48 protein-coding genes and 2 pseudogenes (1 of these 50 running past the window's edge) are annotated in these 57,671 nt (G+C 71.5%); 33 read left to right on the top strand and 17 right to left on the bottom strand.

Annotation, left to right across the window (positions count from 1 at the left end):
* The 5 genes from AB0K80_RS23540 to AB0K80_RS23520 all read right to left on the bottom strand — a co-directional run.
* On the bottom strand, positions 1 to 1,696 hold the 5' end (the start) of the coding sequence (locus tag AB0K80_RS23540; RefSeq protein WP_365672697.1) for a beta-ketoacyl synthase N-terminal-like domain-containing protein. 6,089 nt of this gene lie to the left of the window's left edge; the window shows 1,696 of its 7,785 coding nt (coding positions 1–1,696); the start codon lies at positions 1,694 to 1,696; its stop codon lies beyond the left edge, outside the window.
* An 87-nt stretch (positions 1,697 to 1,783) separates the two neighbouring features.
* Complete coding sequence (locus AB0K80_RS23535; protein ID WP_365672695.1) at positions 1,784 to 8,632, bottom strand: SDR family NAD(P)-dependent oxidoreductase; 6,849 nt, start codon at positions 8,630 to 8,632, stop codon at positions 1,784 to 1,786.
* 79 nt (positions 8,633 to 8,711) lie between these two features.
* Entirely contained in the window at positions 8,712 to 9,596 is an 885-nt protein-coding gene (locus AB0K80_RS23530) for a thioesterase domain-containing protein (RefSeq protein ID WP_365672693.1), read from the bottom strand.
* On the bottom strand, positions 9,580 to 9,846 hold the full coding sequence (locus tag AB0K80_RS23525; protein WP_365672691.1) for an acyl carrier protein: 267 nt from the start codon (positions 9,844 to 9,846) through the stop codon (positions 9,580 to 9,582). The genes AB0K80_RS23530 and AB0K80_RS23525 overlap by 17 nt, the downstream gene beginning before the upstream one ends.
* Positions 9,847 to 10,192: 346 nt before the next feature.
* Positions 10,193 to 11,098 (bottom strand): helix-turn-helix transcriptional regulator, encoded by a 906-nt coding sequence (locus AB0K80_RS23520; RefSeq protein ID WP_365672687.1) that lies wholly within the window; start codon positions 11,096 to 11,098, stop codon positions 10,193 to 10,195.
* Positions 11,099 to 11,232: 134 nt separating this feature from the next.
* On the opposite strand from AB0K80_RS23520, the gene AB0K80_RS23515 reads away from it, so the two are divergent.
* A complete protein-coding gene (locus AB0K80_RS23515; protein ID WP_365672684.1) occupies positions 11,233 to 12,021 on the top strand; it encodes an IclR family transcriptional regulator in 789 nt (262 codons plus the stop codon).
* A gap of 210 nt (positions 12,022 to 12,231) precedes the next feature.
* Positions 12,232 to 12,825, top strand: a complete 594-nt coding sequence (locus AB0K80_RS23510; protein ID WP_365672682.1) for a biotin transporter BioY — start codon at positions 12,232 to 12,234, stop codon at positions 12,823 to 12,825.
* A 12-nt stretch (positions 12,826 to 12,837) separates the two neighbouring features.
* On the opposite strand, the gene AB0K80_RS23505 is transcribed toward AB0K80_RS23510, so the two are convergent.
* Positions 12,838 to 13,638, bottom strand: a complete 801-nt coding sequence (locus AB0K80_RS23505) for a VOC family protein (RefSeq protein WP_365672679.1) — start codon at positions 13,636 to 13,638, stop codon at positions 12,838 to 12,840.
* Between the two features lie 322 nt (positions 13,639 to 13,960).
* On the opposite strand from AB0K80_RS23505, the gene AB0K80_RS23500 reads away from it, so the two are divergent.
* A complete protein-coding gene (locus AB0K80_RS23500; protein ID WP_365672677.1) occupies positions 13,961 to 14,812 on the top strand; it encodes a sulfurtransferase in 852 nt (283 codons plus the stop codon).
* A 60-nt stretch (positions 14,813 to 14,872) separates the two neighbouring features.
* On the opposite strand, the gene sepH is transcribed toward AB0K80_RS23500, so the two are convergent.
* The 3 genes from sepH to AB0K80_RS23485 form a co-directional block, all read right to left on the bottom strand.
* A complete protein-coding gene (gene sepH / locus AB0K80_RS23495) occupies positions 14,873 to 15,907 on the bottom strand; it encodes a septation protein SepH (RefSeq protein ID WP_365672675.1) in 1,035 nt (344 codons plus the stop codon).
* A gap of 382 nt (positions 15,908 to 16,289) precedes the next feature.
* Positions 16,290 to 17,609 (bottom strand): D-arabinono-1,4-lactone oxidase, encoded by a 1,320-nt coding sequence (locus AB0K80_RS23490; RefSeq protein WP_365672673.1) that lies wholly within the window; start codon positions 17,607 to 17,609, stop codon positions 16,290 to 16,292.
* Positions 17,569 to 18,807, bottom strand: coding sequence for an MFS transporter (locus tag AB0K80_RS23485; RefSeq protein ID WP_365672672.1), 1,239 nt, complete (start codon positions 18,805 to 18,807; stop codon positions 17,569 to 17,571). Before AB0K80_RS23485 ends, AB0K80_RS23490 begins: the two co-directional genes overlap by 41 nt.
* 147 nt (positions 18,808 to 18,954) lie before the next feature.
* Here AB0K80_RS23485 and AB0K80_RS23480 point away from each other — a divergent pair, with 147 nt between their 5' ends.
* Both AB0K80_RS23480 and AB0K80_RS23475 read left to right on the top strand, forming a co-directional pair.
* Positions 18,955 to 20,097 (top strand): ferrochelatase, encoded by a 1,143-nt coding sequence (locus AB0K80_RS23480; RefSeq protein WP_365672670.1) that lies wholly within the window; start codon positions 18,955 to 18,957, stop codon positions 20,095 to 20,097.
* An 8-nt stretch (positions 20,098 to 20,105) separates the two neighbouring features.
* Positions 20,106 to 20,921 (top strand): inositol monophosphatase family protein, encoded by an 816-nt coding sequence (locus AB0K80_RS23475; RefSeq protein ID WP_365672668.1) that lies wholly within the window; start codon positions 20,106 to 20,108, stop codon positions 20,919 to 20,921.
* Positions 20,922 to 20,992: 71 nt separating this feature from the next.
* On the opposite strand, the gene AB0K80_RS23470 is transcribed toward AB0K80_RS23475, so the two are convergent.
* The gene (locus AB0K80_RS23470; protein WP_365672666.1) at positions 20,993 to 21,157 is read right to left on the bottom strand and encodes a hypothetical protein; all 165 of its coding nucleotides are present in this window, start codon (positions 21,155 to 21,157) and stop codon (positions 20,993 to 20,995) included.
* Positions 21,158 to 21,595: 438 nt separating this feature from the next.
* On the opposite strand from AB0K80_RS23470, the gene AB0K80_RS23465 reads away from it, so the two are divergent.
* The 4 genes from AB0K80_RS23465 to AB0K80_RS23450 all read left to right on the top strand — a co-directional run bounded on the left by AB0K80_RS23465 (position 21,596) and on the right by AB0K80_RS23450 (position 25,162).
* Complete coding sequence (locus AB0K80_RS23465) at positions 21,596 to 22,249, top strand: response regulator transcription factor (RefSeq protein ID WP_010353034.1); 654 nt, start codon at positions 21,596 to 21,598, stop codon at positions 22,247 to 22,249.
* Between the two features lie 6 nt (positions 22,250 to 22,255).
* Complete coding sequence (locus tag AB0K80_RS23460; protein ID WP_365672664.1) at positions 22,256 to 23,494, top strand: HAMP domain-containing sensor histidine kinase; 1,239 nt, start codon at positions 22,256 to 22,258, stop codon at positions 23,492 to 23,494.
* A gap of 404 nt (positions 23,495 to 23,898) precedes the next feature.
* A complete protein-coding gene (locus AB0K80_RS23455; RefSeq protein ID WP_043504706.1) occupies positions 23,899 to 24,195 on the top strand; it encodes a DUF4193 domain-containing protein in 297 nt (98 codons plus the stop codon).
* 13 nt (positions 24,196 to 24,208) lie between these two features.
* Entirely contained in the window at positions 24,209 to 25,162 is a 954-nt protein-coding gene (locus AB0K80_RS23450; RefSeq protein WP_365672662.1) for a hypothetical protein, read from the top strand.
* A gap of 12 nt (positions 25,163 to 25,174) precedes the next feature.
* Here the strand turns inward: AB0K80_RS23450 and AB0K80_RS23445 are convergent, their stop codons facing one another.
* Positions 25,175 to 25,636, bottom strand: coding sequence for a DUF3093 domain-containing protein (locus AB0K80_RS23445; protein ID WP_365672660.1), 462 nt, complete (start codon positions 25,634 to 25,636; stop codon positions 25,175 to 25,177).
* 57 nt (positions 25,637 to 25,693) lie between these two features.
* Between AB0K80_RS23445 and AB0K80_RS23440 the strand changes: the two genes are divergently transcribed.
* From AB0K80_RS23440 to AB0K80_RS23410, 7 genes are all read left to right on the top strand, one after another.
* Entirely contained in the window at positions 25,694 to 26,278 is a 585-nt protein-coding gene (locus AB0K80_RS23440) for a PaaI family thioesterase (RefSeq protein ID WP_365672659.1), read from the top strand.
* 62 nt (positions 26,279 to 26,340) lie between these two features.
* A complete protein-coding gene (gene dut, locus AB0K80_RS23435; protein ID WP_365672657.1) occupies positions 26,341 to 26,871 on the top strand; it encodes a dUTP diphosphatase in 531 nt (176 codons plus the stop codon).
* Position 26,872: 1 nt separating this feature from the next.
* Positions 26,873 to 27,628 carry a DUF3710 domain-containing protein gene (locus AB0K80_RS23430; protein ID WP_365672655.1) on the top strand — a complete coding sequence of 252 codons (756 nt, stop codon included), beginning with the start codon at positions 26,873 to 26,875 and terminating at the stop codon, positions 27,626 to 27,628.
* A gap of 168 nt (positions 27,629 to 27,796) precedes the next feature.
* A complete protein-coding gene (locus tag AB0K80_RS23425; RefSeq protein ID WP_365672653.1) occupies positions 27,797 to 28,495 on the top strand; it encodes an ABC transporter ATP-binding protein in 699 nt (232 codons plus the stop codon).
* 261 nt (positions 28,496 to 28,756) lie between these two features.
* On the top strand, positions 28,757 to 29,434 hold the full coding sequence (locus tag AB0K80_RS23420; protein ID WP_365672651.1) for a response regulator: 678 nt from the start codon (positions 28,757 to 28,759) through the stop codon (positions 29,432 to 29,434).
* Between the two features lie 61 nt (positions 29,435 to 29,495).
* Entirely contained in the window at positions 29,496 to 29,894 is a 399-nt protein-coding gene (locus AB0K80_RS23415; RefSeq protein ID WP_365672649.1) for an OB-fold nucleic acid binding domain-containing protein, read from the top strand.
* Positions 29,895 to 29,897: 3 nt separating this feature from the next.
* The gene (locus AB0K80_RS23410) at positions 29,898 to 30,644 is read left to right on the top strand and encodes a DUF3159 domain-containing protein (protein ID WP_365672646.1); all 747 of its coding nucleotides are present in this window, start codon (positions 29,898 to 29,900) and stop codon (positions 30,642 to 30,644) included.
* Between the two features lie 578 nt (positions 30,645 to 31,222).
* Here AB0K80_RS23410 and AB0K80_RS23405 read toward each other — a convergent pair.
* Together AB0K80_RS23405 and AB0K80_RS23400 are read right to left on the bottom strand one after the other, a co-directional pair.
* Entirely contained in the window at positions 31,223 to 31,900 is a 678-nt protein-coding gene (locus AB0K80_RS23405; RefSeq protein WP_365672643.1) for a TrkA family potassium uptake protein, read from the bottom strand.
* Positions 31,900 to 32,571, bottom strand: a complete 672-nt coding sequence (locus AB0K80_RS23400; RefSeq protein ID WP_365672641.1) for a TrkA family potassium uptake protein — start codon at positions 32,569 to 32,571, stop codon at positions 31,900 to 31,902. Before AB0K80_RS23400 ends, AB0K80_RS23405 begins: the two co-directional genes overlap by 1 nt.
* A gap of 414 nt (positions 32,572 to 32,985) precedes the next feature.
* Between AB0K80_RS23400 and AB0K80_RS23395 the strand changes: the two genes are divergently transcribed.
* The 10 genes from AB0K80_RS23395 to AB0K80_RS23350 all read left to right on the top strand — a co-directional run bounded on the left by AB0K80_RS23395 (position 32,986) and on the right by AB0K80_RS23350 (position 45,831).
* Positions 32,986 to 35,028: an APC family permease gene (locus tag AB0K80_RS23395; RefSeq protein WP_365672639.1), complete on the top strand. Its 2,043-nt coding sequence runs from the start codon at positions 32,986 to 32,988 to the stop codon at positions 35,026 to 35,028.
* A gap of 50 nt (positions 35,029 to 35,078) precedes the next feature.
* Positions 35,079 to 36,407 carry a class I SAM-dependent RNA methyltransferase gene (locus AB0K80_RS23390; protein WP_365672638.1) on the top strand — a complete coding sequence of 443 codons (1,329 nt, stop codon included), beginning with the start codon at positions 35,079 to 35,081 and terminating at the stop codon, positions 36,405 to 36,407.
* Positions 36,408 to 36,739: 332 nt separating this feature from the next.
* Positions 36,740 to 38,257 (top strand): FGGY-family carbohydrate kinase, encoded by a 1,518-nt coding sequence (locus AB0K80_RS23385; RefSeq protein ID WP_365672636.1) that lies wholly within the window; start codon positions 36,740 to 36,742, stop codon positions 38,255 to 38,257.
* 517 nt (positions 38,258 to 38,774) lie between these two features.
* Positions 38,775 to 40,127 carry a sugar ABC transporter substrate-binding protein gene (locus AB0K80_RS23380; RefSeq protein ID WP_365672634.1) on the top strand — a complete coding sequence of 451 codons (1,353 nt, stop codon included), beginning with the start codon at positions 38,775 to 38,777 and terminating at the stop codon, positions 40,125 to 40,127.
* Positions 40,128 to 40,205: 78 nt separating this feature from the next.
* Positions 40,206 to 41,168, top strand: a complete 963-nt coding sequence (locus AB0K80_RS23375) for a sugar ABC transporter permease (protein ID WP_365672633.1) — start codon at positions 40,206 to 40,208, stop codon at positions 41,166 to 41,168.
* A complete protein-coding gene (locus AB0K80_RS23370) occupies positions 41,165 to 42,055 on the top strand; it encodes a carbohydrate ABC transporter permease (protein WP_365672631.1) in 891 nt (296 codons plus the stop codon). Before AB0K80_RS23375 ends, AB0K80_RS23370 begins: the two co-directional genes overlap by 4 nt.
* The gene (locus tag AB0K80_RS23365; protein ID WP_365672629.1) at positions 42,052 to 43,059 is read left to right on the top strand and encodes a zinc-dependent alcohol dehydrogenase family protein; all 1,008 of its coding nucleotides are present in this window, start codon (positions 42,052 to 42,054) and stop codon (positions 43,057 to 43,059) included. Before AB0K80_RS23370 ends, AB0K80_RS23365 begins: the two co-directional genes overlap by 4 nt.
* A gap of 26 nt (positions 43,060 to 43,085) precedes the next feature.
* The gene (locus AB0K80_RS23360) at positions 43,086 to 44,120 is read left to right on the top strand and encodes an alcohol dehydrogenase catalytic domain-containing protein (RefSeq protein WP_365672627.1); all 1,035 of its coding nucleotides are present in this window, start codon (positions 43,086 to 43,088) and stop codon (positions 44,118 to 44,120) included.
* Between the two features lie 167 nt (positions 44,121 to 44,287).
* On the top strand, positions 44,288 to 45,097 hold the full coding sequence (locus tag AB0K80_RS23355; protein ID WP_365672625.1) for a DeoR/GlpR family DNA-binding transcription regulator: 810 nt from the start codon (positions 44,288 to 44,290) through the stop codon (positions 45,095 to 45,097).
* A complete protein-coding gene (locus tag AB0K80_RS23350) occupies positions 45,094 to 45,831 on the top strand; it encodes an HAD-IA family hydrolase (RefSeq protein WP_365672624.1) in 738 nt (245 codons plus the stop codon). The genes AB0K80_RS23355 and AB0K80_RS23350 overlap by 4 nt, the downstream gene beginning before the upstream one ends.
* 118 nt (positions 45,832 to 45,949) lie before the next feature.
* On the opposite strand, the gene AB0K80_RS23345 is transcribed toward AB0K80_RS23350, so the two are convergent.
* Positions 45,950 to 46,831 (bottom strand): helix-turn-helix transcriptional regulator, encoded by an 882-nt coding sequence (locus tag AB0K80_RS23345; protein WP_365672622.1) that lies wholly within the window; start codon positions 46,829 to 46,831, stop codon positions 45,950 to 45,952.
* A gap of 172 nt (positions 46,832 to 47,003) precedes the next feature.
* Here AB0K80_RS23345 and AB0K80_RS23340 point away from each other — a divergent pair, with 172 nt between their 5' ends.
* The 6 genes and pseudogenes from AB0K80_RS23340 to AB0K80_RS23315 all read left to right on the top strand — a co-directional run.
* Positions 47,004 to 48,020, top strand: coding sequence for a zinc-dependent alcohol dehydrogenase family protein (locus AB0K80_RS23340; RefSeq protein ID WP_365672620.1), 1,017 nt, complete (start codon positions 47,004 to 47,006; stop codon positions 48,018 to 48,020).
* 83 nt (positions 48,021 to 48,103) lie between these two features.
* Positions 48,104 to 48,607, top strand: a complete 504-nt coding sequence (locus AB0K80_RS23335; protein ID WP_365672618.1) for an SDR family NAD(P)-dependent oxidoreductase — start codon at positions 48,104 to 48,106, stop codon at positions 48,605 to 48,607.
* A 14-nt stretch (positions 48,608 to 48,621) separates the two neighbouring features.
* A complete protein-coding gene (locus AB0K80_RS23330; protein WP_365672616.1) occupies positions 48,622 to 49,149 on the top strand; it encodes a cyclophilin-like fold protein in 528 nt (175 codons plus the stop codon).
* A 248-nt stretch (positions 49,150 to 49,397) separates the two neighbouring features.
* Positions 49,398 to 50,165 carry a glucose 1-dehydrogenase gene (locus AB0K80_RS23325; RefSeq protein WP_365672614.1) on the top strand — a complete coding sequence of 256 codons (768 nt, stop codon included), beginning with the start codon at positions 49,398 to 49,400 and terminating at the stop codon, positions 50,163 to 50,165.
* Positions 50,166 to 50,202: 37 nt separating this feature from the next.
* Entirely contained in the window at positions 50,203 to 50,616 is a 414-nt protein-coding gene (locus AB0K80_RS23320; RefSeq protein WP_365672612.1) for a cupin domain-containing protein, read from the top strand.
* Positions 50,617 to 50,683: 67 nt separating this feature from the next.
* Positions 50,684 to 50,812, top strand: a pseudogene (locus tag AB0K80_RS23315) (XdhC family protein); the annotation flags it as partial.
* Positions 50,813 to 50,978: 166 nt separating this feature from the next.
* On the opposite strand, the gene AB0K80_RS23310 reads toward AB0K80_RS23315, so the two are convergent.
* The gene (locus AB0K80_RS23310) at positions 50,979 to 52,403 is read right to left on the bottom strand and encodes a family 43 glycosylhydrolase (RefSeq protein WP_365672879.1); all 1,425 of its coding nucleotides are present in this window, start codon (positions 52,401 to 52,403) and stop codon (positions 50,979 to 50,981) included.
* A 386-nt stretch (positions 52,404 to 52,789) separates the two neighbouring features.
* Between AB0K80_RS23310 and AB0K80_RS23305 the strand changes: the two genes are divergently transcribed.
* Complete coding sequence (locus AB0K80_RS23305) at positions 52,790 to 55,057, top strand: glycoside hydrolase family 97 catalytic domain-containing protein (protein WP_365672610.1); 2,268 nt, start codon at positions 52,790 to 52,792, stop codon at positions 55,055 to 55,057.
* Positions 55,058 to 55,150: 93 nt separating this feature from the next.
* On the opposite strand, the pseudogene AB0K80_RS23300 reads toward AB0K80_RS23305, so the two are convergent.
* Together AB0K80_RS23300 and AB0K80_RS23295 are read right to left on the bottom strand one after the other, a co-directional pair.
* A pseudogene (locus AB0K80_RS23300) lies at positions 55,151 to 56,581 on the bottom strand (glycoside hydrolase family 43 protein).
* Between the two features lie 109 nt (positions 56,582 to 56,690).
* Positions 56,691 to 57,671: lectin (locus AB0K80_RS23295; RefSeq protein ID WP_365672608.1), on the bottom strand; the 981-nt coding region annotated here is incomplete at its 5' end.

Raw genomic sequence — 57,671 nt, 5'->3', positions numbered from 1 at the left:
GGGCCACGAGCGCGTGCTGGAGGTTGTAGTTGCGCAGGTCGGCGGGCGGGATGCGGTGGTCGGCCGGGTCCATCTCCACGCCGTCGACGAAGCCGCCCTCCGGCAGGGCCGGCCGGTGCAGACCGGCCCGCTCCAGGGTGCCCCCGGCGGTGTCCTCCAGGCCCCGCCAGCGCCGCTCGGGCAGCGGCCGGAAGCCGTCCGTGCCGTCGTACAGCGAGCGTTCGAAGGCGGCCACGGAACCGAGGGTCCCGAAATGGGCGCCGAGGCCCACGACGTCCAGGGCGGGCGGCGTCACCCGCCCGGCGTCCTCCGGCCGCTGCGGGTTCTCCGGTCCCTGCGGCTCCTGGGGGCTCGTCGCCTCCTGGGAGAGCACCACGTGGGCGTTGGTGCCGCCGAAGCCGAAGGCGGACACCGCGGCCCGGCGCGGCCGCCCGGGCACCGCCGGCCACTGGCGCTCCTCGCGTACCACCGGCACCTCACGCCCGTCGGCCATGGTCAGCGGCTGCTCGACACCGATCGTCGGCGGGATCCGGCCGTGCCCCATGGCCAGGATCACCTTCAGCAGGCTGCTCAGTCCCGCGACCGTGAGCAGGTGCCCGAGGTTGCCCTTGACCGAGCCCAGCGGCGGAACCGTGCCGCCCCCGGCGCCGAACCAGGCGGCGACGGACTCCGCCTCGGTGGTGTCTCCGATGGGCGTTCCGGTGGCGTGGCACTCCAGGTAGTCGACCTGCTCGGGCCCGAACCCGGCCTGCCGGTAGGCGAGTTCGTACGCACCGCGCTGGCCGGCCGGGCTGGGCACCAGCAGGTGGCGGCCCGCGCCGTCGTTGGTCAGGCCGATGCCGTCGATGACGGCGTAGACGCGGTCGCCGTCGGCGAGGGCGTCCGCGAGCCGCCGGACGGCGACCATGCCGGCGCCCTGCCCGGTGAGGATGCCGGTGGAGCGGGCGTCGAACGGCCGGCTCACGCCGTCCTCGGGATAGGCGTGCAGGTCGGAGAAGGACAGGTGGATGAGGGTCGGGTCGGGGGCGCACACCCCGCCCGCCAGGACGAGGTCGGCCTGCCCGGCGCTCAGGTGGTCGCAGGCCAGCTTCAGCGCGTACAGCGCCGACGAACAGGCCGCGTCCAGGGCGTAGCGGGGGCCGCCCAGGCCCAGGGCGGCCGCCGTGATCCGGGCGGGGGCGCCGCTGACCCGGGCGTCGGGCGCGGCCACGGCGGCCGCATCGAGCAGCGGACCCGCGTCCGGGGCGGGGACGCCGGCCCGGCGGATGCCGTCCAGCACCGCCTCGTGCACCAGCGGCACACTGATCCGTGCGGAGGCCGGGGTGGGGAACGAGTAGTCGCCGATGATCAGGCCGGTGCGGGCCAGCAGCTCCGAGCGGCCGTCGTGGCCGCTGTCGCGCAGGGCCTCGCGCGCCGTGTGCAGCGACCAGTGGAAGACCCGGTCCAGGCGCGCCAGGTCCCCGGCGTCCAGCAGATAGCCGGTGGGGTCGAAGGTGAAGCCCGTGACGAACCCGCCGCGCAGGCAGGTGATGCGGTGCGCGGGGTCGGCGTCGAGGCCGTCGCCGGCGGGGCCGAAGACCTCCTCGCCGCCGTCCCTGCGGCTGTCGACGCCGTCGCGCAGGTTCCTCCAGAACGCGTCGGGGGTGTCCGCCCCGGGGAACAGGCACGAGATCCCGACGATCGCGAACTTGCTCATGACAGCTAGTGGTCTCCCTCCAGGGTTCCCGGGGTGCCGCAGGGCCGGTGCGGTGGCCCTCCGGCACCCGCCGGGCCGGGCGTGGGGTCAGCGGCCGGCGAACTTGACCGCCAGCTGCGGGGTCGAGACCAGGGACACCCCGGCGAACCGGGCCAGCACCCGGCCGTCGGGACCGCACGCCGTGACGGTGAGCGAGGCGCTCGTCCCGTTGGCGGACACCGGCTCCACCACGACGGCGAACGGTTCGCCGTCCGGCAGCGGCTCGTACAGGTCGACCCGGGACACGGCCGTGGGCAGGCAGGCCGTGTCGCGGTAGCGCCGCATCCACACCAGCGCCGCCTGGAGCAGCAGGTCGGCGGTACCGGGCGCGTACCGGCTGCTGCCGAACGCGCCCCCCTGGGGCCGGTGCTCCCGCACCGCGCACTCGATCACCAGGCGCGACTCCTCCGCCCGCAGGATCCGGCGCAGACCGCGCAGGGAGGCGCCGTGGAAGAGCGTGCCGTCGGAGTAGAGGGGGGAGGCGTCCTCGCCGCCGCCGAACGCGGGCAGACCGCTCACCTGCCGGGTCTGCTGCGCGCCGGTGTCGCGGAGCATGACCCGTGCCGCGTAGTGCGGGCGCAGCGAGCCGTCGCCGCTCACCGAGCGGATCGACACATCGGCCTGCGTGCCGTCGGGCGCCGGATCGATGGCGAGCCGGAACCGTCCGTCCAGGCTGCCGTCGAAGACGACGCCCTTGTGGACCACGAAGTCGCGGATCTCGCCGACCGTCCGTCCCGTCACGCGCTCCACGGCACCCGCGACCCAGCCCAGGGCGGCCGCGGCCGGCAGCACCGGTGCGTCGCCGATCACGTGGTCCGCGACGAGCGGGTCCGTCACCAGCTCGCCCAGGTTCCGCTCCAGGACGGCCGGCGCGGGCGCGGCCGGCTCGCGCTCCGACAGCGGGGTGGTCGGGCCGAGGACGGTCACCACGTCACCGGCACGCTCGGGGGCGAACTGCTCGGTGAACAGCTCCGTTCCGGTCCCGGTCGGGATCAGGGTGATGCCGCGCTCCTCGAACACCGTCCTGATCTGCGGCGAGACCATGCCGCTGTCCCAGGCGCCCCAGTTCAGGGCGGTCACGTGGGCCCGCGGGTGGCTGCGCTTGAACGCCGACGCCCAGGCGTTGAGCACCTCGTTGGCCATCGCGTAGTCCGACTGGCCTCGGTTGCCGAAGAACCCGGCGACCGAGGAGAACAGCAGCACGTGCCGCAGCCGCTCGGCGGGCAGCGCCGCGACGACGTTGCGCAGGCCGCCCAGCTTCACCGCGAACACCCGCTCGATCTCCGCGGCCTTCTTGGCGCTGATCAGCTGGTCGGCGAGCACACCCGCGCCGTGCACCAGGCCGGTGACCCGGTCCCGGTACGGGGCGAGCGCGGCGGCCGTCGCCTCGGCGTCGGTGATGTCGACCGCCAGGTACACGGCCTCGCTGCCGGCGGCGCGCAGGTCGGCCAGCGTCCGCCGGACCTCGCGCTCACCGACGACCCCCTGGTACAGCCGCTCCACGCGCTTCGGGGTGGGCTTCTCACCGGCCGACCTCAGGTGCTCGGCGGCGGCGGCCTTCAGGGCGGCCTCGTCGGTCACCCCGCGTGCCCACCCGGGCTCGTCGCCGAGGGGGGTACGGCCGAGCAGCAGCAGACCGGGGCGGTGCGAGGCGGCGAGGGCGGTGACGCACCGGGCGGTGATCCCGCGCGCGCCGCCGGTGACGACGAGCAGGTCCTCGGAGGTGACGGGGACGGGCTCGGTGCCGGCGTCGCCGAGCGGCTTGTCACCGAGGCCCAGCCCGACCCGGCGGGTACCGTCGTACGCCACCTGCACGGGGCCGGAAGCGGCGTCGTGCACCTCGTCCAGCACCAGCGCAGCGGCCTGCTGCGCGGTGAGCGAGGGAGCCAGGTCCACGGCCCGGCAGAACACCTCCGGGGCCTCCACCGCGAGGGTCTTCACCAGACCGCCGAGACCGCCCGCGGGCACGGTGTCCTCGTCGACCCCGTGCAGCCCGAACGCGCCGTCGAGCCGGGTGACGGTGACGAACGCGGCCCGGTGCCCGGTCGCAGCGGCCTTGCTCAACGGGCCGACCAGGTGGCGGGCCACCAGCAGCGCGTGGGAGAGCCGGTGGACCCCTTCGGCCCAGTCCACGCCGTCCGCGTCCGTACGGCCGTGCACGGTCAGGACGAGGTGGACCTGCTCGGCGCGGAAGCCCTCGACCGCCGCGGCCAGTTCGTCCGGGTCCCAGCCGGTGAGGGCGTGACTTGCCGCCGCGTCGACGCGTTCGGGCACGCCGGGCAGCCGCAGCACGTTCACCCGCCAGCCCTCCTCGAGGAGCCGGTCCGCCGCCGCCTTGGCGACCGTGCTCCCGTCGTCCACGACGAGCGCGGTCGCGCCCTGCGGGTACGCCCCCACGGCACGGTCGGGCACCGGCAGCTCCACGAGGACGGCCTGCCCGCGGCCTATACCGGCGGAGTCGGCAGCCCGGCCGTCCGCACCGGGCTCGGCCTCACGCCGTGGCCCGGGCGTGTGCACCGGCTCGGGCTCGGACTCAGGTGCCGCCTCGGCCGCGGCGTCGGCAGGCCCGGCCAGTCCGGCGACGAAGGCGACGATGTCGTCGAGGGTGCGCAGTTCGGCGAGTTGTTCGGGGCCGACCTGGGTGGGGGTGGGGAAGTGTTGCTGAAGGGCGCCCATGATTTCGACGCGTTTGATGGAGTCGATGCCGAGGTCGGCTTCGATGTCCATGTCGGGGTCGAGCATGTCGGCGGGGTAGCCGGTTTTGTCGGCGACGATCTGGAGCAGGGCGCTGCGGACTTGGTCTGCCGAGACGCCGGCTGACTGTGCCTGGGGGGCGGTGTCGGTGGTGTGGGCCGTGGTGTCGGCGAGTTGGGTGACGAAGGTGGCGATGTCGTCGAGGGTGCGCAGTTCGGCGAGTTGTTCGGGGCCGACCTGGGTGGGGGTGGGGAAGTGTTGCTGAAGGGCGCCCATGATTTCGACGCGTTTGATGGAGTCGATGCCGAGGTCGGCTTCGATGTCCATGCCGGGGTCGAGCATGTCGGCGGGGTAGCCGGTCTTGTCCGACACGATCCGGAGCAACACGCTGCGGACCTCGTCCGCCGAGACCCCGGCCGACTGTGCTGTCCCGGCCGCGGGAGCCGCGACGTCTGACGGTGTCGCCGAGGCCAGGGCTTCGGACACCGGCTCCGGGGCCGGGGCCTGCCGGACCGGGGACGGCACACTCACCGGCTCCCCCGCCGGCACGGGGGACGGCAGGGCCATCGGTTCCTCCGGCGGTGCCGTCAGCGCGTCCGGGCCGTCCGGCAGTGCGTTCGGCGCGTCCGGCTCCTCCGGCCGCACGGGCGCCGGGGCGGACGGGGCGGCCGGGGCCACCGCGCCCAGTTCCAGGGCGGCCAGCTCCCGCAGTACCTCGTTGGCCCGCAGATGCGTACGCCCGATGGCGAGCCCGTGCTCCTTGACGGCGGTCACTCCCGGCACGACGGCTTCCGGGCAGCCCTGCTCGGTGGCGCGCTCCAGCAGCCCGACCAGGCGCTGGGCGCTGTCCAGCTGGCCCTTGAGGTACTCGTCGTGCAGAGCCAGGTGGTCGGCGATCAGACCGGACAGGCGGTCGTCGCCGGCCGGCGCGGGCGGGGTCTGTGCGTGTTCCACGGGCTCGCTCTCCCAGAGGTCTGCGGTGAGGGACGGTGCGCCGGGTGCCGTGCCGGGCGCAGGCGCCGCCGCGGGGCTCCGGACGCCGACCGTGGCCGGGACGTCGGCGGAGACGGCGGCGGGCGGGTGGCCGTCGCCGGACAGCGGGGCCGGACCCGAACCGCCAGCGGGAACAGGACCTTCGCCCAGAGCGGCAGCCGCAACCGACCCCCCATCCGCCGCAGCGGCCCCCGAAGCCGAAGCCGGACCCGATGCCGACCCTGGAGCCGATCCCGGCCCCGAAGTTGATGCCGACCCGGAAACCGGCACCGGAGCCGGCGCCGGAACCGGAGCCGCCGACCCACCGGACCCCCCCGACGCCATGACCGGCACCTTCACGCCCTCCGGCGCCACCGCACCCACCCGGTACCCGTTCTCCAGCGCCTCCCGGTACGCCGCCTTCCGCGCGTCCGGCACGTGGTTGATGCCGTTCAGCGGGATCGTCAGGCCCTTCACAGGCTCCACCACCGGCGGCTCGGACACATAGCGGTCCGTGGTCACGAGCGGCAGGCCGAGGACCGCCAGCTGCGCGACCGCCCGCTTGAGCGCCGTGTCCGCGTCGCCGCCGGCCCCCGGGTCGAGCTGGACGGCGAAGTGCTCCCGGTCGCCGAGGATGCGGCGCACCAGCTGGGTGAGCACACCCTTGGGCCCGAACTCGACGAAGGTGCGGAAGCCCGCCGCGTACATCTCCTCGACCCGGTCCGCGAAGTGCACCGGCTGCACGAGCTGGTCGACGAGGACGCGCCGGTTGGCGTCGGCGTCCGCCCCGTACGACGCCCCGGGGCTGTCGGCGTACACCGGGCAGCGCGGCTGCCGTATCTCCGCGGCCGCCACATGGCGGCCGAACTCCTCCACGGCGTGGGCCACGAACGGCGTGTGGAAGGCCGCCGACACCGGCAGCCGCAGCGCGCGGATCCCGGCCGCGCCCGCCGCCTCCACCAGCCGTTCGACCGCGTCGGTGGCGCCGCCGACCACGATCTGGTCGGGCGCGTTGCGGTTGCAGACGACCAGCCCCGGATGGTCGGCGAGCAGCCGCTCGACCCGCTCCTCGGGGGCCGACACGGCGGCCATCGCGCCCGGGTCGAAGCCCGGTCGGGACGGCGGCGGCGCCATCGCCGCGCCCCGGGCCCGCGCCAGCGCGAAGTACGTCTCGTCGTCCACGGCTCCCGCGGCCCACAGCGCGGTCAGCTCGCCGAAGCTGTGCCCGAGGCAGCCGTCCGGCACGAACCCGAGTTCGCGGAGGTAGGCGAACTGGCCGGCGGACAGCGCGCCGATGGCGGGCTGGGCGTACTCGGTGCGGCGCAGCTCGTCCTCCTGCGCCGTGCGGGTCGCCTCGTCGAAGGCCGGTGGCGGGAAGGCGACCCGGGACAGCGGCCGCGCGTGGTCGCCGAAGGCCGCGTTGGCCCGGTCGAAGGCCGCACGCAGCGGCGGCAGGGCGAGCACCGCGGTCCGGCCGAGTTCCACGTACTGGCTGCCCTGCCCGGCGAAGAGCGCGCCCACCTTGCCCACCGGCGCGGCCGCCCGGCGGTAGTAGACGCCCTTCGGGTGGGACCAGGCTTCCTGCCCGGACTTGGCGCGCAGCTCGCCCACGGCGAGCGTGGCCAGCGTCGCGAACTCCTCCTCGGTGCGGGCCACCAGGGCGATGCGGGCGTGCGCCTCGGGCACCGGACCGCCGTCGGGTTCGGCACCGCTCTCCAGCGCGGCCGCCAGCGCCTCGGGGTCGGCGGCGTGCCACAGCCGGACCCGCGCCACGGGGAACATGACCTTCAGGTCGTCGCCGTCGCCGTGCTCCTCCATCACCAGGTGGAAGTTGGTGCCGCCGAACCCGAACGAGGAGACGGCGGCCCGGCGCCGCGGCCGGCGCGGGTGACGGATCCACGGGCGGGTGCGGGCACTGACGTAGAAGGGGCTGTTCTCCCAGTCGACGGCGGGGTTGGGCCGCTCGACGTTGATGGTGGGCGGCAGCAGCCGGTGGTGCAGGGCGAGCGCGAGCTTGATCATGCCGGCCGCGCCTGCCGCCGCCTTGGTGTGGCCGATCTGCGACTTCACGCTGCCGACGGCGGCGAACTGCGTGTCCGGGGTGTCCTTGGTGTACTCCGAGACGACCGCAGTCAGCGCCGACAGCTCGGTCGCCTCGCCCACCGCCGTCCCGGTGCCGTGCGCCTCGAACAGCTCGATCGTGGCGGGGGAGACGTCGGCGTCCTCGTAGGCCCGGCGCAGCGCGGTCATCTGGCCCTCCTTGCGGGGGGCGTAGATGGACTTGAACCGGCCGTCGCTGGAGGAGCCGAGGCCGCGGATCACCGCGTAGATCCGGTTGCCGTCCCGCTCGGCGTCCGACAGCCGGCGTAGCGCCAGCATGCCGATGCCCTCGCCGATCAGCGTGCCGTCGGCGTCCGCGTCGAACGGCCGGATACGGCCGGACTTGGAGAACGCCGGCGTCTTGCTGAAGCACAGGTACATGAAGATCGTGTTCTCGGCGTCGCAGCCGCCCACGATCATCGTGTCCGCGCGCCGCTCCAGCAGTTCGCTGATCCCGGCCTTCACCGCGCCGAGCGAACTCGCGCACGCGGCGTCGATGGTCATGTTGGTGCCGCCCAGGTCCAGCCGGTTGGCGATCCGGCCGGCGACGACGTTGCCGAGCATGCCCGGGAAGGAGTTCTCCTCCCAGGGCGCGAAGGCGAGCTTGAACTTCTCCGCGATCTCCTCGGCGTCCCGCCGGGAGAGCCCGCAGCTGCGCACGACCTCCTTGAGCACCGGTGTCTGCAGCCGGGCGGACAGCGGCTGGGTGAGCTGGTTGGCGCCCGTCACGCCGAGCACGACGCCGGTCCGGGAGGCGTCGTACCACTCCTGGTCGGCGCCGGCGTCGCGGAGCAGGTCGCGGGCGACGACCAGGCTGAGCAGCTGGAGGACGTCCGTGACCTCGATGGTGTTCGGGGGCAGACCGAATTCGAGCGGGTTGAAGGGCACCGTGGGGATGAAGCCGCCCCGCTTGGAGTACGTCTTGTCGGGAGCCGAGGGATCGGGGTCGTAGTGCTCCTCGACGCTCCAGTGCGTCGCGGGGACGTCCTCGATGCAGTCGGCGGCCTCGACGACGTTGGTCCAGAACTCTCTGAGATCACGGGACTTGGGGTACAGGGCCGACAGACCGACGATGGCGATCGGGTCTCGGGCGAGCCGACGATCGAGTTCGGATTGCTGCGAAGCGTTCACGGCAAGGCTCTCTTGATCGGACGGCCGGGCAGGGGACACCCGGGACGGGGGGGAGGGGGAATGAGTGGCCGGGCCGGGCTCAGGCGGGGTGGACCAGCCGGGCGATCACGGCGGCGGAGTCGGGCCGGCTGAGCATGGTGTAGTGGTCACCGGGACAGCGGTGCACGGCCAGGCCGCGGGGGGCGAGCGGGCCCCAGCCGAGCGCCGGGTCGCCCGGGACCAGGCTGCGCTCCGCCTTGACCAGCACCAGCGGGAGCTCGGCCGGGCGTGGGTGGTGGACGGCGGTCAGCCGGTTGTTGCGCAGCAGCCCGTCGACGTACGTCTCGTAGAGCTTGCGCAGTCCGGGCAGCGGGGTGTCCGGGGGCAGGGCGCCGGAGGCGGCGGCCGCGTCCAGCACGGCCGGCAGCCCGTCGTCGACGGAGCACCCGGCCAGCCGCGCGGCGTCGACCGGTACCGGACGGCCCCGCTTGGCGCCGAGGTACATCGCGAACCAGTCGAGGAGCAGAGCGGGTTCGAGCGCCTCGTCGGGCTGCTTGTACCCCTCGGTGGGGGCGATGCTGTCCAGCAGCACCAGCCGCGCGGGGCGCCGCTCGGCCGGCATCAGGTGGGTCATGGCCAGGGCCAGCACCCCGCCGAAGGACCACCCCGCGAAGGCGTGTCCGCCCCCGCCGGAGGGGGCCGGGGCCTCGGCGAGGCTCCCGCCGACCAGGTCGAGCAGGCCCGCGGCCAGCTCCTCGACGGTGGTGGCAGCGCGCCCGCCGGTCCACGCGGCCCGCGCGTAGGCGGGCAGTGCCCCCAGGTCGAGCACGGTCAGGCCGGAGCCCTCCGGAAGGGCCTCGGCGAGGTTCCGGTAGACGTCCGCGGGCAGCGCCCCGGGGTGTACGACGTACACCGTGCGCCCGCCGGGAGCCGCGGTCCGGAAGCTTCTGAGGACGGCGCCGTCCCCGTCACGTCGCGGCCGCACGCTGCGCGCACTCCTCGGCGATGTAGGCCGCCAGGTCCTTCACCGTGGGGTGGTACCACAGGGCGGTGGTGTTCAGCTCGAAGCCGAGCCAGTTCTCCATCTCCCCCGCGAGGATCAGCGCCTCGGTCGAGTCGAGGTCGAGTTCGTCGAAGTACACCTCGGGCGAGACCTCGCCAGGGTCCACGCCCAGCCGGTGGGCGATCTTCTCGATCAGCCAGTCCTGGGCCTGTTGAGCCGTCACTGCAGCCATGGTCTGTCCTTCCCTGCACCGCGTGGGAGAGCGGAGCAGTCCGGTCGGGATCCCGGGGGTGCGGACGACGGACCCACAGGACCCCACTGACGGTGGGCAGCCGACGATGCGTCAGCGCATCGGCAGGGGACGGACCGTGACAGGCCGTCCCGGAGAGAAGGCGCACGACCGCTCGGATCTCCTGGTCGCCACGAGCGGAGTCGTCTTCGGGAGGTGGCCGCCCCGAAGCGCGCGAAAACAGGGTGCACGGCTCACAAACGCGAAGACAACCGGCCTTCCAGTGAGTGGAAAACAAGCGTGTCCGCATGTACGGACAACCCGTGGCCGACCTCGCCGGCCACCGCCCTCACACCACCAGCTCGCCGGTCTGCGCAGCCGTGCGGAAGGCGCCGGGCGACCGGCCGGCCCGCCGGGCGAAGAACTTGCAGAAGTTCGTGGCCTCGGTGAACCCCAGGTGACGGGCGATGGCAGCGACCGGCAGGTCCGTGTGGACGAGCAGCCGGCGGGCCTCCAGCTCCACCCGGGCGTCGATCAGCTCCTTGGGGGGCTGGCCGACGACGGTGCGGCAGGCGCGGGACAGCGTGCGCGCCGTGCACCCCAGGGCCGTGGCGTAGTCCTCCACCAGGCGCGTCGTGCGGAACGAGCGGTCCAGCTCGCGGCGGAACCGCAGGAAGAGGTCGTCCCCGGCGATGGTCCGGGCCGCGGAGGGCACGTCCTGGCCGCCCCCGTGGTGCCAGGAACAGACCTGGTCGATGTGGAGCAGGACCACGGCCAGCAGATGCCTGAGCAGGTCCCCGCCCTGTCCGCGGTCGGGTCCCTCGAACTCGTCCCGGAGCAGGCTGACCACCCGCCGGAACGCGACCAGTTCCACATAGGACAGCTGCCAGTGGCAGGGCCGCAGGACGTCGTCGAGCATCTCCAGACGGCTGTCGAGCCGCGGCGGGAACGTCTCCGTGAACAGGATGAGCGTCGCCTCCATGTCCGGGCGGGGAAGGAAGTGGAGCACCTGGTTGGGCCGCGTCCACGTCACGGTCCCGGGCCGGCAGTGGTAGGTGCGGGAGTCGACCGCCAGGGTTCCGGTGCCCTCCTCGACCAGCATGATCTGGTGGAAGTCGAGCCGGTACGGCGTATCGGGCAGGCCGCCGTAGCGTTCCCGCAGGTCGCTGAGGGTCGTCAGCGTCAGCCCTAATCCGGGTCGGCAGACGGGAACGTACGGGAGCACGCGTATGGGAAGCGATGCAAAATCAACCATGACCGTTCCCGTATCGACCTTTCACTGTTCACACCTTCCGCATCAACATGAGGACGGCCGCCCATCACCAGGCGCGTCCTGGTGCGCGCACCCACGGGTACAACCGGACGTGTAGGTGAAGGGAAGAACACGGGATGACCACCCGCCTCGACCCCCCGGAGCGCTCGGTCCTCGATCGCGCGCTCAGCATTCTGAGTGTCTTCGACGGTCACCACCGCACCCTGACGCTCAGTGAGATCAGCCGGCGCTGCGGCCTCCCCGTCGCGACGGCCCACCGCATCGTGGGCAAGCTGCTGGAATGGGGCGCGCTGGAGCGGACCGCCGAGGGGAAGTACGGCATCGGTCTGTGGCTGTGGAAGACGGGCACCCTCGCCCCGCACTGCTCGTCGCTGGCGCGGACCGCCCACCCGTACCTGGTGCGGCTGCACCGGCAGACCAGCGCCGCCGCGGTCCTGACGATCCGCGACGGCCTGCAGGGCCTGTGCCTGGGGTCCGTCTTCCACGACCCGCACAGATCCCCGACGGTGAGCTCGATGGGAGGCCGGCTGCCCCTGCACGCCACGGCGTCGGGGCTGGTCCTGCTGGCCCACGCGAGCCAGGCGGTGCGCGACGAGGTCTGCGCCGGCCCCCTCGAGCGGCACACCCCGGCCACGATCACGGAAGCCGCGGCGCTGCGGCGCTGCCTCGCCCAGGTCAGGCGTCAGGGATACGCGCTGGGCGAGGGGATGTGCGTCACGACGAGCAGCGCGGTCGCCGCGCCGGTCCGTGACGGGCGCGGGGTGGTCACCGCGGCCGTGGCCGCCGTGGCCTGGGAACGCGACTTCCAGCCGCTGAGGCTGATCCCGGCGGTGCTCGCCACGGCCGAGGCGCTCTCGTGCCATCTGCAGACGTCCGGGCAGCAGGCGGTGCGGGCCGGCGCATAACCGCCGTGCCGACGTCCGGGACCTGGTCGTCGCCGTTTCCCTGCCCACCGTCATCGTCACCCCCCCGAGGCCTCCGGGCCTGCTGGGGCGAGACACCACGGCAGACGGGAACCTGGCCGAATCATATCGAAAGGAATCTCGTTCTTCGAAAGTTCCAAGACTCAACTTCTTTGAACAGCAAGTGACTTGTGCAGACGACGGAGGTCCCCCATGACAACCGCCACCCTCTCCCCGGCTGTTCGCCACGGAGTCCTCGCCGACCGCCTGCCGGGATCGGCGCTCGTGCGCGACACCGCTCTCATCGCCGGCGGCGCCGCTCTGACCGGTCTCGCCGCCCAGATCTCCGTGCCCACTCCGCTCAGTCCCGTGCCCTTCACCCTCCAGACCCTCGCCGTCCTGCTGACCGGGGCGGCACTGGGCACCGTGCGCGGGGCGGCGGCCATGCTGCTGTATCTGGCAGCGGGCGCCGCCGGCGTGCCCTGGTTCGCCGGCCAGGGCCACGGCCTCGGCGGCCCTGGCTTCGGCTACCTGGTGGGTTTCGTCCTCGCCGCCGCCCTCGTCGGCGAGCTGGCCCGCCGCGGCAACGACCGCGGGACGCTGAGCACCATCGGCCTGATGGCCCTCGGCAACGCCGTGATCTACGCCGCCGGTGCCACCTGGCTGGCCGTGGACCTCCACCTGAGCGCCGAGCAGGCCGTCGCCACCGGCGTGACACCGTTCCTGGTGACGGACGCGCTCAAGATCGCTGCCGCGGCCGGGGTGCTGCCGCTTGCCTGGCGGTGTGCCGGCGCCACGCGGCGCTGAGCCGGCAGCCGGTCAGCGCGGGCTCACCAGGGCGAAGTGCGCCCCCTCCGGGTCCGCCACCGTCGCCACCCGGCCGCGGGAGCTGTCGCGCGGCGGCCCGAGGACCTGACCGCCCAGGTGCACCACATGCTCCACGGCGTCGTCGGTGTCGGCGACCTGGAAGTACGTCATCCAGTGCGGGCCCCGGTCACGCGGCAGGGAGCCTCCCCTGCCGTGGATGCCGGCGACGGGCCGGCCGTCGAGGTGCAGGGTCACGTAGTCGAGGTCCGTGGAGACGGCCGGCTCCCGCTCGTAACCGAACACCGCCGAGTAGAACTTGGCGACGGTCTCCGACTCGAACGTCATCAGCTCGTTCCAGGCGGGCGTGCCGGGCACGCCCGCGACGGAGGTCCCGAGGTGGGCGGCGGCCTGCCAGATGCCGAACACGGCGCCCGACGGGTCGGAGCCGAGCGCCAGCCGGCCGGCGTCGGCCGCGTCCAGCGGGCCCACCCCGATGGTGCCGCCGCACAGCCGGACCGTTTCCGCCGTCACATCCACGTCCCTGGAGGCGAAGTAGGGGGTCCAGGCGATGGGCAGGTGCCGGTCCGGCGTCAGCCGGCCGATGCCGGCCACCTCACGCCCGTCGAGCAGGGCGCGCAGGTACGGACCGAGATGCTGGGGGCCCGGCTGGAACTCCCAGCCGAACAGCGCTCCGTAGAACTCCTGGGTCGCGGCAGGCCCGTGCACCATCAGGCTCACCCAGCAGGGCGTGCCGGGCACGTGCCGGGCCCGCGCGTCGCCGTTCGGGACGGCGGGCCCCCGTGCGTCGGTCATCGTCACTCTCTTCTCGGCCTCGCGGTGGCCGTGCTCTTCCCGGCCCTCGCGTGGGCCGCGTCGCGTCCGCTGCGGACCCGTGCCGCCTGCTCGCACCAGCTGTGGCGCCGCCCGCACGTGACAAGGCACGCCCCGCGTGGCGGCCCTGCCCGGAGAATGCCCGATGCGGGGCTCCGTGTCCGCTTCGGCACGCTTGCCGGGATGTGTCGATCAGCTGTACAGCATGTGCCCGGCCCATTACCGGCCGTGAGGGCGCTGTCCGGCCGAGCAGAGTAGCCGGACCGGGCCGTCCCGGCCACCCCGCTGCGCGAGGATGGGGGCCATGAACGCCATCATCTCCGCAACCGACCTCGCGAGCGCTCTGGCGGGCGAGAACCCGCCCGTCCTGCTCGACGTCCGCTGGCAGCTCAGCGCGGCCAGGGCGGCCGGCGAGCCGCCCTTCGACGGGCGGGCCGCGTACCGGGCCGGGCACCTTCCCGGCGCCGTCTACATCGACCTGGACAGCGAGTTGGCCTCCGCGCCGGGCCCGGCCGGCCGGCACCCGCTGCCCGACCTCGGGCGGTTCGGCGCCGCGATGCGCCGGGCGGGCGTGTCGCCCCGGCGTCCCGTGGTCGTCTACGACGGGGGCCAGGGCTGGGCGGCCGCCCGTGCCTGGTGGCTGCTGACCTGGACGGGTCACCCGGACGTGCGGGTCCTGGACGGCGGGTTGCCGGCCTGGCGGGGGCCGCTGTCGGTGGAGGTGCCCACGCCCGCCGAGGGCGACTTCGAGCCGGTGCCCGGACAGTCGGGGCTGCTCGACGCGGACGGTGCGGCGGCGCTGGCGCGCTCGGGCGTGCTGCTGGACGCGCGGGCCGGGGAGCGGTACCGCGGCGAGGTGGAGCCGATCGACCCGGTGGGCGGGCACATCCCCGGAGCGGTGTCGGCCCCCACGCACGAGAACGTCGGCGCGGACGGGCGTTTCCTGCCCGCGGAGGAACTGCGGGCCCGCTTCAAGGGCCTCGGGGTGTCCGAGGAGGCGCGGGTCGGGGTGTACTGCGGGTCGGGCGTCTCGGCTGCGCACGAGGTCCTGGCGCTCGCGGTGGCGGGAATTCCGGCGGCCCTGTACGTGGGGTCGTGGTCGGAGTGGGTGGCGGATCCCGGGCGGCCGGTGGCCGTGGGGCCGGACCCCCAGTAGCGCGGCAGGGGCCTCACCAGCCGGTGAGGCCCCCGCACCACGACACAGCCGTACGGGCGGCTACTCCTGCTTCTTCCGCCGGGTGCCGAAGACGATCTCGTCCCAGCTGGGCACGGCCGCACGGCGGCCCGGACGGACGCCGTCGGCCTCCGCCTGCCGGTCGGTCGCGCCGATGAGGCGGTCGCGGTGGCTGCCGACGGAGCGCGGCATGAGGACGTCCGCGTAGGCGGAACCCGCCGACGCCGCGGGCGCCGGGGGCTCCTCCGCCTCGGGCTCGGTTTCGTCCGGCTCCTCGGCGGACTCCGCCGGGCGCTCCGGCACCACCAGGTCGCCCCGGAAGCTGGGCACCGCCTCCAGCAGACTGGTCAGCGAGTCCCGTTCGCTCGCGCTCTCCTCGGCCGGCTCCGAGGCCGGCGCGGGCAGGCTCGGCCGGTCCCGGTCGGCGGAACGGTCCAGCGGACGGTCGCGCGGCAGCCGGGCGATGCGCGGCACGAATGGGAAGCTGGGCTCGGGCGCGCCGAGGTCGTCGGACTCGCCGATCAGCGAGCGCGCCTCGTCGTCGACGGCCTGGACGAGCCGCCGGGGCGGGTCGTACGTCCAGCTCGCCGAGTGCGGTTCGCCCGCGACCCGGTAGACCAGCAGGACCTCCCAGGTGCCGTCGTCGCGGCGCCAGGAGTCCCACTGGACGGTGTCCTTCTCCGCGCCGCGCAGCAGCAGCCGTTCCTGCACGGCCTCGCCCAGCGGTGGCCCGGAGTTCTCCCCGGGGCGGCGCACGGGGGTCTTGCGGGCCCGCTCGGCCATGAAGGCGCGCTCGGCGAGCACGGGACCCTCGAAGCGCCGTACGCGGTCGACGGGGATGCCGGCCAGCTGCGCGACCTCTTCCGCGGTCGCGCCTGCTCGTATACGCGCCTGGATGTCGCGGGGGCGGAGATGGCTCTCCACCTCGATCTCGATCTGGCCGAGGCGGGGACGGTCGCCGCGCACGGCGGCGCGCAGGCGTTCGTCGATCGGCAGCGTGTACTCCGTGCTGTCCGCAGCCTTCAGCACCAGCCGTGTGCCGTCATTCGAGACGGCCACGACACGCAGTTCGGGCATGGGGACCTCCCGGGTGGTGCCTGCCGACGTCACGTGCGTCGCTGCTTCCGCTAGTCGAGTGTGGCCTGCCCGGGTGCAGCCTGCCACAACCTTGCCGAGTTGCCCGGCGTGTCGGGCGTGGGCCCTGGATCGCCGTTATGGCACGGTTACCTATTCGCAACGCTAAGTGACCAACTCCGTCACCCTGTGCAACTAGCCCCCTCCCGGCGGTCCTTCAAGGCCCCGTACACCCTGGCGGGAGACCGGACCCAGGGCTCGCAACAGTACTCCATTCGGGCCATGTGCGTGGATCGGCACGCCGCCGGACTTCTGGCAAGAGGCGGGACTCGGCCGCCTCCTGCCCTCGTTCACCGATCTTGAACGTGGGGAACTTCACGCGCCGCTACGCCCCGAGAACCCTGCGCAGGTAGTCGTTCTGGAACCGCCGGTCCGGGTCGAGGCGGTCCCGCAGGGCGGTGAACTCGCCGAAACGGGGATAGACCCGGGAGAAGTACTCGGCGTCCCGGGTGTGCACCTTGCCCCAGTGCGGCCGCCCCTCGTGCGCCGTGAAGATGCGCTCGGCGGCGGTGAAGTACCGCTGATAGGGCGTACCCCGGAACATGTGCACGGCGATGTACGCGCTGTCGCGGCCCGACGCCGTGGAGAGCGTGATGTCGTCGGCCGGGGCGGTGCGCACCTCCACCGGGAAGCTGACGCGCAGGTCCGACCGGTCGACCATGGCCTTGAGTTCGCGCAGCGTGTCGACGACGGCCTCGCGCGCAACGGCGTACTCCATCTCCACGAACCGCACCCGGCGCGGCGAGGTGAAGACCTTGTACGGAATGTCCGTGTAGGTGCGGGCGGACAGGGCCTTGCTGGAGATCTGCGCGATGCCGGGGATGGTGGCGGGCACCGCCCGGCCCACCCAGTTGGCCACCTGGAAGACGCCGTTGGAGAGGAACTCGTCCTCGAACCAGCCCTTGAGCTGCGGCACCGGCTGCTCCGGGCCCAGGCTGCGGTTGTTCCGCTTGGTGTTGGTGTTGCCGGTGTGCGGGAACCAGTAGAACTCGAAGTGCTCGTTCTCGGCCCAGAGTTCGTCGAAGTCGGCGAGGACCCTCTCCAGCGGCATGGGCTCCTCGCGGGCCGTCAGCAGGAAGATCGGCTCCACGGCGAACGTGATCGCGGTGACGATGCCGAGCGCGCCGAGGCCGATCCGGGCCGCCGCGAAGACGTCCGGGTTCTCCTTCTCCGAGCAGGTCAGGACCGAACCGTCGGCGGTGACCAGCTCCAGGGCCGTGATCTGGGCGGCGATCGAGGCCGACTCGCGGCCCGTGCCGTGCGTGCCGGTACTGGTGGCCCCGGAGACCGTCTGCTCCATGATGTCGCCCATGTTGGTCAGCGACAGGCCCTCCCGCGCGAGGGCCACGTTGAGCCTCTTCAGCGGGGTGCCGGCCTCGACCGTGACGGTCATGTTCTCGCGGTCGATACTGCGGATGCCCGTCAGCAGCTGAGGGCGTACCAGCAGCCCGTCGGTGGCCGCGATGGACGTGAAGGAGTGGCCGGTGCCGACCGCCTTCACCCTCAGGCCGTCCTCGGCCGCCTTGCGCACCGCCTCGGCCAGTTCGTCGACGGAGGCGGGAGTGACCTGCCGCGCGGGACGCGCGCGGACGTTGCCGCCCCAGTTACGCCATGTGCCGTTGTTCCCGCTCGCTGTGCTGCCCAACGGAGCCTCCCCGACCCGGAGCCGGCCGCTTGAGCCGGCGGTACCCGAGGAAACCCACCGCGACCGCGACGGCCCCGGCGACCGCCGGAACCCCGTACCCGGCGCGCGCCCCGGCCGCGTCGATGACCCAGCCGGCCACAGCGGAGCCGAGCGCCACCCCGATGGCGAGCCCGGTGCTCACCCAGGTCATGCCCTCGGTCAACTGCGCGCGCGGTACGTGCTCTTCGATGAGGGACATGGTCGTGATCATCGTAGGAGCGATGGACAGACCCGCAACGAACAGCGCCACGGCCAGGAACGGCAAGTTTCCGACCAGTAGGAGGGGGATCATACTCACGGCCATCGCACATACGCCCAGAAGCCAGCGACGTTCCGGTGCCCCGGCGAAGCGCAGCAGCCCGAACACGGCTCCGGCCACGCAGGATCCCGCCGCGTACAGGGCGAGCACCACACTCGCGGCGGCCTTGTGCCCGCGCTCCTCGGCGAAGGCCACCGTGACCACGTCCACGGCTCCGAAGATCGCCCCGGTCGCCACGAAGGTCAGCACCAGAACCCGCAGGCCACGGGAGCGCAGCGCGCTGCTCCCGCCGCTGCTCCCGCGCGGGTGCGGCTCGGGCTCGGTGGCGCGCTGCGCGGTCAGCCAGAACACCCCGGCCGCCAGGAAGCACGCCGCCAGCAGCGGACCGGCCTCCGGGAACCAGGCGGTGGACAGGCCGATGGAGATGATCGGCCCGACGATGAAGCACACCTCGTCCACCACGGACTCGAAGGAGTACGCGGTGTGCAGCTGCGGCGTGCCCCGGTACAGGGCCGCCCAGCGGGCCCGGATCATCGCCCCGACGCTCGGCACGCAGCCGATGCCCACGCAGCACACGAACAGCACCCAGTCCGGCCACCCGTAGTGCGCGGCGAGCAGCAGCCCGGCCGCGGCGGCGAGCGACAGCAGGGTCGCCGGGCGCAGCACCCGCCGCTGCCCGTACTGGTCCACCAGCCGGGAGACCTGCGGGCCGGCCACCGCCGCGGACAGCGCGATGGTGGCCGACAGCGCGCCGGCCAGCCCGTACCGGCCGGTGAGCTGGGAGATCATCGTGACGACGCCGATGCCCATCATCGACAGCGGCATCCGGCCGAGGAAACCGGCGGCCGAGAAACCCTTGGTGCCGGGGACGGCGAACAGGGCGCGGTAAGGGCTGGGCAACGGGTCTCCCGAACGGCTGAGTAAGGCGTGAACGCCGGACATACAGCTTACGTGCCGCCCCCTGCGGCGCACCACTGGATCCGGCTGTGACTCCGCTCGTCACCGGGCCGTTTCCCGGCTGTCGGCGCCGGGTGGCAGGATCGAGCCATGCCAGACGTGCTCGATGCCACCCCCCAGGACGCCACCCCCTACGACGCCCTCCTGCTGCTCTCGTTCGGCGGCCCGGAGGGCCCGGACGACGTGATCCCGTTCCTGGAGAACGTCACGCGCGGGCGCGGCATCCCGAAGGAACGCCTGAAGGAAGTGGGGGAGCACTACTTCCTGTTCGGCGGGGTCAGCCCCATCAACGACCAGAACCGCGCCCTGCTGGACGCCCTGCGCAAGGACTTCGCCGAGCACGGCCTCGACCTGCCGGTCTACTGGGGCAACCGCAACTGGGCCCCGTACCTGACCGACACCCTGCGCGACATGGTCCGCGACGGCCGCCGCCGCATCCTGGTGCTCGCCACCAGCGCCTACGCCTCGTACTCGGGCTGCCGCCAGTACCGCGAGAACCTCGCCGACGCGCTCGCGACCCTGGAGCAGGAGGGCCTTGAGCTGCCGAAGGTCGACAAGCTGCGGCACTACTTCAACCACCCGGGCTTCCTGGAGCCCATGATCGACGGGGTGGTCCGGGCCCTCGCCGAGCTCCCCGAGGACGCCCGGGACGGCGCCCACCTCGCCTTCTCGACCCACTCGATCCCGACCGCCGCCGCCGACACCTCCGGCCCGGCCGGCGAGCACGGCGACGGCGGCGCGTACGTCAGGCAGCACCTGGACGTGGCGCGGGTGATCGCCGACGCGGTACGCGAGCGCACCGGTGTCGACCACCCCTGGCAGCTCGTCTACCAGTCCCGCTCCGGCGCCCCGCACATCCCGTGGCTGGAGCCGGACATCTGCGACCACCTCGAGGAGCGGCACGCCGCCGGCGTCCCGGCCGTGGTGATCGCGCCCATCGGCTTCGTCTCCGACCACATGGAGGTCCTGTACGACCTCGACACGGAGGCCAAGGCAAAGGCCCAGGCGCTGGGCCTGCCGATGCGCCGCTCGGCCACCGTGGGCGCCGACCCCAGGTTCGCCGCGGCCGTCCGCGAGCTGGTGCTGGAGCGTGCCGCGGCGGAGCGCGGGCAGCAGGTGACACCGTGCGCCCTGGGCGCCCTGGGCCCGAGCCACCACCTCTGCCCGGCCGGCTGCTGCCCGGCCCGCGCCCCGCGGCCCGCCGCCGCGGGCGCCGACAGCCCCTACGCGTGAGGAGCGCCGTGACCGACCCCCTCCACTCGGACCTGCTCGAGCTCGCCCGTGAGGCGGCCCGCCGCGCGGGCGAGCTGCTGCGGGACGGCCGCCCGGCCGACCTCGAGGTCGCCGCGACCAAGTCCAGCCCCATCGACGTCGTCACCGAGATGGACATCGCGGCGGAGAAGCTGATCACCGGCCTGATCGCCGAGCACCGCCCGGACGACGGCTTCCTCGGCGAGGAGGGCGCCGCCACCGAGGGCTCCAGCGGCGTCCGCTGGGTCATCGACCCGCTCGACGGCACCGTCAACTACCTGTACGGGCTGCCCACCTGGGCCGTCTCCATCGCCGCCGAGCAGGACGGCGAGACCGTCGTGGCCGTCGTCGCGGCTCCGCTGCGCGGCGAGACCTACCACGCGGTGCGCGGGGGCGGCGCCTGGGCCACCGGGGCGTGGGACGGCGAGCGCAGGCTGTCCTGCCGCCCCGCCGCGCCGCTGGACCAGGCGCTGGTCTCCACCGGCTTCAACTACGTCACCGAGGTGCGTGCCCACCAGGCGGAGGTCGCCCACCGGCTGATCCCGCTGGTGCGGGACATCCGGCGCGGCGGTTCGGCCGCGGTCGACCTGTGCGACCTGGCCGCGGGCCGCCTCGACGGCTACTACGAGCGCGGCCTGCACCCCTGGGACTACGCGGCGGGCGACCTGATCGCCCGGGAGGCGGGCGCGCTGACCGGTGGACGCCCCACACAGCGCCCCTCACGCGACCTGACGGTCGCGGGCACCCCGGGCGTCTTCGAGCCCCTCCAAAGGCTCCTGGAGGACTTCGGAGCGTGGCACGACTGACGAAGCCGCGAAAAGCGGGCCCCGGCGCTTGATTCGCCGGGGCCCGCTTCCCACGAGCTGATCAGACGCTGTTACGCGGTGACCTCCACACCGTGCTCGGCGGCGAGGCGGCGCAGGTCGTCGAGTTCGCCCTGCTCCACCTCGACGAGGAACTCGTCGCCCTCGTCGCGAGCCCGGGACAGATCGGACTCGGTCGCCCTTATGCGCTGCAGAAGTCCTGCGGTGAATGCGTCCATGCTGCGCCCCCTCGTCCTGGGTCGTGGGTCGATGGCACGGGGGTGTGCCGTGTGAAGGGACGATCACGTCTCCGGTGGATGCCCAGCGCCGCTCGGCCGGGCGGCGACGGTGCCGGACACCCACGCCCGCTCTGCGGAAGCGGACCGCGGCCGCACCGCATGGTGGTGCGGTACAAGCAGAGCGTGATCGCGGGGTGTAAAGCCGTCCTCCCCCCGCTCCCTTTCGCGGAAACCTCAACCGCTCGAGAAAATCTCCTATTCCCCGGTTCCGCCCCCCACCGCCACCGCGCGGACCCCGACAGGTCACCCACCGCTCACCGCCTTACTGCCGACTTATGGCTGAAAAGGGCAGGATGGAGGTCAACACACCCACGCACACCCCTGCTCGCGCACGCGCCGCAAGCGCTACGCGGGTGGACTTGAGGAAGGACTAGCGACGTGCGCGTACTCGTCGTCGAGGACGAGCAGCTGCTCGCCGATGCGGTGGCCACCGGACTGCGCCGGGAGGCCATGGCCGTCGACGTCGTGTACGACGGTGCGGCCGCCCTGGAGCGCATCGGCGTCAACGACTACGACGTGGTCGTCCTCGACCGCGACCTCCCGCTCGTGCACGGCGACGACGTCTGCCGCAAGATCGTCGAGCTCGGCATGCCCACGCGCGTGCTGATGCTCACGGCGTCCGGTGACGTCAGCGACCGTGTCGAGGGCCTGGAGATCGGCGCCGACGACTACCTGCCCAAGCCCTTCGCCTTCAGCGAGCTCATCGCACGCGTGCGTGCTCTGGGACGGCGGACCAGCGTGCCGCTGCCGCCCGTGCTGGAGCGCGCCGGGATCAAGCTCGACCCGAATCGCCGCGAGGTCTTCCGCGACGGCCGGGAGGTGCAGCTCGCGCCGAAGGAGTTCGCCGTGCTGGAGGTGCTCATGCGCAGCGAGGGCGCGGTGGTCTCCGCGGAGCAGCTGCTGGAGAAGGCGTGGGACGAGAACACCGACCCGTTCACCAACGTGGTGCGGGTGACCGTGATGACGCTGCGCCGCAAGCTGGGAGAGCCGCCGGTCATCGTCACCGTCCCCGGCTCCGGCTACCGGATCTGATCCCCCGTGGCCGCCACCCCCGTGCCCCCGCAGGCGCCCCCGAAGCCCACCTGGGACCCGCGCAGGCCGGCGCCGTCCTTCCCGTGGCTGCGCCCGACCATCCGCATAAGGCTCACGCTGCTGTACGGCGGCATGTTCCTGATCGCCGGCATCCTGCTGCTGTCGATCATCTACCTGTTCGCGGCGAACGCGCTCAACGTCGGCAGCGACCTGCCCTTCCAGATCCTCTCGGGCAGCCGGGTCTCCAGCGAGACCTGCAACCTCGGCACCACCTCGCTGCCCGCCGACGAGCTCAACCACGCGCTGAACGAGTGCGTGAACGAGCAGCGCCAGCACGCCCTGGACAACCTGCTCAGCCGCTCGCTGCTGACCCTGCTCGGCCTGGCGATCATCGCCTTCGCCTTCGGCTACGCGATGGCCGGGCGGGTGCTGTCGCCGCTCGGCCGGATCACCCGTACCGCCCGCGCGGTGGCGGGCTCGGACCTGTCCCGCCGGATCGAGCTGGACGGCCCGGACGACGAGTTCAAGGAGCTGGCCGACACCTTCGACGACATGCTGGAGCGGCTGCAGCGGGCCTTCACCGCCCAGCAGCGCTTCGTCGGCAACGCCTCGCACGAGCTGCGCACCCCGCTGGCGATCAACCGCACCCTGCTCGAGGTGCACCTGTCCGACCCGAAGGCGCCGGTGGAGCTCCAGCAGCTCGGCAAGACCCTGCTGGCCACCAACGAGCGCAGCGAGCAGCTCGTGGAGGGCCTGCTGCTGCTCGCCCGCAGCGACAACCAGATCGTCGAGCGCAAGCCGGTGGACCTCGCCGAGGTCGCTGCCCAGGCCATCGACCAGGTGCACGCCGAGGCGGAGGCCAAGGGCGTGAAGATCCGCGGGGAGCGCAGAGCGGCGGTGGTCCAGGGCAACGGCGTGCTGCTGGAGCGGATCGCGCTCAACCTCGTGCAGAACGCGGTGCGCTACAACATCGCCGACCACGGCTGGGTCGAGGTGACCACCGACGTCCAGCACGGCCAGGCGGTCCTGGTGGTGTCCAACACGGGGCCGGTCGTGCCCGCCTACGAGATCGACAACCTCTTCGAGCCGTTCCGGCGGCTGCGCACCGAGCGGACGGGCAGCGACAAGGGCGTCGGCCTGGGTCTGTCCATCGTCCGCTCCGTGGCCCGGGCACACGGCGGGCACATCTACGCCCAGCCGCGGGAGGGGGGTGGGCTGGTCATGCGCGTCACGCTGCCGATCTGAGATCATGGGCGCGATCACCGCGACCACCGATGTTTTGTTCGCTCTGCGCGGAATTTCCGGGCGGGCGGACAGGGGTAGCCGTGTGTGATCGATCACAGGGGCGAATTTCCGGCCATCCACTCTCCGTGATCATGCGGGCCGCCGGAAGGCCGGGAAAATCCCGGTTTTCGACAGGCTTGATCACGGGAAGTACACGGTGAGACGCCTTTGAAGTGCGGCATCAGGACCGTGTACGGTCCGCATCGCCATCCAAGCCGATCACTCATGGGGAGTCCGGTTGGGTGTCGATTGAGTAACAGACCTTGATGTGAGGCAAAATCTCCGCCTCGGGTCGGGCACAAGTCCGGCCTCTCACGCGTTACGTGCGCTGGAGACACCGCAGACACCCAGAGGGGGAGAGCGACATGGCAACCGACTACGACACTCCACGCAAGACCGACGACGACGTCGACTCGGACAGCCTCGAAGAGCTGAAGGCTCGGCGGAACGACAAGTCGGCCTCTTCCGTGGACGTCGACGAGTTCGAGGCCGCGGAAGGCCTCGAACTGCCCGGCGCGGACCTCTCGAACGAGGAGCTGGCCGTCCGGGTGCTGCCGAAGCAGCAGGACGAGTTCACGTGCATGAGCTGCTTCCTGGTGCACCACCGCAGCCAGCTGGCCCGGGAGAAGAACGGTCAGCCGATCTGCCGCGACTGCGACTGAGGGCGGGTCGGCCGTGACTGGCTCGACCCCTCCTAGGAAGCGCCGCTTCTCCCTGTGGAGAGCGGACAAGGGGCCGCAGGACGGCCCACAGCACGGCGCGCGTGACGACGAGCGGGGCGCAACCGGCACGGGGGCGGCCTCGCTCGAACCGGCAGCCGGCCGGGGTGACCTCCCGGCGTCCGTGGAGGTCACCGCACCGGCCGCCCGAGGCAGGGCGGCCGTGTTCCGGCAGAAGGCACGGCACAACGCCCGCAGGGGCGGTGCCCGGATGAAGGCCGGGCTGGGGTACCTCGCCGACCGGATCATCGAACTCGCCCCGCGGGTTCCCGTACGCGATCTGGCGACGCTGCGCCGGCAGTTCCCCGGCCTCGGGCCCGAGGAGCTCGCCGACAAGCTCGTGGCCGGTGCGGTCAGGGCGACCGCCGCGGTCGGGGCGGGAGTCGGTGCGGCGGCGGCGCTGCCCGTGCCGCCCGCGATGCCGGCGGAACTGGCCGCCGAGGTCACCGGGGTCGCGGCGGTCGAACTGAAGCTGATCGCCGAACTCCACGAGGTCTACGGCGTACGCCCGCCCGGCACCCTCAGGCAGCGCAGCACCGCGTACCTCAACGCCTGGACGGAGGAGCGCGGCATCGACGCCACCAAGCCGTCCACGGTGAGCGCCGCCCTGAACAGCCGCATGAAGCGCGAGCTGCGGCAGCGGATCATGAAGCGGATGGTCCGCAACCTGCCCAACCTGATGCCGTTCCTGGTGGGAGCGGCCGTCGGCGCGGCCATGAACCGCCGCGACACCAGGAAACTCGCCGCCCGCGTCCGCGACGACCTGCGCACCATGCAGGTGCCGTGGGACGCGCTGCCCGAGCTGCCCGCCCTGGAGCGCCCGGCGGACCCCCTGGACATGGACGCGGTCACCGAGGACGCGATCAAGGAGTTCGAACGCCCCGAGCGGGGCGACCCACGCGAGAGATGAAGCCCGCCCGGGCTACGCGGCGTCCCGCGCGGCCTTCAGGGCCTCCGCCAGCCGCTCCGGCTCACGGGTCGACAGGTACAGGTACGGCGTCGGGTCGTCGGGGTCCGTGACCGTCACGCGCAGGGCCGTGGGGATGTAGGCGCGCAGCAGCAGGAAAGCGCGCGTGTCGGCCTTGTAGGTGCGCCAGGCGCGCGCCTCCTCGGCGTCCAGGACCTCCGCCTCGCCCAGCGCCGACACCGGGATCCTCGCCTCGCCCGCGATCAGCAGACCGTTGACCACCCGGATCCGTACCGAGCCGTACGAACTGGCCACGACCGCCGCGGCCGCGGTGCCGGCGGCCAGACCGCCGAGCATCGGCAGGGTGCCGAACGGCAGCAGGATCAGGGCCAGCGAGACGCCCACCAGGAAGGAGACCAGCCACCAGGAGCGGGGGGCGGTGAGGCGTTCTTCGTACGGGGTGGCGGAGAGCTGCATGGGCCAAGCTTGGCACGGTGTCCGGAACCGGCCGACGCGCGGGTAAGGTCTGCGGCTGTGAGTGGTACATCCGCAGCGCTTCAGCCTCCGCCCGACGCCGTGCAGCCGGTGCGGCACCCGGACGCTCCCGCACCCGGTGAGCTCCTGGGCGCCCACTACTCCCAGTGCTTCGGCTGCGGCGGCGAGCAGCCCCACGGGCTGCATCTTCAGGCGCGCGCCGGCGAAGGCGTGTCGCTGACCGCCGAGTTCACCGTGCAGCCCGCCCACCAGGGCGCTCCCGGGCTGGCGCACGGCGGGGTGCTGGCCAGCGCGCTGGACGAGACCCTCGGCTCGCTGAACTGGCTGCTGCGCACCATCGCGGTGACCGGGCGGCTGGAGACCGACTTCGTCCGCCCCGTGCCCGTCGGCACCACGCTGTTCCTGGAGGCGGAAGTGACGGCGGTGGCCGGGCGGAAGATCTACTCGACCGCCACCGGACGCGTCGGCGGCCCCGACGGGCCCGTCGCCGTGCGCGCCGACGCCCTCTTCATCGAGGTCAAGGTCGACCACTTCGTCGACCACGGCCGCCAGGAGGAGATCCAGGCCGCCATGAACGACCCGGACCAGGTCCGTCGGGCCCGCGCCTTCGAGGTGAACCCGTGAGCCCCGACAGCCCCGCCGGCTCCCCGAGCCCCGGAGGTCAGGGGCCGCGTCAACCTCTTGACGTGCTCGTGCAGCGCGTCGACCCGGACGTACCGCTTCCGGCGTACGCGCATCCCGGTGACGCGGGAGCCGATCTGCGCACCACCGTGCCGTGCGAACTCGGGCCCGGTGAACGGGCCGTTCTGCCCACGGGGGTGTCCGTGGCCCTGCCGGAGGGGTACGCGGCCTTCGTGCATCCGCGTTCCGGCCTGGCCGCCCGCTGCGGCGTCGCCCTCGTGAATGCACCGGGGACGGTTGATGCCGGGTACCGTGGGGAGATCAAGGTGATCGTGGTGAATCTCGACCCGCGCGAGCCCGTGCGGTTCGAGCGCTTCGACCGGATTGCCCAACTGGTCGTCCAGCAGGTCGAGAGGGTCCGCTTCCACGAGGTCGCGGAGCTTCCCGACTCGGCGCGGGCCGAGGGGGGCTTCGGGTCCACCGGCGGCCATGCCGCCGTGGGCGGGACGAGCGGCACAAGCGGTCAGGCCGCCCTGGGCGGCCGGACGGGTGGGAATCGATACGCTTCGGTCGTATCCGACCGGGAAGGACAGTGACGTGTTCGGACGTCGCAAGAAGAAGGGTGCCGCCGAGGACGCGGCCGGCGAGGCCGAGCAGGTCGTCGACGGTGTCGACACTGAGGCGGAGGAAGCGGAGGCCGAGCGTCTGAGGCTCGAGCCGGCACCGCGGCCCGACGGGCCGTGGGACAGCTCCGAGGTCCGCGACCCCGGCGAGGGCCGGGTGGACCTGGGTGGCCTGTTCGTGCCGGGTGTCGACGGCATGGAGCTGCGGGTGGAGGTCGCCGGCGACGCGATCGTCGCGGCGACCGTCGTCCTGCGCGACAGCGCCATCCAGCTGCAGGCCTTCGCCGCGCCCAAGCGCGAGGGCATCTGGGGCGAGGTCCGTGAGGAGATCGCGGCCGGTATCACCCAGCAGGGCGGCATCGTCGACGAGGTCGAGGGGCCGCTGGGCTGGGAGCTGCGGGCCCAGGTGCCGGTGCAGCTGCCGGACGGCACCGGCGGCTTCCAGGTGGTGCGGTTCGTCGGTGTGGACGGTCCGCGCTGGTTCCTGCGGGGCGTGATCTCCGGCCAGGGCGCGGTCCAGCCGGAGGCGGCCGGCCTGCTGGAGCAGATCTTCCGGGACACCGTCGTGGTCCGGGGCGAGGGCCCGATGGCGCCGCGCGACCCGATCGTCCTGAAGCTGCCGAACGACGCGCAGATGGTCCCCGAGGGCGTCCAGCAGGAGGAGGGCTCGCGCTTCGCCGGAGGCATGGGCCAGCTCCAGCGCGGCCCGGAGATCACCGAGGTCCGCTAGTCGCGGCAACGAAAGACGGAGAACGGGACGGGCCGCGCCTCACGAGGGGTGCGGCCCTTCCCCTTCCCGCACACCGGTACGGCACCGACGCCCGGGAGATCCGGCCCGAGCGTTGAGCGGCCGGGCACGGACGGCGATACTGGCGCCCGGTCCACGGGGGAGGGGCACATGAGGACGAGTCCGGTCGTCACCGAGACCATGGTGCGCGTCGAGGACGTGCACAAGGCGTACGGCACCGGCGCCGCCGCCGTCCACGCGCTGCGCGGCGTCTCCTTCGCGGTGCCGCGCGGCGAGCTCGTGGCCCTCAAGGGCCGCTCGGGCTCCGGCAAGACCACGCTGCTCAACATCGTCGGCGGACTGGACACGCCGGACCGCGGGCGGGTCACCGTCGACGGCCAGGACCTCGCGGAGCTCACCGAGGACGGGCTGCTCGCGCTGCGCCGGGACCGGGTCGGCTTCGTCTTCCAGTCCTTCGGGCTCATCCCGATCCTGACGGCCGCCGAGAACGTGGGCGTACCGCTGCGGCTGCGCCGGGCCGACCCACGCGAGCGCGAGGAACGCGTCGAGCTGCTGCTGTCCCTCGTCGGCCTCGCCGACCACGCGGCACAGCGGCCCGGCGAGCTCTCCGGCGGCCAGCAGCAGCGCGTCGCGATCGCCCGGGCCCTGGCCAACCACCCCGCGCTCCTCATCGCCGACGAGCCGACCGGCCAGCTGGACGCCGAGACCGGGCACGCCGTGATGGAACTGCTGCGCGCCGTCGTGCGCGAGGAGCGGGTCACGGCGCTCGTCGCCACGCACGACGCGACGCTGCTGGACCTGGCCGACCGGGTGCTGGAGCTGAGCGACGGGGAGATCGTCGAACACTGAGCCCGGGCGTCAGGGTCGCGTCAACAGCTGGCGCACTGCTTCGGCCCGGCCCCGCGGACCCGGAGCCGCTGGAGCGGGCGATGGCCAACCTGGTCGGGAACGCCGTGGCCGGCCGCGGACGCGGCGCCGCCGACGGGGCGAAGGAACGTATCTTTGAACCCTTCCAGCGCTACGGCGACGCCCCGCGCGGGCCGACGACCTCGCCCACCGCGGGGACGTCCCCCACACGGAACCGGAACCCGAACCGGAAAGGCAGGCCTCATGACCCGTGTGCTGGTGGTGGACGACGACGTGCAGATCGTGCGCGCCCTCGAGATCAACCTCAGGGCACGCGCATACGTGGTCGACACGGCCTCCGACGGCACCACCGCCCTCCGGCTCGCCGCCGACCGGCAGCCCGACGTGGTGGTGCTCGACCTGGGCCTGCCCGACCTGGACGGGGTCGAGGTGGTCAGGGGCCTGCGCGGCCGCACCCGGGTGCCGATCCTGGTGCTGTCCGCCCGGCATTCCCCCGACGAGAAGGTCAAGGCGCTGGACGCGGGCGCCGACGACTACGTCACCAAGCCCTTCGGCATGGACGAGCTGCTGGCCCGGCTGGGGGCCGCCGTACGCCGGGCCGAGCCCGCCGGCGAGGGCGACGTACTGGTGGAGACCCCCGAGTTCACCGTCGACCTGGCCGCGAAGAAGGTGCACCGCGGCGGCAGGGACGTACGCCTGACGCCCACCGAGTGGCACCTGCTGGAGGTGCTGGTGCGCAACACCGGCCGGCTGGTGGGGCAGCGGCAGCTGTTGCAGGAGGTGTGGGGGCCGTCGTACGGCACGGAGACGAACTACCTGCGTGTGTACATGGCGCAGCTGCGGCGGAAGCTGGAGGCGGACCCCTCGCATCCACGGCACTTCATCACCGAGCCGGGGATGGGGTACCGGTTCGAGAAGTGAGTCGAGTGAGTGGAGTGCGGGGGAACGCCGGCCGGGGGGCCGGCCCCGGTAGGCTTCAGGTATGAGTGCTGTTCCTCGTACCGAGAAGCCGGTGGGCCGGTTCCGGCGCATGCTCGACCGGCTCTCCTCGTCGCAGGAGGACCTGGAGTCCGAGGAACTGCGGGAGGACACCGACACCACCGGGTGCACACCGATCGGTGACTGCCAGGACCGGCAGATCGTGACGGTTACTGGTACCTTGCGCACGGTCACCCTGCGACCGCGCGCCGGAGTCCCGGCCCTGGAGGCCGAGCTGTTCGACGGCTCCGCCGCGCTGGACGTGGTGTGGCTCGGCCGGCGCTCCATCACCGGGATAGAACCCGGGCGCAAGCTGATCGCATCGGGCCGGATCTCCATGAGCCGGGGCCGCCGGGTGCTGTTCAACCCCAAGTACGAACTCCGACCCCTCGGACGGGAGTAGCCCGTGACGTCACTCGACAAGCCGACCGAAGATTCATCCGCCGACCATGCCCGGGCGGTGACGGAGGCCGCGCTGTTCGAGGCGTTCGGCGGGGTGCGGGGCATGGTCGAGACGGTGCTGCCCGGCCTTCTCTTCGTCACCATCTACACGATCGACAAGGACCTGCACCTGTCGGCGATCGCAGCGCTGGCCGTGTCGCTGATCCTGGTCGTGGTCCGGCTGGCGATGAGGGACACCGTCAAGCACGCCTTCAGCGGTGTCTTCGGCGTCGCCTTCGGTGTCGTCTTCGCGATGATGACCGGCAACGCCAAGGACTTCTACCTGCCCGGCATGCTCTACACGCTGGGGCTGGGGCTCGCCTACATCGTCACCACCCTGTGCGGCGTGCCGCTGATGGGTCTGGTCCTCGGCCCGGTCTTCAAGGAGAACCTCTCCTGGCGTACCCGTAACCCGGGTCGCAAGAAGGCGTACGCGAAGGCCAGTTGGGCCTGGGGCCTGATCCTGCTCGCCAAGTGCGCGATCCTCTTCCCGCTGTACTGGTGGGCGGACACGACCCAGCTCGGCTGGGTGCTGGTCGCCCTGAAGATCCCGCCGTTCCTGCTCGCGGTGTGGCTGACGTGGGTCTTCCTGGCGAAGGCGCCCGCGCCGATCGACGTGTTCGCGGAGATGGAGGCGGCGGAGAAGGCGGAGCGGGAGGCCGCGGCGGGGAAGACGGAGCGGGACGCCGCGTCCCGCTCGGCCGAGAGCTGAGCGTCGGGCCGGGCGCTTGAGCGTCGGGTCGAGTGCCGAGCGTCGGGTCGAGTGCTGAGCGTTCGAGTCGAGCGTTGAGGGTCCGGGTCGAGTGCTGAGCGTCCGGGCCGAGTGCTGAGGGTCCGAGCGGATCGCTGAGCGTCCGGGCCGCGTGCTGAGGGTCCGAGTCGAGCGCTGAGGTCCGAGCCGAGCGTTGAGCGTCGGGCCGAGTGCTGAGGGTCCGGGTCGAGTGTTGAGGGTCCGGGTCGAGTGCTCAGGGTCCGAGCGGACGCTGAGCGAGTTCGAGTCGAGTGCTGAGGGTCCGAGTCGAGCGCTGAAGTCCGAGCCGAGCGTTGAGCGTCGGGCCGAGTGCTGAGGGTCCGAGTCGAGCGCTGAGGGGCGGAGCCGAGCGCTGAGGGGCGGAGCCGAGCGCTGAGCTTCCGAGTCGGGCGCTGAGCGTCGGGCGAGAGCTGAGCGTCGGGCGAGAGCTGGGCGTCAGGCCGAAAGCTGAGCATCCAAGGGCCGCCCTGAGGCGAGGGGGCCGGAGTCGAAGGGGCGCCCTGAGTGCTCAGGGCGCCCCTCGGCGTGGTCGGTGCCGCTCAGCCCGGCGTGTCCTCCCGCCGTACCGACAGCAGGTCCTCGAGCTGTTCCTCGCGGGCCTGCGCCGCCACGAACAGCAGCTCGTCGCCCGCCTCCAGGGAGTCGTCCCGGGTCGGGGTCAGCACACGCGTGCCGCGGATGATGGTGACCAGGGACGTGTCCTCGGGCCACTCCACGTCACCGACCTGGGTGCCGGCCAGGGCCGACTCCTCCGGCAGGGTCAGCTCGACGAGGTTGGCGTCACCGTGGCTGAAGCGGAGCAGCCGGACCAGGTCGCCGACGCTCACGGCCTCCTCGACCAGGGCCGACATCAGGCGGGGCGTCGACACGGCGACGTCCACGCCCCAGGCCTCGTTGAACAGCCACTCGTTCTTCGGGTTGTTGACGCGGGCGACCACGCGCGGGACGCCGTACTCCGTCTTCGCCAGCAGGGACACGACCAGGTTGACCTTGTCGTCGCCCGTCGCGGCGATCACCACGTTGCAGCGCTGGAGCGCCGCCTCGTCCAGGGACGTGATCTCACAGGCGTCGGCGAGCAGCCACTCCGCCTGCGGGACCCGCTCGACCGAGATGGCGGTCGGCGCCTTGTCGATGAGCAGGACCTCGTGGCCGTTCTCCAGCAGCTCGCCCGCGATCGAGCGGCCGACCGCACCGGCTCCGGCAATGGCGACCCTCATCAGTGACCGGCCTCCTCTTCGGGACCCTTGGCGAACGCCGCCTCGACCCTGTCGACCTCGTCCGTCCGCATCATCACGTGCACCAGGTCGCCTTCCTGCAGCACCGTCTGCGAGGTGGGCAGGATCGCCTCGCCGAGCCGGGTCAGGAACGCCACGCGGACGCCCGTCTCCTCCTGGAGCCTGCTGATCTTGTGGCCGACCCAGGCCGTGGACGCGTGCACCTCGGCGAGCTGGACCCCACCGGTGGGGTCACGCCACAGCGGCTCGGCGCCCGAGGGGAGCAGACGGCGCAGCATCTGGTCGGCGGTCCAGCGGACGGTGGCGACGGTGGGGATGCCCAGGCGCTGGTAGACCTCGGCGCGGCGGGGGTCGTAGATACGGGCCGCCACGTTCTCCACGCCGAACATCTCTCGGGCCACCCGGGCGGCGATGATGTTCGAGTTGTCACCGCTGGAGACGGCGGCGAACGCGCCGGCCTCCTCGATGCCCGCCTCGCGCAGCGTGTCCTGGTCGAAACCGACTCCGGTGACCCGGCGGCCGCCGAACGAGGAGCCCAGGCGGCGGAAGGCGGTGGGGTCCTGGTCGATCACGGCGACCGTGTGCCCCTGTTCCTCCAGGGTCTGCGCAAGAGCGGAACCCACTCTTCCGCAGCCCATGATGACGATGTGCACGACCGTCCTTCCGGTGTCAAGGGTTGCTGACCTGTCCTTCACAGGGTCTCAGACCGCCCCAAGCTACACACGTGCGGTCCTGGCTGGGGAGTCCCCTGCGCACGGGGCGGGCGCCGGGACCCTCAGCGCCGGCTGATGCTGCGCACGCTGGCCAGGGTGAGGATGCCGAGGCCGACGAGGGCGGCGGCGGCGCCGATCAGCTCTGCGGTCGTGTGCATGGAACCTCCACGGGACGGCGACGGGCGGGGATGGATCAGGCGAACGGGCAGAGTCCCGTCATATAGGCATGAGACTGCCGCCACCTGCGAAAACCGCAGCCGCACCCGTCCCCGATTTCACTCGGAGAGCAGAGGGTCCGTGCAGAGGGGGTGGCGGGTGGGCGCTCCCGCGTTCGAACGCTTACGATCCACTGTTGTGTCCAAACTGACCGACGTGCCCAAACGGATCCTCATCGGGCGCGCACTGCGCAGTGACCGGCTGGGGGAAACGCTCCTGCCGAAGCGCATCGCACTCCCCGTCTTCGCCTCCGACCCGCTCTCCTCCGTGGCGTACGCGCCCGGGGAGGTCCTGCTGGTGCTGTCCATCGCGGGCGTTTCGGCGTACCACTTCAGCCCCTGGATCGCGGTCGCGGTCGTGGTGCTGATGTTCACCGTGGTCGCCTCCTACCGGCAGAACGTGCACGCCTACCCGAGCGGCGGCGGCGACTACGAGGTGGCGACCACCAACCTCGGCCCCAAGGCGGGCCTGACGGTGGCGAGCGCCCTGCTCGTCGACTACGTCCTGACCGTCGCCGTCTCGATCTCCTCCGGCATCGAGAACCTCGGCTCCGCGATCCCGTTCGTCGTCGAGCACAAGGTGTTCTGCGCGATCGCCGTGATCGTGCTGCTGACGCTGATGAACCTGCGCGGTGTGCGGGAGTCGGGCACGGTCTTCGCCATCCCGACGTACGTCTTCGTCGCGGGCGTCTTCAGCATGATCGCCTGGGGAGCGTTCCGCGGCGTGGTGCTGGGCGACGAGATGCGGGCGCCGACCGCCGACTACGTCATCAAGCCCGAACACCAGGGCCTGGCCGGTTTCGCCCTGCTGTTCCTGCTGCTGCGCGCCTTCTCCTCCGGCTGTGCCGCGCTCACCGGTGTGGAGGCGATCTCCAACGGCGTCCCGGCCTTCCGCAAGCCCAAGTCGAAGAACGCCGCGACCACGCTCGCGCTGATGGGCCTGCTCGCCGTCACCATGTTCTGCGGCATCATCGCGCTGGCCCGGGCGACCGACGTCCGCATGGCCGAGAACCCGGCCGCCGACCTGTTCCACAACGGCGTCCCGGTCGGCGCCGGCTATGTGCAGCACCCGGTCATCGCCCAGGTCGCCGAGGCCGTCTTCGGCGACGGCAGCTTCATGTTCATCCTGCTCGCGGCGGCCACCGCCCTGGTGCTGTTCCTCGCCGCGAACACCGCCTACAACGGCTTCCCGCTGCTCGGCTCGATCCTCGCCCAGGACCGCTACCTGCCCCGCCAGCTGCACACCCGCGGCGACCGCCTGGCGTTCTCCAACGGCATCGTGCTGCTGGCCGGCGCCGCCGGACTGCTGGTGTGGGTCTACGGCGCCGACTCCACGCGCCTGATCCAGCTCTACATCGTCGGCGTGTTCGTGTCCTTCACGCTCAGCCAGACCGGCATGGTCCGGCACTGGAACCGCCACCTGGCCACCGAGAAGGACCAGGCCAAGCGCCGTCACATGATCCGCTCCCGCGGGATCAACGCCTTCGGCGCCTTCTTCACCGGCCTGGTCCTGGTCGTCGTCCTCATCACCAAGTTCACGCACGGCGCGTGGGTGGCGCTGCTCGGCATGGTGATCTTCTACGTGACCATGACCGCGATCCGGAAGCACTACGACCGTGTGGCCGAGGAGATCGCGGCCCCGGAGGGCCCGAGCGACGAGACCATCCGGCCGTCCCGCGTCCACTCCGTCGTCCTGATCTCCAAGATCCACCGCCCCACGCTGCGCGCGCTGTCCTACGCCAAGCTGCTGCGCTCGGACACCCTGGAGGCGCTCAGCGTCAACGTCGACCCGGCGGAGACCAAGGCGCTGCGCGACGAGTGGGAGCGGCGCGGCATCGACGTACCCCTGAAGGTCCTCGACTCGCCCTACCGCGAGATCACGCGGCCGGTCATCGAGTACGTCAAGGGCCTGCGCAAGGAATCGCCGCGGGACGTGGTCTCCGTGATCATCCCCGAGTACGTGGTCGGCCACTGGTACGAGCACCTGCTGCACAACCAGAGCGCGCTGCGGCTCAAGGGCCGGCTGCTGTTCACACCGGGCGTCATGGTGACCTCGGTGCCGTACCAGCTGGCCTCCTCGGAGGCGGCCAAGCGGCGTGCCCGCAAGGAGTGGAACGCCCCGGGCTCGGTGCGGCGCGGTCCCGCGGAGACGCGGGCCAAGGAGTCCTCGGGGTCCCAGTAGACTGGTGGGCTGTCGTCCTTCTCTCTCTAGTGTTGTGGAGTCACCCCGCCATGCAGGCAGAACCGAGGAAGTCGCTGGTGGGAGAGGAGTACGAGGTCGAGATCGGCCCCGTCGCCCACGGTGGCCACTGCATCGCCCGTACGTCCGAGGGCCAGGTGCTGTTCGTGCGGCACGCGCTGCCCGGTGAGCGGGTCGTCGCGCGGGTGACGGAAGGCGAGGAGGGCGCCCGCTTCCTGCGCGCCGACGCGGTGGAGATCCTCCAGGCCTCCAAGGACCGCATCGACGCGCCCTGCCCGTTCGCCGGGCCCGGCCGCTGCGGCGGCTGCGACTGGCAGCACGCCAAGCCGGGCGCGCAGCGGCGGTTCAAGGCGGAGGTCGTCGCCGAGCAGCTGCAGCGGCTCGCCGGGCTCACCCCCGAGGAGGCCGGCTGGGACGGCACGGTCGTCCCGGCCGAGGGCGACAAGGTGCCCGCCGGGGAGGTCCCGGCGTGGCGTACGCGCGTGCAGTACGCGGTGACCGCCGACGGCCGCGCCGGCCTGCGCCGGCACCGCTCGCACGAGGTGGAGCCGATCGACCGCTGCCTGATCGCGGCGGAGGGCGTGTCCGAGCTGGGCATCGAGAAGCGCGACTGGACGGGCATGGACACCGTCGAGGCGATCGCGGCGACGGGCTCGCAGGACCGCCAGGTGATCCTCACGCCGAAGCCCGGGGCGCGCCTGCCGCTGGTGGAACTGGACCGCCCGGCGTCGGTGATGCGGGTGGACGAACGCTCCGGCGGTGTCCACCGCGTGCACGGCCGCCCCTTCGTCCGCGAGCGGGCGGACGGCCGTACCTACCGCGTGGGAGGCGGCGGCTTCTGGCAGGTCCACCCCAAGGCGGCGGACACCCTGGTCACCGCGGTCATGCAGGGCCTGCTGCCCCGCAAGGGCGAGAGCGCCCTCGACCTGTACTGCGGCGTCGGCCTGTTCGCGGGCGCCCTCGCCGACCGGGTCGGCGAGAAGGGCGCGGTGCTCGGCATCGAGTCGGGCAAGCGCGCGGTGGAGGACGCCCGGCACAACCTCGCCGGCTTCGACCGGGTCCGCATCGAGCAGGGCAAGGTCGAGACGGTCCTGCCGCGCACGGGCATCACCGAGGTCGACCTCATCGTCCTGGACCCGCCGCGCTCGGGAGCGGGCCGCGGGACCGTCGCGCATCTCGCCTCGCTGGGGGCGCGCAGGATCGCGTACGTGGCGTGCGATCCTGCCGCGCTGGCGCGGGATCTGGGGTACTTCCGGGACGGGGGGTACCGGGTGCGGATGCTGCGGGCGTTCGATCTGTTTCCGATGACGTCGCACGTGGAGTGCGTGGCCATTCTCGAGCCCGCAGCAAAGGGTGTCTGACCTGCTGCTTCGCTGATGTCGCAACGTGCGGATGACGGTCAGGGCGCGTCGACCGGCTACGTGGGACGATCGGCCCGGTGGATGGTGGCTTCGGCACGGGAGGAGACCCCGGTGTGCGTTGGTCATCGGTGGTCGACGGTCCCCGTCGGGTACGACGACGCCGTGGCAGTGTGCGGCCCGTTTCGGACCGGGGCGCGGCGTTGACTGAGCGGCAGCCAAAGGGCTCCGGCGCGACCGGGATGCTGCGTTCGACGCGGCTCGTCGCCGGACTCGTGGCGACCGGCCGGTGCGCCGCGACGGACACTGCCTGCGGCCTGGGGCGGGTGTGAGCTGTGGCACGTGAACTGGTGCTCGGTGTCGACGCGGGCCATACCGTGACCAAGGCCGTGTTGTTCGACGCCACCGGCCGAGCGGTGGCGCGCGGCAGCGGCACAGTGCCCCTGAAGACCCCTCGACCTCATTGGGTGGAGAGGGATATGGACGAGGTGTGGCGGACCGCGTTCCAGGCCATCGCCGCCTGTCTCGCCGAGGTGGGACCGGACGCGGGGCGAGCCGTCGCCGCGGTGGGACTGGCCGGGCACGGCGACGGCCTGTACGCCGTCGACGAGTTCGCCCGGCCGGTGCGCGCCGGGATCGTGGCGATGGACACGCGCGCCGAACCAATGCTGGTGGAGTGGCGGGGCACTCCGGTCTGGTCGCGCGCCCTGGAGATGTCGGGCACGGTGCCGTTCGCTGGTTCCCCGGCCGCCCTGCTGGCCTGGCTCGCCCGCCACGAGGCGGGAGTGCTTCGGCAGGCCCGGTGGCTTCTGTCCTGCAAGGACTGGCTGCGCCTGAGACTGACAGGCGCGGTGGCCACCGATCCCACGGACGCCAGTGCCTCGTTCACCGACATGCGCCACGGCGGATACTCGCCGGAGCTGCTCGACCTGTACGGCCTCGGCGCGCTCGCCCGCCTGCTGCCGCCCGTGCTGCCCTGCGACGCGGTGAGCGGAAACGTCACCCGCGAGGCCGCGGCGCTCACCGGGCTCACCGCCGGCACGCCCGTTGTCACGGGTGCCCATGACGTCGATGCCGCCGCGCTCGGGATCGGCGGCACGACGCCGGGCGAACTGTGCCTGATCGCCGGGTCGTTCAGCATCAACCAGGTGGTCAGTGAACGCCCGGTCGTCGATCCGCGCTGGCAGGTCCGTCACTTCGTCCGCCCGGGCCAGTGGATGACCATGTCCACCTCACCGGCGTCGGTGGCGAACCTGGAATGGTTCCTGCGGGTCACCGGTGCACCGACCGACCAGCGGTACGGCGTCCATGAGGCGATCGGCCGCGAGGTCGAGGCATGCCTGGACGGTCCGTCGGAGGTGCTGTTCCACCCGTTCGTCTACGGCTCCCCGCACCCGCATCCCGCGTCCGGGACGTTCCTCGGACTGCGCGGCTGGCACGACCGCGGCCACCTGCTGCGGGCCCTGATGGAAGGCGTGGTCCTCAACCACCGCTGGCATGTCGACGCGCTCCGCTCGAAGCTGCCGATCACCGGGGCTGCGGCCCGGCTGACCGGCGGGGCCGCACACAGTGCGGTGTGGAGCCAGATGTTCGCCGACGCCCTACGGCGGCCGGTCGTGGTGACCGACGTGCAGGAGAGTGCTGCCCGGGGAGCGGCGCTGCTCGCCGCCACAGCCGTCGGACTGCTCGACGACGTGACGGACCCGCGCGCCACCCCCCACGTACTCAGGCGCCACGAACCCCGCCCCGACCGGGTCGCCGTACTCGACGAGGCGTATGCGGTGTACCGAGAGGCGTTGGAGGCTCTCGGACCGGTCTGGGCTCGCCTGGACGCACGCGAGGCTCCGGAGTGAGCGCGGGGCGAGCCGGCGACATGAGGGAGCGACGGGCATCCAGGCATGGCCACTGCCTCTACACGGGAGCCGTCACGCCGTCGTAGCGGTACGGCGGCTGGGCACCGGCGCGGGCGCAGGTGTCGGCAGCGATCTCCACGGCGTACGACAGCAGCCGGGCGAGCTCGCCGGCGCCAAGGTGGTCGACGCCTCAGCGGCTGAGTCGGCCGGTGCGGTGCAGATGGGCGAGCACTCCGGCGGTGAAGCATCGCCCGCTCCGACCGTGTCGACTACCCGGACCGCCGGGGCCGGCGCATGGACACGTCTGGTGCTCGTGTGGGTTCCTCGGGGACGGCGGCGGCGAGGTCGAGGGCTGGGGGCTGGGCTGCTCGGTGGAGTCTCGCAGCCCTCAGAGACCGGTTGACGATAAGTCTGAAGATAATGCCCGACTCCCCAAGGACGCATCCACACCCCTGCTCGACCCGCCGCGCCTCAGTGGAGGTCCCGGCGAACCCGCACGAGAGGTTCCCCCCGTCACATGGCATCGACCAGATACGCCCTCATAGCCGGCGCCGCCGCCACCGCCCTGCTCGCCACAGCCTGTTCCGGAGCGGGAGCCGGCGGGGCCTCGGGTGGAGGGAAGAGCATCAACGTCCTGATGGTCGGCAACCCGCAGATGGAGGACATCGCGAAGCTGACCAAGGACAACTTCACCAAGGACACCGGGATCAAGGTCAACTTCACGGTCCTCCCCGAGAACGAACTGCGCGACAAGGTCACCCAGGACATCGCCACCCAGGCCGGCCAGTACGACGTCGCCACCATCGGCGCCTACGAGGTGCCCATCTGGGAGAAGAACGGCTGGCTGCACGACCTGGGCTCCTACGCCGACAAGGACAAGGGCTTCGACAAGGCCGACCTGCTCAAGCCGATGGTCCAGTCGCTCACCGGCTCGGACGGCAAGCTCTACGCCCTGCCGTTCTACGGCGAGTCCTCCATGCTCATGTACAACAAGGACGTCATGAAGGCGAAGGGCATCACGGTGCCCGAACGGCCGACCTGGCAGCAGATCGCCGACATCGCGGCCAAGGTCGACGGTGCCGAGCCCGGCATGAAGGGCATCTGCCTGCGCGGCCTGGCCGGCTGGGGCGAGCTGGGGGCGCCGCTGACGTCCATGGTCAACACCTTCGGCGGCACCTGGTTCACCAAGGACTGGAAGGCGCAGGTCAACACCGGCGGCTTCAAGGAGGCCACGAAGTTCTACGTCGACCTGGTCCGCAAGCACGGTGAGGCCGGCGCCCCGCAGGCCGGGTTCACCGAGTGCCTGAACGCGCTGAGCCAGAAGAAGGTCGCCATGTGGTACGACGCGACCAGCGCGGCCGGATCGCTGGAGGACCCCGCCTCCAGCAAGATCGCCGGCAACGTCGGCTACGCCTACGCACCGACCGTCAAGACGGACAGCAGCGGCTGGCTGTGGGCCTGGTCGTGGGCCATGCCCAAGACCACGAAGAACGCCGACGCCGCCTCGAAGTTCATGCTGTGGGCCTCCAGCAAGAAGTACGAGAACCTCGTCGGCGAGAAGCTCGGCTGGGCGCGCGTCCCGGCCGGCAAGCGGGCCAGCACGTACGAGATCCCTCAGTACAAGAAGGCCGCCGCCTCCTTCGGAGACATCACCCTGAAGTCCATCGAGGGCGCCGACCCGGCCAACCCGGGCGTCCAGTCCCGGCCGACCGTGGGCATCCAGTACGTGGCCATCCCCGAGTTCCAGGACCTGGGCACCAAGGTCACCCAGGAGATCTCCGCCGCCATCGCCGGCAAGACCAGCGTGGACAAGGCGCTCAACGACGGCCAGAAGCTGGCCGAGGAAGTCGCCAGGAACTACCAGAAGTGACCTTCAGTGCCCGGCCGGCTCGGCGTCGGCCGGGCGCCGCTTCCCCGCCCCCGGCCTTCACCGGCAGAGGAACCGTTCATGACCACGCTCACCGCACCCCCCAAGACAGCACCCACGCCCGTCCGTCCCCGGAAGTCCTCGGGCGCGGCGGCCAAGTGGAAGCGCCGCATCCCGTTGCTGCCCGCGCTGATTTTCACCATTGTCGTCACGCAGCTGCCTTTCGTGGCCACGTTGATCATCTCCACGTTCCAGTGGAACATCCTCAAGCCGGGCGACCGGCACTTCGTCGGTCTGTCCAACTTCTCCTTCGTCTTCACCGATGAGCGGCTGCGCACGGCCGTGCTCAACACCGTCGTGCTCACCGCGTCGGTGGTGATCATCAGTGTGATCCTCGGACTCGGTCTGGCGATGCTCCTCGACCGCCGCTTCGCCGGCCGCGGGCTGGCGCGCACGCTGCTCATCGCCCCGTTCCTGGTCATGCCGGTCGCGGCGGCGCTGCTGTGGAAGCACGCCATCTACAACCCCGACTACGGACTGCTCAACGGCACCCTCAACGCCGTCTACCGGTTGTTCGGCGCGGACAACGGCCCCACGGTCGACTGGATCTCCTCCTACCCGATGCCCGCCGTCGTGGTGGCGCTGGTCTGGCAGTGGACCCCGTTCATGATGCTGATCCTCCTGGCCGGCCTTCAGGCGCAGCCCGGTGACGTCCTGGAGGCGGCCCGCATGGACGGCGCCTCCGCGCTGCAGACCTTCCGCCACATCACGCTGCCGCACCTGCGCCAGTACATCGAGCTGGGCGTCCTGCTCGGCACGATCTACGTCGTGCAGACCTTCGACGTGGTCTTCACCATCACCCAGGGCGGCCCCGGTTCCCAGACCACCAACCTGCCCTACGAGATCTACCTGACCATGTTCCGCAAGTACGAGTACGGCGAGGCAGCCGCCGCCGGTGTCGTCGTCGTCCTCGGCGCGTTCGTGATCGCGACCTTCGCGCTGCGCACCATCGCGTCGCTGTTCCGCGAGGAGGTATCCCGATGACCACCGCTCACGCAGCAGTCGCCGCGCCCGGGGCGAAGTTCGCAAAGCTCTTCCGCCGCAGGGAGGACCGGGGCGGTGAGCCCCGGCTCTCTCCCCTGTGGACCTTCGTCGCCTGGCTCGCCACCCTGGCGTTCTTCGCGCCGGTGGCCTGGATGGTCCTCACCTCCTTCCACCAGGAGGCCGACGCGGCCACCAATCCGCCTGCCCCCTTCGCCGCCGTCACCTTCGACCAGTACAAACTCCTCTTCAACCGGGACATCACCCCCTTCCTCCTCAACTCGGCCATGGCCAGCATCCTTTCCACGATCCTGGTCCTCGCCCTGGCGGTACCGGCGGCCTACGCCCTGTCCATCAAGCCGGTCGAGAAGTGGACCGACGTGATGTTCTTCTTCCTGTCCACCAAGTTCCTCCCGGCCATCGCCGCCCTGCTGCCGGTGTACCTGATCGTCAAGGACGCCGGGATGCTGGACAACGTGTGGACGCTGGTCGTCCTCTACACCGCCATGAACCTGCCGATCGCGGTATGGATGATGCGCTCCTTCCTCGCCGAGGTCCCCAAGGAGATCCTGGAAGCGGCCGAGGTCGACGGCGCGGGCCTGCTCACCGTCCTGTGGCGGGTCGTCGCACCCGTCGCCATGCCCGGACTCGCCGCCACCTCGCTGATCTGTTTCATCTTCAGCTGGAACGAGTTCATGTTCGCCGTGAACCTCACCGCCACGCAGGCGTCCACCGCGCCGGTGTTCCTGGTCGGCTTCATCACCAACGAGGGCCTGTTCCTCGCCCGGCTGTGCGCGGCGGCCACCCTGGTCTCGCTGCCCGTCCTCATCGCCGGTTTCGCCGCCCAGGACAAGCTCGTCCGCGGCCTCTCCCTGGGAGCCGTCAAGTGAAGGCAGCCGTCATCACCCAGCCCGGCAGCGTCGAGATCGCCACGGTCGATGACCCCGCTCCCGGCCCGCGCGAGGTCGTCGTCGAGGTCGCGGCCACCGGGCTGTGCGGCACAGATCTGCACATCCTCCAGGGGGAGTTCGCCCCGAAACTGCCCATCATCCCCGGCCACGAGTTCGCCGGGGAGGTCGTGGGCCGCGGCAGCGAGGTCACCGAACTCGCGCTCGGCGACCAGGTCGCCGTGGACCCGTCGCTGTACTGCTTCGAGTGCCGCTACTGCCGCCTCGGCCACAACAACCTCTGCGAACGCTGGGCCGCCATCGGCGTCACCCACCCGGGTGCCGCCGCCGAGTACGCCGTGGCGCCCGCCGCCAACTGCGTACGACTGCCCGACCACGTGGACGCCCAGGACGCGGCCCTGATCGAGCCGCTGTCCTGCGCGGTGCGCGGCTACGACGTCCTGCGCGGCCGACTCGCCTCCCGCGTGCTCGTCTACGGCGCCGGAACCATGGGCCTGATGATGCTCCAGCTCGCCAAAGCCACCGGCGCCGCGAGCGTCGACGTCGTCGATATCAACGCCGAACGCCTGGCCACCGCCTGGCAGTTGGGCTGCTCCGCCGCTGCCGCGTCCGCCGACGAGCTCGACCGGCCGCCCTACGGCTGGGATCTGGTCGTCGACGCCACCGGCAACGCGAAAGCCATCCAGGACGCCCTCGGCCGGGTGGGCAAAGGCGGTACGTACCTGCAGTTCGGGGTCGCCGACTACGCCACCCGGGCCACCATCGAGCCGTACAAGATCTACAACCAGGAGATCACGATCACCGGCTCCATGGCGGTCCTGCACAGCTTCGAACGCGCCGCGGACCTCTTCGCCACCGGTGTCATCGACCCGCGCGTCTTCATCAGTGACCGCCTTCCCCTGGTGGCGTTCCCGGACGCAGTCGCCCGCTTCCAGGCAGGCATCGGCCGCAAGATCCAGATCCAGCCCGGCCTCGCCACCGCGTGAACGCCCGAACCGAACGGAACCCCCACATGACCGAGCAGATCCGCCGCGTTCTCGTCCGCTCCCTCGACGACATCACCCTCGAGGAGGTGCCCGCCCCCGTCCCCGGGGACGACGAACTCCTGGTGCGTACCACCGTCGTCGGCGTGTGCGGCTCCGACACCCATGCGGCGGCCGGCCACCACCCCTTCATCGACCTTCCCTACCGCCCCGGCCACGAGGCGGTAGGTGTAGTCGCCGCGGCAGGGAAAGGAGCCGAGGACTTCACGCCCGGAGACCGGGTGATCGTCGAGCCCAACCTGTACTGCGGCCGATGCCCCCAGTGCCGCTCCGGCCGCTACAACATCTGCCAGGAGCTGAAGGTGTTCGGCTGCCAGACGCCCGGCGCCATGGCCGACCTGTTCACCATCGCGGCCGACCGCGTCCACCGCGTTCCCGACGGCATGACCGACATCGAGGCCGCCCTCGTCGAACCCCTGGCCACCCCGGTGCACGCCGTGGCGAAGGCAGGTGACCTCACCGGACGCACGGTCGTCGTGCTCGGAGCCGGGCCGATCGGTCTGCTCGTCCTCGCCGCCGCCCGGCACGCCGGTGCCGCGAGGATCGCCGTCACCGACCTGCTGCCGGGCAAGAGGGACCGCGCCCTGCGTCTGGGAGCCGACACGGCCCTGCCCGCCGACGCCACCGACCTCGCCGACCAGGCCCATGCGGCGCTCGGCGGACCGGCCGACGTGGTCTTCGACTGCGTGGCGCGCGAACAGTCCATCGCCCAGGCCACCGACCTGGTCACCAAGGGCGGCACGATCATCGTCGTCGGCGTCGGCGCCGCCGGCACCACCCCGGTCCGCCTCGACCTGGTCCAGGACCGGGAGATCCGCATCGAGGGCACGCTGATGTACACCGGCGACGACTACCGCACCGCGATGTCCCTGATCTCGTCCGGCGCCGTCGACACCGCCGAGATCGTCACCGCCACCTACCCGCTGGAGGACGCCGCCAAGGCTTTCGCCGCATCCGTCGACCCCGAACAGGTCAAGGTGCTGGTCACGGTGGACGGACCGTAGCCCACGGCCCCACGCAGACAGGGATTGCAGACATGGACGCGGACACGCACGTCGTACGGAGCAGCCGTCGCACGGACGGCCCGAGGGCCGCGAGCCGGACGGACCCCGCCCCGCACCGGCCCGTGTGGGAAACTGCGACACCGGAGCGACCGGGAAGGAGGGGCACCGTGACCGCCCGTACGCGACTGTCACAGGCGGCCGTCGAGGAGCGGCGCCAGGCCGTGCTGCGGTACGTCGCCGACCATGGCGAGACCCGCATCGACGACCTCGCCCGGCACTTCGACGTCAGTCTGATGACGATGCACCGGGACCTGGACGACCTCGCCGGGCGGCATCTGCTGCGCAAGGAGCGCGGGCGGGCCGTCGCGTTCCCCGCGCTCACCATGGAGACGGCCACCCGTTTCCGGGAGAACAGCGCCCTCGCGGCCAAGAACGCGCTCTGCGCAGCCGTCGCCGACCGGATCGGACCGGGCAGCACCGTGCTCATGGAGGACTCGACCACCCTGTTCCCGCTGGTCCCGGCGCTGGCGGAGGTGGATCAGCTGCACGTCGTCACCAACTCGGTCGGCCTCGCGCAGCGCCTCGGATCCGCCGCCCCCGCGGTGAACGTCACCCTGCTGGGCGGCCACTACCGCGGCGACTTCAACTCCTGCACCGGCCCCACCGTCATCCGCACCCTGTCCCACATCCGGGCCGATCTCGCCCTGATGTCCGCCACCGCCGTCCTGGAAGGCCGCCTCTTCCACCCCCTGAACGACTACGTCGAGGTGAAGCTGGCGATGCTTGCCTCCGCCGATCAGGCGCTGCTCCTGGTGGACCACTCGAAGTTCGGCAAGACCGCCACGTACGCGTACGGCACCGTGGCCGACTACCACACCGTCATCACCGACACCGCCACCCCCGACGCGGAACTCGCGGCGATACGCGACCTCGGAGTCCCCGTCGAGACGGTCGAACCCGAAGAGCCTTCCCTGTGACCCGCACCCTGTTCGAAACTCCGAGCGCCTACCGCCCCAGCGACGCTGAGATGGCGGCGCCGGTGCCCCCGGTCCAGGCCGTCCTGTTCGACTTCAGCAACACCATCTTCCATATGACCGACCTGGAGACGTGGCTGCGTCGGGTCGGCTCCGCCGCCGGCCGCCTTGCTGTGCTGGACGAGCCCGGCGCGGTGGCCAAGATCTCCGAGCAGTTGCGCGCCGCCTTCCGGCTGCCCTCCGTCGTCGCCCTCCAGGAAGGCCGTGATCTCTCTTCCGAACGGCACCGCCGCGCCATGTGGGGATGGTGGGAGCAGGTGGACTTCCTGCGCGGCGCGGAGGATGCGGCCTACCGGGAGCTCACCGCTCCGGACGCCTGGGTTCCCTATCCCGACACCGAACCGGTCCTGCGTGCCCTGCACCAGCGCGGAATGCGCGTCGGCATCGTCAGCGACTTCGCCTGGGACCTGCGCACCCACCTCGCCCACCACGGGCTGGACGCCTTGATCGACACCTGCGTGATCTCCTACGAGCAGGGCCGGGAAAAGCCCGCCCCACAGCTGTTCCTCAAAGCCTGCGCCGGCCTCGGCGTGGACCCCCGCGCCGCCCTGATGGTCGGGGACAACCCGGTCCGCGACGGCGGCGCGGCCGCCTGCGGACTGCGCACCTACATCCTGCCGGCGGAACACCGCACGGGAGAGCGCGGCCTGATGGACGTGCAGCGGCTCGTGATGTGACCGTGGTGGTCCACGAGCGTACGGGCCGGGCTTCGGTTCCGCGCGGTCGCGGGATGTCAGCGCTCGCACCCGCCTGACAGCCCCTTCCAGCCGCCTTCACGGCGGCGGCCCGTCGCGGTCAGCTGACGGGGGAGGAGGCCGGCAGGTCCTGGTCGGCGGCCCAGGAGGCCAGGATGCGCAGCCGTTCGTGGGTGGGGGAGCCGGGGGCGGCTGTCCAGACGGTGAGGTGCTGGTCGGGGTCGGTGTTGGCGGTGAGGGTGTCCCAGTCCAGGACGAGTTCGCCGACGACCGGATGGTTGAGGGTCTTCGTGCCCACGGTGCGGGCGGCGACGTGGTGATCGCCCCACCAGCGGGCGAACTGCTTGTCGCGCATGGACAGTTCACCGACCAGCTCGATCAGGCGCGGGTCTTCCGGATACTTCGCGGCCTCCATGCGCAGTTGGGCGACGGCGATGTGCGCGGAGCTCTCCCAGTCCGCGTACAGGGTGCGCATGGCGGGGTCCGTGAAGATGATCCGTGGATAGTTGCGGTGCTTTTCCGCGAGGCGGGAGAAGTCGGTGACCAGGGCGGCGGCCAGCGCGTTCCAGGCAAGAATGTCCCCGCGCCTGCCCTGCACGATGGCCGGAGTGGCGGTGAGGTCGTCCAGGACCCGCTGCAACTGTGGCTGGACCTTCTGCCGGCCGCGGCGCCGGGTGCGGGTGGTGGTCTTTCCAGCGAGCTGGAAGAGGTAGCCCCGCTCGTCGTCGTCCAGACGGAGCACCCGGGCGAGGACATCCAGCACGGGCGCCGACGCCTGCATACGGCCCTGTTCCAGACGCGTGTAGTAGTCAGTGCTGATATTGGCCAGCTGAGCGACCTCCTCGCGGCGCAGCCCCTCCACCCGGCGGGGCCTGTCGGTCTCGGGCAGACCGACCGTGCGGGGGCTCAGCTCCGAGCGCCGCTTCTTGAGGAATTCTCCCAGCTCATTGAGGGGAACGTTGGCGGTCATGCTTCCCAGCATGACACCGATCGCACCTGCACAAGGGGGGAGAATTTCCTCCCCGGATGTTTCCCTCCCGGGATACTTCTCTCCGCTTTTCGCACCTGCGCTCGCGTGTGAGGCTCGACCGTGAGCAGTCGCATTCCTCACCACGGCTGCGGTCCCCAGACCCCCGCACTGAAGGAAGCATCCCATGCGCGGAGCAGTCATCCACGCCCCCGGCGACGTGCGCCTCGAGAACCTCGACGACCCGAAGATCATTGAGCCGACCGACGCGGTGATCCGTACGGTCGCCACCTGTGTGTGCGGCTCCGACCTCTGGCCGTATCGCGGTCTCGAGCCGGTCGGCGACCCGCACCCGATGGGGCACGAGTACGTCGGCATCGTCGAGGACGTGGGCAGCGAGGTCGCGAACGTCGCGCCGGGCCAGTTCGTGGTCGGTTCCTTCGCCACCTCCGACAACACCTGCGTGAACTGCCTGAACGGCTGGCAGTCCTCCTGTCTGAACCGCGAGTTCATGAGCACCTGCCAGGCCGAGTACGTGCGCATCCCCAACGCCCACGGCACCCTGGTCGCCACGGACGAGCACCCGGACGCCGAGATGGTGCCCAGCCTGCTCGCCGTGTCCGACGTGATGGGCACCGGCTGGTACGCCGCCCTCGCCGCCGAGGTGAAGCCCGGCTCGACGGCCGTTGTGGTCGGCGACGGAGCGGTCGGACTGTGCGGTGTCATCGCCGCGAAGGAACTGGGTGCGGAGCGGATCATCGCCATGTCCCGTCACGCGTCCCGCCAGAAGCTCGCCCTGGACTTCGGCGCCACCGACATCGTGGCCGAACGCGGCGACGAAGGCATCGCTCGCGTCAAGGACCTCACCGGCGGCATCGGCGCCGACAGCGTGCTGGAGTGCGTCGGCACCGCGGATTCGATGCGGCAGGCCCTGCACTCCACCCGCCCCGGCGGCAACGTCGGCTTCGTCGGCGTCCCGCACGAGGTGGCCATCGACGGCGAGGAACTGTTCTTCTCCCACGTCGGCCTGCGCGGCGGCCCCGCCCCCGTGCGCCGCTACCTGCCCGACCTGATCGACCGCGTACTGAGCGGCCGCATCGACCCGGGCAAGGTCTTCGACCTCACTCTGCCCCTGGACCGGGTCGCCGAGGGTTACCGGGCGATGGACGAGCGCCGCGCCGTCAAGGCTCTGCTCAAGCCCTGAAAAGACGCGTCCACACCCGGGGCCGCGCCGGGGCGGTGCGGCCACAGGACCGGCAACCACCCCCGCTCACACAAGGACTGACCATGACGACCTTCGCCCTCGTCGGCGCCGGCCCCGGTCTCGGGCTGGCCGCCGCCCGCCGCTTCGGGGCCGCCGGCCACACCGTCGCCCTCATCGCCCGCGACGGGGAGAAGCTGGACGGCCTGACGGCCGACCTCGCCCGTGACGGCATCCAGGCGCGCGGCTACCCGGCCGACGTCCTCGACATCGAGTCCCTGACCGCGGCCCTGCACGCGGCAAAGTGGGCCTGGGGCACGGGGCTGTACTGGAGGATCTCGATGGGCCCCAGGTCGGCCGCACTCGGCCGCGGCACGCTGCTGTTCGTCAACGGCTCCAGCGCCGTACGTCCCAACCCGAAGGTCGCCGGCACCTCGATCGCCTTCGCCGCCGAGAGCGCCTACGCCCACATGCTTCACGACGCGCTCGCCCCGGAGAACATCCACGCCGCCCAGCTGATCATCCCCGGAGCCGACATCCACACCGACCGGGACGGCTTCCGCCACTACTCCGAGCCTCTGCCCGACTAGCTACAGGACGACCCGTGAATCCCGCGCCCTTTCGCGCTCTCGCCCGCCTGGTCCCGGCCGCCGCCCTGCTGCTGGTCATGACCGCCTGCACCGACGATTCCCCGCCCTCCACCGCCGCCTCCTCCTCCCAGCCCGCGTCGCCGCAGGCTTCGACAGCCCCGGCAGCCACCACACCGACCGGCAGGACAACCGCGATGAACATCCGGCTCACCCTCGACGGCCACCCCGTCGCCGCCACCCTGAACGACGGCCCCACCGCCCGCGACTTCGCCGCCCAGCTCCCCCTGACCCTCTCCCTGCGCGACCTCAACCAGGCTGAGAAGATCGCCGATCTGCCCCGGAAGCTGTCGACCTCCGGCGCCCCGGAAGGCGCCGATCCCGAGGTAGGTGACCTGGCGTACTACGCCCCCTGGAACCAGCTCGCCACCTACTACCGCGACGCCCCGTACGCGACCGGCCTGGTCATACTCGGGCACATGGCCGACGGCGGCGCCGAGCGGCTCGCCACCGCCGACGAGATCACCATCGAAGCCGCGCCCTGACCCGCGCCGGCCTGCTGCCGGAGCTGGCCGGTGACCTCGGCGTCAGCGTCTCCCGCGCCGGCCTGCTGATCACCGCCTTGGCCTCGGAACGATCGTCGGCGCACCGACCATGCCCATGGCGACCCTACGGTTCCGCAGCGCCTGACGGCCTCGGACATCTCGTCGCCGCCCGTGCCGCCGCAGTTCATCCAGGCACCCCGGGCACCAGCCGTATCGCCACATCCTGCCGCCTGAAGGGACAACGCCCCGTGAATCCCACCTACGACTTCAACGGCCACGTCGCCCTCGTCACCGGCGCCGGCTCCGGTATGGGGCTGGCGACCGCCCGCGCGTTCGCCCGGTCCGGAGCCGCCGTCGCCCTCACCGACATCGACGAAGCGGCCCTGAACGCTGCCGCGAAGGAACTCACCGACGCCGGCCACCAAGCCCTCGCCCTCACCTGCGACGTCAGTGACGAGGACCAGGTCGCCGCCGCCGTCGACCGCACGGTCGAGACCTTCGGCCGCCTGGATATGGCCTACAACAACGCCGGCATCCAGATCCCGCCCAGCGACGCCGCAGACGAGCCCGCCGAACACTTCGACCGCGTCAACGCCATCAACCTGCGCGGCGTGTGGGCCTGCATGAAGCACGAGCTGCGGCACATGCGTGCACAGGGCAGCGGCACGATCGTCAACTGCTCCTCCCTGGGCGGCTTGGTCGGCCTGCCCGGCCGCGCCTCCTACCACGCCTCCAAACACGGAGTCATCGGCCTGACGAGCAGCGCGGCACTCGAATACGCCTCCCGAGGCATCCGCATCAACGCCGTCTGCCCGGGCACCATCGACACCCCCATGGTCAGCGACATGATCGCCAAGGGGGAACTCGACCGCGCCGAGGCCGAGGCCAACCAGCCCATCAACCGGCTCGGCACCGCCGAGGAGGTCGCCCAGGCGGTCCTGTGGCTGTGCAGTCCCGGAGCCGGCTTCGTCATCGGCGTCGCCCTCCCCGTCGACGGCGGCTACGTCGCCCGCTGAAAGACAGCCCACGCATGAAGGAGAGCTGAGAGACACCATGGAATTCATCAAGCAGCAGCCCAGCAGCAAGGCCCCGGCGGACTGGTTCACCGGCGACGTGTGGTGGGACGTCATCGTGGCAGGCCAGGAGCCGTCCCGGATGCGCGCCAACCTGGTCCGCTTCTCGCCGGGCGCCCGCACCAACTGGCACTCCCACGCCCTGGGCCAGACCCTGCACGTCGTTTCCGGCATCGCCCTGATCGGCACCCGGGACGGCACCGTCTTCGAGGCCCACCCCGGCGAGACGGTTGCCTGCCCCCCGGACGAGGAACACTGGCACGGCGCTGTCCCCGACCGCTTCATGGAGCACATCGCCCTGTGGGAGGGCACAGGCGACGGCACTCCCGAGACCACGTGGGCCGAGCCGGTCACCGACCAGCACTACAACGGCCGCCGCACCCGCGACCAGTAGCCCCGGCCCGTCCAGCACGCATCCGGGGCTCCCTGATGTCACGGCGTCCCGGGGAGGGCCGCCTGCCTTGCCCCGCGCGGCACTCGACCTGCCCGTCGCCCACATCGGGGCCATGGGTTCCCGGCGCACCCACGACGAGCGCATGCGCCGCCTGCGCGAGCAGGGCGTCACGGAGAGCCAGTTGGCCCGGCGGCGCGGTATGGCGCGGGTCGGGTCCGAACCGGAGGGTGAAGAGGCGAAGGTAGCGGTGCCGTCCTTCTCCACCTCGGCGTACGTCGGCTTTGGCTCAGGGAGCACCCGCGCTCAGCGAGCCTCTCCCCGTCCGGAGGACAGAGGGGAGGTGCCGGGCGGGTGCTGCCTGCTCACTGGGTGTAGAAGGTGGCGTCGGCCCGGTCGGTCGTCGTGCTGAGAGCCTGGACGTACAGCAGGTAGTTGTAGTGGCGGATGTAGCGGCCCGGGAGGTTGTACGCCTCGTACGAGACTCCGGCGGAGTCCGCGAGGCCGGCCCGGGCGGTGTAGGAGGCGTCGGACGCGAACTGCGCCGTCCCGTCGTTCTTGTCCACCCACACCTCGGAGTTTCTGTGGCGCAGAAAGTAGCCGGGGAAGTTCGCCGACTCCAGGGAGACGGTGCCCGTGCCGGCGAGACCGGTGACCACGCGGAACTGCGAGTCGGCCAGCGGGGAGACGTTCGGCTCGATCTTGGCGCGGTACTCCCAGTGCCGGATGAACCGGTCAGGGAAGTTGTATGAGGAGAGCCGGATCGGGGTGAGTCCGTCGGCGACCGGGATACCGAAGTCGGGCGTGCCGTCGGCCTTCCAGTAGATCTTCTGCACGCGGGTGCGGCGGTTGGGGTCGTTGAGCGGGGAACCGCTGATGTCCTTGTAACTGCGGTCGTGGTAGACGAGGATGTCCGACTTGCCGTCCTCGGAGACCGTGAACTGGTTGTGCCCGGGACCGTACTGGCTGGTGGCGGCGAAGCTGGCGAACACCGGGTTCGCGCTCTTGGTCCACGACGACGCGTTCAGCAGATCGGCGGAGGCGGACGCGGTCAGCATGCCCATGCAGTAGTTGGCGTCGGTGGCACTGGCCGAGAAGGTCATGAAGACCTTGCCGCCCCGCTGGATCACGGCCGGGCCCTCGTTGACCGTCTCCCCTCCGGCGGTCTCCCACGAGGCGGTCGGCCGGCTGATCATGACCGGTGTACCGGTGATGGTCCACGGGCTGGACATCCGCGCTATGTAGAGGTTGGTGCCGCGGCCGACGGCCGGGTCGTTCTGTGCCCAGGCGAGGTAGCGGGCGCCGTTGACGACGAAGGTCGTCGCATCGAGCGAGAAGGTGTCCAGAGGCAGCAGGACGCGCCCCTTCTCCGTCCAGGTCCCCGTGATCGGGTTCGCGGCCGTGCACTCCAGGACGTAAGGCCGGATCCTCCAGATGTCGTTGGCGGCGCCGGCGGCGAAGTAGATGTACCACTTGCCGTCGATGAAGTGGATCTCCGGAGCCCAGATGTGGGCGCCCATCTCACCGGTGGAGTGTTTCGTCCAGATGGTCGTCTCGGCGGCCGACGTGAGCCCCTGGATCGTGGTGGCCCGGCGGAGCACGATGCGGTCGTACGCCGGGACGGTGGCCGTGAAGTAGTAGAACCCGTCGGTGTGCTTGAAGATGTGCGGGTCGGCCCGCTGCTCGGCGAGGGTGTTCTTGTACGTCACACCGGGGGAGGCGGGCACGGCTGCGTGGGCGGTACCGGCCGAGACACCGGTGACGGTGGCGGCGGCCGAGCCGGCGATCATGCCGAGGACCGTTCGACGGGTGAGCATGGGTCTCACGGAGTGCTCCCTCTGGTGCTGGTGGTGCGGCGATACCCCCTGCCCACACCCTGCCGGTATTTCGAACGCTGTTCGTAAACTCGGCCAGAAGATAGGGTCTCCACCTGCCCCCGTCAATACTTGTCACACGCGTATCCCGAGCGTGTCGGATGTGTTGACGGGCCCTGCTTCCCCTCTTAGTCTCTGCCCGACCTTACGAACACAGTTCGACATTTCGTACAACTCTGCTGCCTGGACAGCGCGTCCATCCACGCTCGGATCGGCCCGGTTCCAGTCGCTCCTTTTGTTTTCGCCTCCCGGCCGGCGGCGACACCGGGCGCCGTACCACCTGCACCCCCGGAGGGCGCCGCATGAAACTCCTGCAGAGAAGCGGGGCGCGAGGCGCCGTCACGGCCGCCGCCGTCCTCGCCGGCCTGGGCTCGGTCACGGCGCTGCCCGCGTCCGCCGCCACGCCGGGAAGCTGGACCTCGGTCCAGCCCGGTGTCGCGCAGACCGGTTGTGACGGTGTGCGCGCCACCGTGGCGCTGGACGCGAACGGCGCCCTCTCGCTCGGCGCGACCTGGAACTGCCGCCAAGCCCTGATACCCGCTCCGATCGGGCTGGTGACCAGTCAGGCCGACTTCACCACCGGACTGGAGTTCGTCAGACGCACGGACACACCCGTCTCGTACACCTACGAGGTCATGGCAGGGAAGTCCCGTGTGCGGACGCGGTCCGCGACCGAGACGAGACTGGTGTTCGCGAAGGGCTCCGCGCAGATGACCGTGCACGTCCGCACGTCCGCGGACGGTATGGCGCTGCGCTACGAGCTGCCTTCGGGTGCGACGGTGCTGAGAGAGGCGACGTCGTTCGAACTGCCCACGGACGCCCAGCTGTCCCGGCAGGTGTTCAGTCCCGAGCACGAGAGGGGTTATGCGACCTCGACGGTCGCCGACGTCCCGACGGGTTCCTATGACATGAGCATGTTCGCCCAGCAGGCCAACGGCGCGCGGGTGTTGCTCGCCGAGTCCGGCGTGGACGGCGACTACTCGGGTGGCCAGTTCACCCACACCCAGGGCACCGGCCGGTTCACCGTCGCGCTGGCCGACGCACAGATCGTGCGATCCGGCGCGTTCACCACGGCGTGGCGCACCGCCGCCATCGGCAGCACGGCGACGATCGTGGAGTCCACGCTGGTCGACGACGTCGCGCCCGCGTCGAAGATCTCCGACACCTCGTGGATCAAGCCGGGTGTCGCCGCGTGGCCGTGGCTGGACGGCATGTGGGGCACGCAGCGGGACCTGACCAAGCTCAAGCAGTGGGCCGACTACGCCTCCTCGCAGGGCTGGCCCTACCTCCTGGTGGACGACGGGTGGAAGGCCAACCAGGCGATCATTCCCGAGCTGGTGACCTACGCCCGTGAGCGCGGTGTGCGGATCATGCTCTGGTATCACTGGCAGGACCTGGACACCGCCGCCGAGCGGGACGCCGAGTTCACCAAGATCACCGGATGGGGTGTCGTCGGCGTCAAGATGGACTTCATGGGTTCGGAGACCCGGGCCCGTCAGCAGTGGTACGACGCTGCCCTGGCCGACACAGCCCGGTACAAGCTGATGGTCGACCTGCACGGCTCCCGCCTGTCCGTCGGTGTCCACCGCACCTGGCCGCACGTGCTGACCAATGAGGCCGTCCGCGGCGAGGAGTACCCCAACGGCCGGGACATCGGGCACGTGGCCGCGCTGCCGTTCACTCGCGGCGTACTGGGCCCGGCCGACTACTCGCCGATGAGCTTCCAGCAGGGCAACCCGAACAGCGACGCCGCCGAACTCGCCCTCGGCGTCCTCCTGGACAGCGGCATCATGCTGCCTGGCAGCCGCATCTCGGACTACCAGGCCAGGCCCGAGGCACAGCGGTGGCTGCGCCTGCTGCCGACCGTCTGGGACGAGACCAAATACGTCTCCGGCGACCCGCTCACCGGAGGGGTCATCGCGCGCCGCAACGGCGACCGGTGGTTCGTCGGGGCGTTCAGGCGCGGCGGCGCCACCACCATCAGCTACCCGACCACGTTCCTCGGCTCCGGCACCTGGCACGCGGAGATCACCACCGACGGCTCTGACGGCCTGACCCGCACGAGCAAGGTCATCCAGGCCGGTGACACGCTGAGCGTCCCGGTGGTCGCGAACGGCGGCCATGTGGTCAGGCTGACCAAGGTCGCGGCCGTCCCGACCGGGAACCGTACGGTGACCATCGCCGGCAGCAGCCACGTACTCGACGTGAAGGGCAAGAGCCTCGCGAACGACGCCGCGATCATCCGCTGGACCAGCACCGGCGGCACCAACCAGCGTTTCGCGTTCGTGTCCCTCGGCGACGGATACACGCGGATCGTCAACGAGGCGAGCGGCAAGGACGTCGTCGTCAGGTGGGCCTCCCGCGACGCGGGCGCGCAGGTCGTCCAGTACACCTACGAAGCCGGCGCGAACACCAACGACGAATGGCTGGCGGAAGACGCGGGCAACGGCCGTATCAGGCTCCTGAACCGCCACAGCGGGCTCTACCTCACCGCGGGCAGCGCCCAGGGCGACCAGTTGGAGCAACGCCCGTTCGACGGCGCCGGCCACCAGATGTTCACCGTCTCCTGACGCCGCTGAACAAGACAGCCACTCGGCACCACATCACTGGACAAGGGATTGCCGGCGCTCTCGCGGAGGCGCCGGCATCCCTGTCGGTGCGGGTCAGTTCGTCGCGCGGAAGGTGGCGTCGCTGCGTCCTGCCGCGGTGGTGATCGGGTCGAGGCGGAGTTGGTAGGCGTAGTGGCGGATGTAGCGGTCGGGGTGGTTGTACGACTGGAAGGACGACCAGCTCGCGTCGGCGAGCCCCGCCACCTGCCGGAAGGTGGCGTCCGCGGCGAACTGGGCGGTGCCGTCGTTGCGGACCAGCTGGAAGTCGTATCCGGAGTGCCGCAGGAAGTACCCGCGGTAATTCACCGATTCGAAGGAGACGGTGCCCGAGCCGGCCAGGCCGGGCCGCAGCCGGAACTGGGCGTCCGGGCCGGTGATGTTCTGGTCGATGCGCACGTCGAAGTCGGCGTGCCGCACGTACCGGTCCGGGAAGTTGTACGACTGGAGCCGGTTGGCCGGGATGTCGCTCCAGCGGGCGAGCACGCGGGACTCCTCGGCGGCCGTGAGGTTCAGGATCGAGCCGTGGCGCTTCTTGGTGACGCCCATGGAGTAGGTTCCCGACGCCGGAATCCGGTAGGTGCCGGAGACGGAGGGGTTGGTCGTCGTGACCGGCATGTACCCGCGTCCGGAGGAGTACTGGTCGAGGTAGAGCGCCCACTCGGTGCGGTCGCGGAACTTCATCCACATCGGGCCCTCGACCTGGGAGCCGGTCAGGCCGATGCCGGAGAGGTTGCCGAGACTGCTCCAGGTCCCGAGGATCGAGTTGCTGCCCTCGAGGGTGATCTGCCCGTCGCCGGAGGCCCGCACATAGCGGTAGGTGCCGACGCCGACCGGTATCTCCACGATCTGGGTGTCGATGATCTCCTGCATGCCGGGGCGCTCGATGTAGATCTGCGGGGTGGTGATCGTGCGGAAGTCGCTGGTGTGGGCGTAGTAGATGCGGTGCTTCTTCACGCCGTCGACCGGCTTGTTCGTCGCCCAGTACAGGACGTAGTCGTTGGAGGCCGGGTCCCAGATCGCTTCCGGCGCCCAGGCGTTGCGTCCGTCGGGGATCGCGCCGGCGACGTTGAGCAGCCACGGCTCCGACCAGTTGATCAGGTCCGTCGACTCCCACACCACGAGGTTGCGGCTGCCGTTGTACACGGCGGCCTCCCAGTTCTGCCCGCAGCTGATGCACAGGTCGGTCGCGATGATCCACTACCTGTCACCGTTCGGGGATCTCACCAGTGCGGGGTCGCGCACCCCTTTCGTGCCGACCGTGGAGCGAAGGGCGATTCCGCCGCCGTTGAGCTCGGTCCAGTTCAGGCCGTCCGTGCTGTACGAGAAGTAGATCTGCTGACCGTTCGACCCCTCCCCGATGAAGTGCGTCATCAGGTAGCCCGGGTCGGCGGCGGCCGCCCGGTCCGGTGTGAGCAAGGCCTGGCCTGTGAAGAGCAGGCACGCGGCGAGCAGTATCGCCGACAGCCGGGCGCGAAGCGCGGACATGTATGTCTCCTGTCGTTCGGCGAAGGCCACCACCGGGCACGCGGAAGGGGCCGACTGCAGCTTGATGCGCTGTCGTGGGACTGCCCTCTTCCGCCCGGACGTCTGCCTGTTACGGGAGCGTGGTCCACTTCTGGTTGTTCTGGCCGTTGCAGGTCCACAGGACGACCGGGGTGCCGTTGGCGGTGCCGGACCCGTTGACGTCGAGGCACAGCCCGGCGCGGGCGTTGCGGATCGACCCGTCGGAGCCGACGGTCCACTTCTGGTTGTCCTGGCCGTTGCAGGGCCAGATGATGACCGGCGTGCCATTGGTGGTGCCCTGGTTGGAGGCGTCCAGGCACTTGTCGCCGTAGACGCGGATCTCGCCGCCGGCCCAGGTGGTCCACAGCTGGTTGGCGGCGGTGTGGCAGTCCCAGATCAGCGTCTTGCTCCCGGCCGCCGTGGCGGCACCGTCCACGTCCAGGCAGCGGCCGGACCCGGTACCGCGCAGGCGTGCGGTGGTGGAGGCCAGGGGGCTGCCGCCGGTCACCTTGAACACGGCGACACCGTGCGCGGGGACGCTGGCCGAGATCTGCCCGGACGTGCTGGACGTGCCGCCGGTCCACAGGTCGGTGAGGGTGAACGGCCCTCCGGACAGGCCGACTTGTGCGGCGTTGGTGGTGACGGTCGCCGTGCTGCTGCCCCGGTTCAGCAGGCCGACCGCGACCGAGCCGTCGGACAGGGGCTTGGCGAACACCTCGGTACTGCCGTCGTCACGCACCCGGCGCCCGCCCGCGCCCAGCGAGTCCTGGTTGACCGCCAGCAGGCGGGGGTTGCGCAGGATGGCGCTGACGTCGGCGGACATGGTGCGGATGTCGTTGCCGGCCATGAGCGGGGCACCCATCAGCGCCCACAGGGCGAAGTGCGAGCGGGACTCGGTCAGGGACAGGCCCGGGCGGCCTACGACCAGCATGTCCGGGTCGTTCCAGTGCCCCGGACCCGACTGGGCCGCCAGCGGGGCGTTGACGTCGAGGACGTTGCCGACACCCATCGGATAGCTGTTGGTGTTGTTGTTCTGCCAGATGTCGAGCAGGTCCTCGGTCGTGCGCCACAG

Source organism: Streptomyces sp. NPDC052682, assembly GCF_040678435.1.
Taxonomy (GTDB): domain Bacteria; phylum Actinomycetota; class Actinomycetes; order Streptomycetales; family Streptomycetaceae; genus Streptomyces.
This window is presented reverse-complemented; position numbering and strand designations above follow the sequence as displayed.

What these genes read in the sequence shown, in the direction of transcription:
- AB0K80_RS23375 (WP_365672633.1), top strand. Translation starts at nt 40,206, where the DNA reads ATGACCACGCTCACCGCACCCCCCAAGACAGCACCCACGCCCGTCCGT.
- AB0K80_RS23455 (WP_043504706.1), top strand. Translation starts at nt 23,899, where the DNA reads ATGGCAACCGACTACGACACTCCACGCAAGACCGACGACGACGTCGAC.
- AB0K80_RS23360 (WP_365672627.1), top strand. Translation starts at nt 43,086, where the DNA reads ATGACCGAGCAGATCCGCCGCGTTCTCGTCCGCTCCCTCGACGACATC.
- AB0K80_RS23390 (WP_365672638.1), top strand. Translation starts at nt 35,079, where the DNA reads ATGCAGGCAGAACCGAGGAAGTCGCTGGTGGGAGAGGAGTACGAGGTC.
- AB0K80_RS23320 (WP_365672612.1), top strand. Translation starts at nt 50,203, where the DNA reads ATGGAATTCATCAAGCAGCAGCCCAGCAGCAAGGCCCCGGCGGACTGG.
- sepH (WP_365672675.1), bottom strand. Translation starts at nt 15,907, where the DNA reads ATGCCCGAACTGCGTGTCGTGGCCGTCTCGAATGACGGCACACGGCTG.
- AB0K80_RS23415 (WP_365672649.1), top strand. Translation starts at nt 29,496, where the DNA reads ATGAGTGCTGTTCCTCGTACCGAGAAGCCGGTGGGCCGGTTCCGGCGC.
- AB0K80_RS23500 (WP_365672677.1), top strand. Translation starts at nt 13,961, where the DNA reads ATGAACGCCATCATCTCCGCAACCGACCTCGCGAGCGCTCTGGCGGGC.
- AB0K80_RS23480 (WP_365672670.1), top strand. Translation starts at nt 18,955, where the DNA reads ATGCCAGACGTGCTCGATGCCACCCCCCAGGACGCCACCCCCTACGAC.
- AB0K80_RS23520 (WP_365672687.1), bottom strand. Translation starts at nt 11,098, where the DNA reads ATGGTTGATTTTGCATCGCTTCCCATACGCGTGCTCCCGTACGTTCCC.
- AB0K80_RS23305 (WP_365672610.1), top strand. Translation starts at nt 52,790, where the DNA reads ATGAAACTCCTGCAGAGAAGCGGGGCGCGAGGCGCCGTCACGGCCGCC.
- AB0K80_RS23345 (WP_365672622.1), bottom strand. Translation starts at nt 46,831, where the DNA reads ATGCTGGGAAGCATGACCGCCAACGTTCCCCTCAATGAGCTGGGAGAA.
- AB0K80_RS23510 (WP_365672682.1), top strand. Translation starts at nt 12,232, where the DNA reads ATGACAACCGCCACCCTCTCCCCGGCTGTTCGCCACGGAGTCCTCGCC.
- AB0K80_RS23335 (WP_365672618.1), top strand. Translation starts at nt 48,104, where the DNA reads ATGACGACCTTCGCCCTCGTCGGCGCCGGCCCCGGTCTCGGGCTGGCC.
- AB0K80_RS23380 (WP_365672634.1), top strand. Translation starts at nt 38,775, where the DNA reads ATGGCATCGACCAGATACGCCCTCATAGCCGGCGCCGCCGCCACCGCC.
- AB0K80_RS23445 (WP_365672660.1), bottom strand. Translation starts at nt 25,636, where the DNA reads ATGCAGCTCTCCGCCACCCCGTACGAAGAACGCCTCACCGCCCCCCGC.
- AB0K80_RS23515 (WP_365672684.1), top strand. Translation starts at nt 11,233, where the DNA reads ATGACCACCCGCCTCGACCCCCCGGAGCGCTCGGTCCTCGATCGCGCG.
- AB0K80_RS23425 (WP_365672653.1), top strand. Translation starts at nt 27,797, where the DNA reads ATGAGGACGAGTCCGGTCGTCACCGAGACCATGGTGCGCGTCGAGGAC.
- AB0K80_RS23505 (WP_365672679.1), bottom strand. Translation starts at nt 13,638, where the DNA reads ATGACCGACGCACGGGGGCCCGCCGTCCCGAACGGCGACGCGCGGGCC.
- AB0K80_RS23525 (WP_365672691.1), bottom strand. Translation starts at nt 9,846, where the DNA reads ATGGCTGCAGTGACGGCTCAACAGGCCCAGGACTGGCTGATCGAGAAG.
- AB0K80_RS23340 (WP_365672620.1), top strand. Translation starts at nt 47,004, where the DNA reads ATGCGCGGAGCAGTCATCCACGCCCCCGGCGACGTGCGCCTCGAGAAC.
- AB0K80_RS23405 (WP_365672643.1), bottom strand. Translation starts at nt 31,900, where the DNA reads ATGAGGGTCGCCATTGCCGGAGCCGGTGCGGTCGGCCGCTCGATCGCG.
- AB0K80_RS23420 (WP_365672651.1), top strand. Translation starts at nt 28,757, where the DNA reads ATGACCCGTGTGCTGGTGGTGGACGACGACGTGCAGATCGTGCGCGCC.
- AB0K80_RS23370 (WP_365672631.1), top strand. Translation starts at nt 41,165, where the DNA reads ATGACCACCGCTCACGCAGCAGTCGCCGCGCCCGGGGCGAAGTTCGCA.
- AB0K80_RS23310 (WP_365672879.1), bottom strand. Translation starts at nt 52,403, where the DNA reads ATGATCGCCGGCTCGGCCGCCGCCACCGTCACCGGTGTCTCGGCCGGT.
- AB0K80_RS23470 (WP_365672666.1), bottom strand. Translation starts at nt 21,157, where the DNA reads ATGGACGCATTCACCGCAGGACTTCTGCAGCGCATAAGGGCGACCGAG.